Annotated in this window: 49 protein-coding genes, 2 pseudogenes and 1 riboswitch (1 of these 52 only partly in view); of the genes and pseudogenes, 19 read left to right on the forward strand and 32 right to left on the reverse strand. The window is 73.0% G+C overall.

Annotation, left to right across the window (positions count from 1 at the left end):
• Nucleotides 1–327 precede the first annotated feature (327 nt).
• From J7E94_RS19065 to J7E94_RS19075, 3 genes are read left to right on the forward strand one after another with little or no spacing between them, the layout of a single operon-like run.
• Nucleotides 328–732, forward strand: coding sequence for a hypothetical protein (locus J7E94_RS19065; protein WP_215016939.1), 405 nt, complete (start codon nt 328–330; stop codon nt 730–732).
• Nucleotides 733–735: 3 nt separating this feature from the next.
• Complete coding sequence (locus J7E94_RS19070; RefSeq protein ID WP_215016941.1) at nt 736–1,161, forward strand: DCC1-like thiol-disulfide oxidoreductase family protein; 426 nt, start codon at nt 736–738, stop codon at nt 1,159–1,161.
• A gap of 11 nt (nt 1,162–1,172) precedes the next feature.
• Nucleotides 1,173–1,928, forward strand: a complete 756-nt coding sequence (locus J7E94_RS19075; RefSeq protein ID WP_215016943.1) for a TetR/AcrR family transcriptional regulator — start codon at nt 1,173–1,175, stop codon at nt 1,926–1,928.
• Nucleotides 1,929–1,949: 21 nt separating this feature from the next.
• Here J7E94_RS19075 and J7E94_RS19080 read toward each other — a convergent pair whose 3' ends face one another.
• Together J7E94_RS19080 and J7E94_RS19085 are read right to left on the reverse strand one after the other, a co-directional pair.
• On the reverse strand, nt 1,950–3,239 hold the full coding sequence (locus tag J7E94_RS19080; protein ID WP_215016945.1) for a metallophosphoesterase: 1,290 nt from the start codon (nt 3,237–3,239) through the stop codon (nt 1,950–1,952).
• 143 nt (nt 3,240–3,382) lie between these two features.
• A pseudogene (locus J7E94_RS19085) lies at nt 3,383–3,616 on the reverse strand (SCO4848 family membrane protein); the annotation flags it as partial.
• Nucleotides 3,617–3,737: 121 nt separating this feature from the next.
• Here J7E94_RS19085 and J7E94_RS19090 point away from each other — a divergent pair.
• The gene (locus J7E94_RS19090) at nt 3,738–5,003 is read left to right on the forward strand and encodes a D-alanyl-D-alanine carboxypeptidase (RefSeq protein WP_308345316.1); all 1,266 of its coding nucleotides are present in this window, start codon (nt 3,738–3,740) and stop codon (nt 5,001–5,003) included.
• A gap of 140 nt (nt 5,004–5,143) precedes the next feature.
• On the opposite strand, the gene J7E94_RS19095 is transcribed toward J7E94_RS19090, so the two are convergent.
• The 4 genes from J7E94_RS19095 to glyA all read right to left on the reverse strand — a co-directional run bounded on the left by J7E94_RS19095 (nt 5,144) and on the right by glyA (nt 9,784).
• Nucleotides 5,144–6,046, reverse strand: a complete 903-nt coding sequence (locus J7E94_RS19095; protein ID WP_215016949.1) for a YihY/virulence factor BrkB family protein — start codon at nt 6,044–6,046, stop codon at nt 5,144–5,146.
• A 178-nt stretch (nt 6,047–6,224) separates the two neighbouring features.
• The gene (locus tag J7E94_RS19100) at nt 6,225–6,821 is read right to left on the reverse strand and encodes a 2'-5' RNA ligase family protein (RefSeq protein ID WP_215016951.1); all 597 of its coding nucleotides are present in this window, start codon (nt 6,819–6,821) and stop codon (nt 6,225–6,227) included.
• An 80-nt stretch (nt 6,822–6,901) separates the two neighbouring features.
• Nucleotides 6,902–7,915: a tryptophan--tRNA ligase gene (trpS, locus tag J7E94_RS19105; RefSeq protein WP_215016953.1), complete on the reverse strand. Its 1,014-nt coding sequence runs from the start codon at nt 7,913–7,915 to the stop codon at nt 6,902–6,904.
• A gap of 588 nt (nt 7,916–8,503) precedes the next feature.
• A complete protein-coding gene (gene glyA, locus J7E94_RS19110; protein ID WP_215016955.1) occupies nt 8,504–9,784 on the reverse strand; it encodes a serine hydroxymethyltransferase in 1,281 nt (426 codons plus the stop codon).
• Between the two features lie 40 nt (nt 9,785–9,824).
• Nucleotides 9,825–9,915, reverse strand: a riboswitch (ZMP/ZTP riboswitch).
• A gap of 109 nt (nt 9,916–10,024) precedes the next feature.
• Here glyA and rocD point away from each other — a divergent pair.
• On the forward strand, nt 10,025–11,230 hold the full coding sequence (gene rocD, locus J7E94_RS19115; protein WP_215016957.1) for an ornithine--oxo-acid transaminase: 1,206 nt from the start codon (nt 10,025–10,027) through the stop codon (nt 11,228–11,230).
• 95 nt (nt 11,231–11,325) lie between these two features.
• Here rocD and J7E94_RS19120 read toward each other — a convergent pair whose 3' ends face one another.
• Both J7E94_RS19120 and J7E94_RS19125 read right to left on the reverse strand, forming a co-directional pair.
• Nucleotides 11,326–12,516 carry a glutathionylspermidine synthase family protein gene (locus J7E94_RS19120; RefSeq protein ID WP_215016959.1) on the reverse strand — a complete coding sequence of 397 codons (1,191 nt, stop codon included), beginning with the start codon at nt 12,514–12,516 and terminating at the stop codon, nt 11,326–11,328.
• 50 nt (nt 12,517–12,566) lie between these two features.
• Complete coding sequence (locus J7E94_RS19125; protein ID WP_215016961.1) at nt 12,567–12,875, reverse strand: hypothetical protein; 309 nt, start codon at nt 12,873–12,875, stop codon at nt 12,567–12,569.
• Between the two features lie 111 nt (nt 12,876–12,986).
• Here J7E94_RS19125 and J7E94_RS19130 point away from each other — a divergent pair, with 111 nt between their 5' ends.
• On the forward strand, nt 12,987–13,811 hold the full coding sequence (locus tag J7E94_RS19130) for a hypothetical protein (RefSeq protein WP_215017032.1): 825 nt from the start codon (nt 12,987–12,989) through the stop codon (nt 13,809–13,811).
• Between the two features lie 361 nt (nt 13,812–14,172).
• On the opposite strand, the gene J7E94_RS19135 is transcribed toward J7E94_RS19130, so the two are convergent.
• Entirely contained in the window at nt 14,173–14,586 is a 414-nt protein-coding gene (locus J7E94_RS19135; RefSeq protein ID WP_215016963.1) for a nuclear transport factor 2 family protein, read from the reverse strand.
• Nucleotides 14,587–14,673: 87 nt separating this feature from the next.
• Entirely contained in the window at nt 14,674–16,068 is a 1,395-nt protein-coding gene (locus J7E94_RS19140) for a PLP-dependent aminotransferase family protein (RefSeq protein ID WP_215016965.1), read from the reverse strand.
• Between the two features lie 47 nt (nt 16,069–16,115).
• Here J7E94_RS19140 and J7E94_RS19145 point away from each other — a divergent pair, with 47 nt between their 5' ends.
• On the forward strand, nt 16,116–16,652 hold the full coding sequence (locus tag J7E94_RS19145) for a carboxymuconolactone decarboxylase family protein (protein WP_215016967.1): 537 nt from the start codon (nt 16,116–16,118) through the stop codon (nt 16,650–16,652).
• Between the two features lie 43 nt (nt 16,653–16,695).
• Here J7E94_RS19145 and J7E94_RS19150 read toward each other — a convergent pair whose 3' ends face one another.
• From J7E94_RS19150 to J7E94_RS19175, 6 genes are all read right to left on the reverse strand, one after another.
• Nucleotides 16,696–17,229, reverse strand: coding sequence for a photosystem II reaction center PsbP family protein (locus J7E94_RS19150; RefSeq protein WP_215016968.1), 534 nt, complete (start codon nt 17,227–17,229; stop codon nt 16,696–16,698).
• 281 nt (nt 17,230–17,510) lie between these two features.
• Nucleotides 17,511–17,888, reverse strand: a complete 378-nt coding sequence (locus J7E94_RS19155) for a hypothetical protein (protein WP_215016970.1) — start codon at nt 17,886–17,888, stop codon at nt 17,511–17,513.
• Nucleotides 17,878–19,671 carry a hypothetical protein gene (locus J7E94_RS19160; protein WP_215016972.1) on the reverse strand — a complete coding sequence of 598 codons (1,794 nt, stop codon included), beginning with the start codon at nt 19,669–19,671 and terminating at the stop codon, nt 17,878–17,880. The genes J7E94_RS19155 and J7E94_RS19160 overlap by 11 nt, the downstream gene beginning before the upstream one ends.
• Nucleotides 19,672–19,803: 132 nt before the next feature.
• On the reverse strand, nt 19,804–20,793 hold the full coding sequence (locus J7E94_RS19165; RefSeq protein WP_215016974.1) for a malate dehydrogenase: 990 nt from the start codon (nt 20,791–20,793) through the stop codon (nt 19,804–19,806).
• A 236-nt stretch (nt 20,794–21,029) separates the two neighbouring features.
• Nucleotides 21,030–21,572, reverse strand: coding sequence for a DUF3017 domain-containing protein (locus J7E94_RS35745; RefSeq protein WP_215016976.1), 543 nt, complete (start codon nt 21,570–21,572; stop codon nt 21,030–21,032).
• Entirely contained in the window at nt 21,562–22,422 is an 861-nt protein-coding gene (locus J7E94_RS19175) for a bifunctional methylenetetrahydrofolate dehydrogenase/methenyltetrahydrofolate cyclohydrolase (RefSeq protein ID WP_215016978.1), read from the reverse strand. The genes J7E94_RS35745 and J7E94_RS19175 overlap by 11 nt, the downstream gene beginning before the upstream one ends.
• Nucleotides 22,423–22,679: 257 nt before the next feature.
• Here J7E94_RS19175 and J7E94_RS19180 point away from each other — a divergent pair, with 257 nt between their 5' ends.
• A complete protein-coding gene (locus J7E94_RS19180) occupies nt 22,680–23,345 on the forward strand; it encodes a hypothetical protein (protein WP_215016980.1) in 666 nt (221 codons plus the stop codon).
• Between the two features lie 134 nt (nt 23,346–23,479).
• Here the strand turns inward: J7E94_RS19180 and purH are convergent, their stop codons facing one another.
• Both purH and purN read right to left on the reverse strand, forming a co-directional pair.
• Nucleotides 23,480–25,063 carry a bifunctional phosphoribosylaminoimidazolecarboxamide formyltransferase/IMP cyclohydrolase gene (gene purH / locus J7E94_RS19185; protein ID WP_215016982.1) on the reverse strand — a complete coding sequence of 528 codons (1,584 nt, stop codon included), beginning with the start codon at nt 25,061–25,063 and terminating at the stop codon, nt 23,480–23,482.
• A complete protein-coding gene (gene purN, locus J7E94_RS19190) occupies nt 25,060–25,683 on the reverse strand; it encodes a phosphoribosylglycinamide formyltransferase (RefSeq protein ID WP_215016984.1) in 624 nt (207 codons plus the stop codon). The genes purH and purN overlap by 4 nt, the downstream gene beginning before the upstream one ends.
• Before the next feature lie 262 nt (nt 25,684–25,945).
• Here purN and J7E94_RS19195 point away from each other — a divergent pair, with 262 nt between their 5' ends.
• Nucleotides 25,946–26,554 (forward strand): hypothetical protein, encoded by a 609-nt coding sequence (locus J7E94_RS19195; RefSeq protein WP_215016987.1) that lies wholly within the window; start codon nt 25,946–25,948, stop codon nt 26,552–26,554.
• 242 nt (nt 26,555–26,796) lie between these two features.
• Here J7E94_RS19195 and J7E94_RS19200 read toward each other — a convergent pair whose 3' ends face one another.
• A complete protein-coding gene (locus J7E94_RS19200) occupies nt 26,797–28,362 on the reverse strand; it encodes a DUF6350 family protein (protein WP_215016989.1) in 1,566 nt (521 codons plus the stop codon).
• Nucleotides 28,363–28,481: 119 nt separating this feature from the next.
• Between J7E94_RS19200 and J7E94_RS19205 the strand changes: the two are divergent.
• Nucleotides 28,482–28,676 (forward strand): annotated as a pseudogene (locus tag J7E94_RS19205) (helix-turn-helix domain-containing protein); the annotation flags it as partial.
• A 351-nt stretch (nt 28,677–29,027) separates the two neighbouring features.
• Nucleotides 29,028–30,800, forward strand: coding sequence for a DNA-directed RNA polymerase sigma-70 factor (locus J7E94_RS19210; RefSeq protein WP_215017036.1), 1,773 nt, complete (start codon nt 29,028–29,030; stop codon nt 30,798–30,800).
• A 102-nt stretch (nt 30,801–30,902) separates the two neighbouring features.
• Here J7E94_RS19210 and sucD read toward each other — a convergent pair whose 3' ends face one another.
• The 5 genes from sucD to J7E94_RS19235 all read right to left on the reverse strand — a co-directional run bounded on the left by sucD (nt 30,903) and on the right by J7E94_RS19235 (nt 38,397).
• Nucleotides 30,903–31,793: a succinate--CoA ligase subunit alpha gene (gene sucD, locus J7E94_RS19215; RefSeq protein WP_215016991.1), complete on the reverse strand. Its 891-nt coding sequence runs from the start codon at nt 31,791–31,793 to the stop codon at nt 30,903–30,905.
• A 21-nt stretch (nt 31,794–31,814) separates the two neighbouring features.
• Nucleotides 31,815–32,993: an ADP-forming succinate--CoA ligase subunit beta gene (gene sucC, locus J7E94_RS19220; RefSeq protein WP_030290619.1), complete on the reverse strand. Its 1,179-nt coding sequence runs from the start codon at nt 32,991–32,993 to the stop codon at nt 31,815–31,817.
• A gap of 279 nt (nt 32,994–33,272) precedes the next feature.
• Nucleotides 33,273–34,721, reverse strand: a complete 1,449-nt coding sequence (locus J7E94_RS19225; protein ID WP_374224467.1) for a VWA domain-containing protein — start codon at nt 34,719–34,721, stop codon at nt 33,273–33,275.
• Nucleotides 34,722–35,002: 281 nt separating this feature from the next.
• Nucleotides 35,003–37,294 carry a DUF5682 family protein gene (locus J7E94_RS19230; protein ID WP_215016993.1) on the reverse strand — a complete coding sequence of 764 codons (2,292 nt, stop codon included), beginning with the start codon at nt 37,292–37,294 and terminating at the stop codon, nt 35,003–35,005.
• Nucleotides 37,291–38,397: an AAA family ATPase gene (locus tag J7E94_RS19235; protein WP_215016995.1), complete on the reverse strand. Its 1,107-nt coding sequence runs from the start codon at nt 38,395–38,397 to the stop codon at nt 37,291–37,293. Before J7E94_RS19235 ends, J7E94_RS19230 begins: the two co-directional genes overlap by 4 nt.
• A gap of 135 nt (nt 38,398–38,532) precedes the next feature.
• Here J7E94_RS19235 and J7E94_RS19240 point away from each other — a divergent pair, with 135 nt between their 5' ends.
• Both J7E94_RS19240 and J7E94_RS19245 read left to right on the forward strand, forming a co-directional pair.
• The gene (locus J7E94_RS19240) at nt 38,533–39,876 is read left to right on the forward strand and encodes an SWIM zinc finger family protein (protein ID WP_215016997.1); all 1,344 of its coding nucleotides are present in this window, start codon (nt 38,533–38,535) and stop codon (nt 39,874–39,876) included.
• 272 nt (nt 39,877–40,148) lie between these two features.
• On the forward strand, nt 40,149–41,717 hold the full coding sequence (locus tag J7E94_RS19245; protein ID WP_215016999.1) for a DUF5691 domain-containing protein: 1,569 nt from the start codon (nt 40,149–40,151) through the stop codon (nt 41,715–41,717).
• Between the two features lie 260 nt (nt 41,718–41,977).
• Here J7E94_RS19245 and J7E94_RS19250 read toward each other — a convergent pair whose 3' ends face one another.
• Nucleotides 41,978–42,379, reverse strand: coding sequence for a cobalamin B12-binding domain-containing protein (locus J7E94_RS19250; protein WP_215017001.1), 402 nt, complete (start codon nt 42,377–42,379; stop codon nt 41,978–41,980).
• A 174-nt stretch (nt 42,380–42,553) separates the two neighbouring features.
• Here J7E94_RS19250 and J7E94_RS19255 point away from each other — a divergent pair, with 174 nt between their 5' ends.
• Both J7E94_RS19255 and J7E94_RS19260 read left to right on the forward strand, forming a co-directional pair.
• Nucleotides 42,554–43,369, forward strand: coding sequence for a triacylglycerol lipase (locus tag J7E94_RS19255; RefSeq protein WP_215017003.1), 816 nt, complete (start codon nt 42,554–42,556; stop codon nt 43,367–43,369).
• Nucleotides 43,370–43,447: 78 nt separating this feature from the next.
• Nucleotides 43,448–45,103: a M23 family metallopeptidase gene (locus tag J7E94_RS19260; protein ID WP_215017005.1), complete on the forward strand. Its 1,656-nt coding sequence runs from the start codon at nt 43,448–43,450 to the stop codon at nt 45,101–45,103.
• A gap of 3 nt (nt 45,104–45,106) precedes the next feature.
• Here J7E94_RS19260 and pcrA read toward each other — a convergent pair whose 3' ends face one another.
• On the reverse strand, nt 45,107–47,683 hold the full coding sequence (pcrA, locus tag J7E94_RS19265; protein ID WP_215017007.1) for a DNA helicase PcrA: 2,577 nt from the start codon (nt 47,681–47,683) through the stop codon (nt 45,107–45,109).
• 283 nt (nt 47,684–47,966) lie between these two features.
• On the opposite strand from pcrA, the gene J7E94_RS19270 reads away from it, so the two are divergent.
• Nucleotides 47,967–48,320, forward strand: a complete 354-nt coding sequence (locus J7E94_RS19270) for a hypothetical protein (RefSeq protein WP_215017009.1) — start codon at nt 47,967–47,969, stop codon at nt 48,318–48,320.
• A gap of 127 nt (nt 48,321–48,447) precedes the next feature.
• A complete protein-coding gene (locus J7E94_RS19275) occupies nt 48,448–49,527 on the forward strand; it encodes a C40 family peptidase (protein ID WP_215017011.1) in 1,080 nt (359 codons plus the stop codon).
• A gap of 130 nt (nt 49,528–49,657) precedes the next feature.
• Here the strand turns inward: J7E94_RS19275 and J7E94_RS19280 are convergent, their stop codons facing one another.
• The 3 genes from J7E94_RS19280 to J7E94_RS19290 all read right to left on the reverse strand — a co-directional run bounded on the left by J7E94_RS19280 (nt 49,658) and on the right by J7E94_RS19290 (nt 52,845).
• On the reverse strand, nt 49,658–50,770 hold the full coding sequence (locus J7E94_RS19280; RefSeq protein ID WP_215017013.1) for an esterase family protein: 1,113 nt from the start codon (nt 50,768–50,770) through the stop codon (nt 49,658–49,660).
• A 90-nt stretch (nt 50,771–50,860) separates the two neighbouring features.
• Nucleotides 50,861–51,550 carry a response regulator transcription factor gene (locus J7E94_RS19285; RefSeq protein WP_215017015.1) on the reverse strand — a complete coding sequence of 230 codons (690 nt, stop codon included), beginning with the start codon at nt 51,548–51,550 and terminating at the stop codon, nt 50,861–50,863.
• Nucleotides 51,547–52,845, reverse strand: a complete 1,299-nt coding sequence (locus J7E94_RS19290; protein ID WP_215017017.1) for an ATP-binding protein — start codon at nt 52,843–52,845, stop codon at nt 51,547–51,549. Before J7E94_RS19290 ends, J7E94_RS19285 begins: the two co-directional genes overlap by 4 nt.
• Nucleotides 52,846–52,976: 131 nt before the next feature.
• Between J7E94_RS19290 and J7E94_RS19295 the strand changes: the two genes are divergently transcribed.
• Complete coding sequence (locus tag J7E94_RS19295) at nt 52,977–54,281, forward strand: PspC domain-containing protein (protein WP_215017019.1); 1,305 nt, start codon at nt 52,977–52,979, stop codon at nt 54,279–54,281.
• A complete protein-coding gene (locus J7E94_RS19300; RefSeq protein WP_215017021.1) occupies nt 54,268–54,492 on the forward strand; it encodes a hypothetical protein in 225 nt (74 codons plus the stop codon). The genes J7E94_RS19295 and J7E94_RS19300 overlap by 14 nt, the downstream gene beginning before the upstream one ends.
• On the opposite strand, the gene J7E94_RS19305 is transcribed toward J7E94_RS19300, so the two are convergent.
• From J7E94_RS19305 to J7E94_RS19315, 3 genes are all read right to left on the reverse strand, one after another.
• Nucleotides 54,438–54,950, reverse strand: a complete 513-nt coding sequence (locus tag J7E94_RS19305) for a DoxX family protein (RefSeq protein WP_215017024.1) — start codon at nt 54,948–54,950, stop codon at nt 54,438–54,440. The two genes, J7E94_RS19300 and J7E94_RS19305, sit on opposite strands and share 55 nt — an antisense overlap.
• Nucleotides 54,951–54,968: 18 nt before the next feature.
• Complete coding sequence (locus tag J7E94_RS19310; protein ID WP_215017026.1) at nt 54,969–56,225, reverse strand: hypothetical protein; 1,257 nt, start codon at nt 56,223–56,225, stop codon at nt 54,969–54,971.
• Between the two features lie 102 nt (nt 56,226–56,327).
• Nucleotides 56,328–56,739, reverse strand: the 3' portion of a protein-coding gene (locus tag J7E94_RS19315; protein ID WP_215017028.1) for a class II aldolase/adducin family protein. 368 nt of this gene lie beyond the right edge of the window; 412 of the gene's 780 nt are visible here — the last part of the coding sequence; the start codon falls outside the window, past its right edge; the stop codon is at nt 56,328–56,330.

Raw genomic sequence — 56,739 nt, forward strand, 5'->3', positions numbered from 1 at the left:
CGGTCGGTCAAGGGTGGCCGAAGGCCATCGCGAAGCGACGCGACCGAAGGGAGCGCCCTTGAGGGACCGGCCCGAACCGGAGAGACGATGAGACTGACGGGAAACCCCCAAACCCTCACTGATTCCGACCCACTCGGGTCCCGAACCCCGAAACCCCCGCCCCAGGTTCGGGTACCGGCTGGCGCCGTGCCCCCGCCCACCGCGGGCCCCCCGCCTCCGCCGTCGCCTCGCCGGGACCCGGTCAGGCAAGCGACTTGAACATGTTCAAACGAAGCCCTACAGTCAGTGCTGTCAGGCAATTGAACACGTTCAAGGGGGCTGAGGGCAATGGACCTCACCGTGGTCGCGTACGTCATCTACCTGTTCATCAGCATCGGGCTCACCGTCTGGGTCGCCCGTACGCTCAGCCGTAACGGCCGCGTCTTCATCGGTGACGTCCTCCAGGGGAACGAGAAGCTCGCGGACGCCGTCAACCAGCTCCTCGTCGTCGGGTTCTACCTCGTGAACATCGGCTTCGTGACCCTCTACCTGCGGTCGGGCGAGGAGATCGTCCAGGCCCGCGACCTCTTCGAGGCGCTCTCGGTCAAGCTCGGCGTCGTCCTGCTGGTACTCGGCGTCATGCACCTCGGGAACGTGTGGGTCCTCAACAAGATGCGCCGCCGGGGGATCATGGAGCGGCAGCAGACCCCGCCCGTCGCCCCGCAGGGGTGGACCGCTCCGGCCGGGGCCTGAGCGGTGGCGGCCACGCGAGCCGTCCGGCGGCTGACCGTGCTGTACGACGCGAACTGCCCGCTCTGCGTGCATATCCGGCACTGGCTGCTCGCGCAGCGCTGGCTGGTGCCGCTCCGGCTCATCCCCGCCGCCTCCTACGAGGCGCGGCGGCAGTACCCGCAGCTCGACCACGCGGCGACGCTCCGGGAGATCACCGTCATCGGGGACTCGGGGCAGGTGTGGACCGGGACCGACGCGTTCATCGTGTGCCTGTGGGCGCTGGTCGAGCACCGGCCGAAGGCCAACTGGCTGGCCACCGCGGCCGGTCGGCCCTTCGCCCGGGCGGCCATGTACACCGCCTCGAAATGGCGGGAGGCCGTACGGACCGAGGGCCGGCCTGAGGGGCTTGAGGTACCGGCCTGTGACGACCAGTGCCCCGTACCCCGTTAGGCTCGTACACCGTGACTGATCAGAAGGCTCCCAAGAGCGAGCAGACCCGCACGCTCATCCTCGAAACCGCGCTCCGGCTCTTCCAGGAGCGCGGCTTCGACAAGACGACGATGCGGGGTATCGCCAAGGAGGCCGGTGTCTCGGTCGGCAACGCCTACTACTACTTCGAGTCGAAGGAACACCTCGTCCAGGGGTTCTACGACCGGATCGGCGCCGCGCACCAGGCGGCGGTCCGGCCCATCCTGGACAGCGAGACCGATCTGCAGAAGCGGCTCGCGGGCGTGCTGACGAGCTGGATGGACATCGCGGCCCCGTACCACGAGTTCGCCTCCCAGTTCTTCAAGAACGCGGCGGACCCCGAGAGTCCCCTCAGCCCCTTCTCCCCGGAGTCGGAGCCGGCGCGCCAGGCGGCCATCAACATCCACCGCGAGGTGCTGGCGGGGGCGAAGACGAAGGTGCCGGCGGAGCTGGCCGACATCCTGCCGGAGCTGATGTGGCTCTCCCAGATGGGGCTGGTCCTGTACTGGGTCTTCGACCGCTCGCCGAACAGCGAGAAGACGCGGCGGCTCGCGGAGCGCGGCGCGCAGCTGACGACGCGCGGCATCGTCCTGGCCCGGTTCCGGGTGCTGCGGCCGCTGGTGCGCGAGGTGCACGAGCTGTTCGCGGACTTCCTGCCCGGTATGGCGCAGACGGCCACGGCGGGGGCCCGGGGCAAGCGGGCCTCGGACCCGGACCCGGACCCGGACCGGGATCCGGACCCCGCCTAGGAGCGCCGTCCTCGCGGGCCGTCAGGCCTGGGGCGAGGCGAGTTCGACCACGGTGATGTCGGAGGGCGCGCCCACGCGGACCGGGGGTCCCCAGGCGCCCGCTCCGCGGGACACGTAGAGCTGGGTGTCTCCGTAGCGCTCCAGCCCGGCGACGGTGGGGTTGGCGAGCTCGGCGAGGTAGTTGCCGGGCCAGAGCTGGCCGCCGTGGGTGTGTCCGGAGAGCTGGAGGTCGACGCCGTGCCGGACGGCGTCGTGGATGACGACCGGCTGGTGGGCGAGGAGTACGGCGGCCCGGGCCCGGTCGCGGTCCCCGAGGGCGGCCTGGAAGTCGGGGCCGTGGCCCTCGCTCTCCCCCGCGATGTCGTTCACGCCGGCGAGGTCGAAGTACGGGAGCGCGCGGCGGGCGTTCTCCAGGGGGATCAGGCCGAGTTCGCGGACGTGGTCGACCCACTGCTGGGCGCCGGAGAAGTACTCGTGGTTTCCGGTGACGAAGTACGAGCCGTGGCGGGCGCTGAGCCGGCGCAGCGGCTCGGCGGCCGGGCCGAGGTCGTGGACGTTGCCGTCGACCAGGTCGCCGACGATGGCGATGAGGTCGGGCTGGGTGCGGTTGACGGTGTCGACGATGCGCTGGGTGTGGGCGCGGCCGAGGACGGGGCCGAGGTGGATGTCGCTGACGACGGCGATCCGCAGTCCGTGGGCCGCGCGGGGCAGTTTGGCGAGCGGTACGTGGACGCGGCGGACGCTCGGGCCGCGCAGGACTCCGTAGGCCCCGCCCGCGACGGTCCCGACGGCCACGGCGGCGGCCGTCCCGCCGACGGTGCGCGCGACGAACCGGCGCCGGGTCAGGCCGGGCGCCTCCCCGGCCCCGCCGGGGGCTGCCGGAGCGCTGGGGGCCGGGGCGGAGACGGGGGCGGAGCCGGCGCTGGAGGCGGTCTGCATCAGCACCGCCGACGTGCGGGGCGCGGGGTCCCGCTCCTCTCCCGAGGGGTCCCGGTGGGCCAGACGGCGGAGCAACAGCGCGCGGATCGGCTCAGCGACCAGCATCGTCAGAGTCAGGTACAGGAGTACCGCGAGCCAGAGGAACCCCGGCCAGGACACCACCTGCTGCACCAGGAAGGGGGCGCCCGCCCGGCCCGCGGTCAGTGCGGCCACGGAGAGGAGGGGCAGCGCGATGATCGAGGCCGTGCCGATGCGGCGGGGCAGGCCGCGGGGGGCCGTGGTGTCACGGACCAGGCGGATCCAGAGCCAGCGGTGGACCAGTACGAGGAGGGCGAGCGCGAGCGCGATCAGCGCGAAGAGCGCGATCTTCATGCCCCGCTCCCCGCGCCGGAGCCGGAACCGGAGCCGCCGCCCGAGCCCGAGCCCGTATTCGGGTCCGAGCCGCTGTCCGGGCCCACAGCCGTACCCGTACCCGTACCCGTACCCGTACTCCCACCCGAGCCCGCACGTGACGCGCGCCGCAGGGCCCGGACCCCGCGCAACCCGATCACGCCGACGGCCGTCCCCAGGAGAAAGGACGTCACCGCGAGTGTCAGGTGCACCCAGAAGTAGGACGTGGGGTCGCCCGCCGCATCGAATGCCAGGCCGCTGCCGTTCTTCCACAGGTTCCGGACGAAAGACACCCAGATGAACCAGCTCCACACTCCGAAGGCGAGCAGGAACCAGGAGGCGGCACGGCTGAGTTTCATGCCCCCAGTATCGGATTCTTCCCCAGGACGGACGCGCCGGGGTGGGCTGTCCCGGCAGTGGTTCTACCGAATGGGCCGGTCCCGGACCGCATACAGCCCATCGGGATGTACTTTCACCTGCGTGTCTGCCAAGAAGACCGCGCTGACGGTCCTTTCCGCCGCGCTGCTGGTCCCCGCCATGCTCGTGACCCCCGCGCACGCCGCGCCGACCGCGCCGGTCCCGCCGGCCGACGGAAAGGGGCAGCCGGGCAAAGCCCCGGCGGCGGCGCCCGCGCCGCCCGCCTCGATGTCCACGGTCGGCGGTTCGCTCCTCGGCCAGCCGGGCACCCAGGTCAACCTGCTGCCCGGCGCGCCCGCCCTGCCCGCGAACCTCACCGGGCGGTCGTGGATCGTGGCGGACGCCGAGTCCGGGGAGGTGCTGGCGGCGCACAACGCGCACTGGCGGCTGCCCCCGGCCTCGACCATGAAGATGCTCTTCGCGGACACCGTGCTGCCGGGCCTGCCCAAGGACCAGGTGCACAAGGTCACCGAGCAGGACATGGACGGTGTCGGCCCGGGCAGCAGCCTCGTCGGGGTCAAGGAGGACCTGGAGTACACCGTCCACGACCTGTGGCTCGGGGTGTTCCTGCGGTCGGGCAACGACGCGGTGCACGTGCTGTCGGCCATGAACGGCGGCATCGACAAGACCGTCAAGGACATGCAGGCGCACGCGGAGGAGCTGCAGGCCCTGGACACCCACGTGATGTCCCCCGACGGGTACGACGCCCCGGAGCAGGTGTCGAGCGCGTACGACCTCACGCTGATCGCCCGCTCCGGGCTGCAGAAGAAGGACTTCCGGGAGTACTGCGGCACGGCCGAGGCGAAGTTCCCGGGCAGGCAGGAGGACGGGAAGCCGCGGGAGTATTTCGAGATCCAGAACACCAACCGGCTGATGACGGGCGCGGGCGGCATCTCCCCGTACAAGGGCATCGCCGGGGTGAAGAACGGCAACACGACGATGGCGGGCTCCACCTTCACCGGCGCGGCGCAGCAGGGTGCCAGGAAGCTGCTCGTCACGGTGATGAACCCGGGCGCGGGCGGCATCAACTCGGTGTACGAGGAGACCGCCGCGCTCTTCGACTGGGGCTTCGCGGCGGTCGGGAAGGTCAAGCCGGTGGGTGAGCTGGTGCCGCCGAAGAGCGCGGACGCCACCCCGTTCGGCTCCCCCGCCCAGTCCCACGAGAACAAGCCGTCGGTGGCCGCCGCGGACGCCGGCGGGATCGGCACCGCACTCGGTGTCGCGGGCGGCGCGCTGGGGATCCTGGCGGTCGGCGCCTTCGTGGTCGACCGGCGCTGGCCGCGCGGCCGCCGCAACCGGGCCCGGGACCGGGACGAGGAGCTCGTCTGAGCGGGCCCGGGAACGCGGAGAACCCCGCACGGGGCGGGGGTCTCCGGGCGGTCGGTCTCGGGGCGGTCGGTCTCCGGGCGGGGGTCTCCGAGCGGTCGGTCTCGATCCCGTTGCATCGTGCGCGGAACCTCGCGGACGGCCTACGCAGCGGCGGGCGCCTGAGCCTTTGACTCACTCGAACGAGAACCGTCGTCATCGTCGCCCGTGGCCGTCCAGGCGGCGACGAACAGCAGCAGCTTCGCCGTGAAGTTGATCCAGAGCAGCAGGGCGATCGGCGTGCCGAAGGCCCCGTACATGCTCTTCGCGGCGACCTCCCGCATGTAGCCGCTGAGCAGCAGCTTCAGCAGCTCGAAGCCGACGGCGCCGATGAGGGCCGCTTCGAGCAGGCGGCGGCGCGGCGGTTCGACGCCGGGCAGCAGGGTCAGTGCGTAGAGCAGCATCAGGAAAGCGGCCAGGACGCCCACGGCGAAGGCCGCGGCTCGCAGCAGTCCGCCGCCCGCGCCGTGTGGCGGGATGCCCAGCCATTCGGCGGTCTTGCCGACCGCGCTGGCGCCGAAGATCGAGGCCGCGGCGGAGGCCAGGCCCACCCCGCCGAGGCCGAGGAGGACGAGCCCGTCCTTGCCCTTGCGGACGAAGGGGTTCCCTTCGTCCTCGTCGTCCTTCTCCCACACCGCGCGCAGGCAGTCCCGCATCGAGCCCACCCAGCCGATGCCGGTGAAGAGGAGGATCGCGCCGGCGACGAGCCCGACCGTGCCCGCGTTCGCGACGAGCCCGTCGATGTCGAGCTGGTCCGAGATGCCGGGGACCTGTTCGGCGAGGTTCCTCTCCAGCCGGTCCAGCTGCTCCCCGCTGAGCAGCGCCGCGCCCACGGCGGCGGCGACGGTGATCAGGGGGAAGAGGGCGAGGAAGCTGATGAAGGTGATCGCGGCGGCGAGCCGGCTCCAGTGGACGCGGTCGAGGCGCTGGTACGAACGCCAGGCGTGCGTCTGCATCAGACGGGCCGCGAGCGGGCCGATCACCGGAAGTTTCGTCAGCCAGTCCATGAAGTCACCGTAAATGAGAGGCCGGAAATAGCCTGGATTGTCGCTTTCGGAGACTACGGTCGTCGATTGTGACTTTTCGCGAAGGGCGCCCGATGGGGTGCCCGTTCCACATCCTGGTCCTGCGCAGGCTCCGATTCCGCACGCACCGGGCCCTGCGTCCGGCCCTGCGTCCGCTCCGTCAGGAGGGGCGTACGGCCGCTTCTGCCGCGGCGTCGGTGAGCGAGCCGGGCTGGGCGGGGACGCCGGTGGTACCGGCCCCGAACGGGTACTCGCGCAGCTTGCGCCAGACCCCGTCCGAGCCCTGCTCGTAGAGCGCGAAGCCGTCGCAGACCCAGTCGGCGGCGTATTCGGCGAGGGTCGAGAACGCCAGGTCCATCGCTTCCTCGGAGATCCCGTGGGCGACGGTGACGTGCGGGTGGTACGGGAAGGCCAGCTCGCGCTTGAGCGGCCCGTCGGGGGCGCGGAGCTCGGACTGGAGCCGGGTGCAGCCGGCGGCGCCCTCGACGACCTGGACGAAGACGACCGGCGAGAGGGGGCGGAAGGTTCCCGTCCCGGCCAGCCGCATCCCGAAGGAGCGGAAGGCCGCGGCGACCTCGGCCAGGTGGGCCCTGATCGCCGGGAGCCGGTCCGCCTCGGCCTCGGTGGGCGGGACGAGGGTGACATGCGTGGGGATGCCGTGCGCGGCGGCGTCCCCGAAGCCGGCACGCAGCTGCTGGAGCTGGCTGCCGTACGGCTCCGGGACCGCGATCGAAACGCCGAGCGTTACGGTCCCCACGTATCTCTCCTCCGCTTGTGTCTGTGGTGTCGCCCCAGTGTGGGGCCGACACCCCCCGTCTCGCCAGAGCCCTCGGTCCGTCAGTGCTTGGCGGGCAGGAAACCGAGGTGGTCGTACGCCTGTGCCAGGGTCTCGGCGGCGACCGCGCGGGCCTTCTCCGCGCCCTTGGCCAGGATGGAGTCCAGCGTCTCGGGGTCGTCCAGGTATTCCTGGGTGCGCTGCTTGAACGGTGTGACGAAATCGACCATCACGCCGGCCAGGTCGGTCTTGAGCGCGCCGTAGCCCTTGCCCTCGTACTTCGCCTCCAGCGCGGGGACGGTCTCGCCCGTGAGGGTGGAGTAGATCGTGAGCAGATTGCTGACGCCGGGCTTCTTCTCGGTGTCGAAGCGGATCTCGGCCTCGGTGTCGGTGACCGCGCTCTTGATCTTCTTCTCGGTGACCTTGGGCTCGTCGAGGAGGTTGATCAGGCCCTTGGGGGACGACGCGGACTTCGACATCTTGATCGCCGGGTCCTGGAGGTCGTAGATCTTCGCGACCTCCTTGACGATGTGCGCGGCGGGGAGCGTGAAGGTCTGGCCGAAGCGCTGGTTGAAGCGCTCGGCCAGGTCGCGGGTCAGCTCGATGTGCTGGCGCTGGTCCTCGCCGACGGGGACGGCGTTCGCCTGGTAGAGCAGGATGTCGGCGACCTGGAGGATCGGGTACGTGAAGAGCCCGACGGTGGCGTTGTTGGCCCCCTGCTTGGCGGACTTGTCCTTGAACTGCGTCATCCGGCTGGCCTCGCCGAAGCCGGTGATGCAGTTCATGACCCAGCCGAGCTGCGCGTGCTCGGGCACGTGGCTCTGGATGAAGAGCGTGCAGCGCTCGGGGTCCAGGCCGGCGGCGAGCAGCTGCGCGGCGGAGAGGCGGGTGTTCGCGCGGAGATCCTTCGGATCCTGCGGCATGGTGATCGCGTGCAGGTCGACCACCATGTAGAAGGCGTCGTGCGTCTCCTGCAGGGCGACGTACTGGCGAATGGCTCCGAGGTAGTTCCCGAGGTGGAACGAACCGGAGGTGGGCTGGATGCCGGAGAGCGCGCGAGGACGATCAGAAGCCATGGCTTCATTCTCTCAGGTGCGGGGGCTGGCTCCGGCCCTTGCTGGCCGGAACCTTCCGGGTCGGCGGGGGTGCCGAGGCCGGGATCACATCCCCCGCCCCGCCGCAGCGGGCACCGCGCCCACGTACCGGGCAGTAGCGGCGCGGCCGGATCTCACCCCGGCCGAGCGACCGCTTTCCACCCGTCCTCTGTGGGCGCGACACCACTACCGGGGGCGCCGCCCCAGACCCCCCAGCCCACCGGACTCAGCTTCTGCGCGAGGCGCACCTCCAGGCCTCCGCCGGCCACATCCAGCCCTGCCGGTACCTCCAGCCCCGCCGGCGTTTGAGGCTCGGGGCCTGGGGCAGCGCCCCAGCAGCGGCGCCGCACCCGCAAGGCCCGGGGGACGCCCCCAGCCCCGCCGGTACCTCCAGCCCCGCCGGCGTTTGAGGCTCGGGGCCTGGGGCAGCGCCCCAACAACGGCGCCGCACCCGCAAGGCCCGGGGACACCACCAGCCCTGCCGGTACCTCCAGCCCCGCCGGCGTTTGAGGCTCGGGGCCGGGGCGGCGCCCCCGTGGCGGGGCCGGGCCTGGCGGGGCGCCCAGGCGGTTAGAGGGGGAGGCCCGGGGCCGGGAAGGCGGACATGAGGGCGGCCACCTCCGCGCGGATCGCGGCGAGGGCCGGCTCGTCGGCCTTGGCGGCGGCGTCGACCGCACGGGCGATCCAGTCAGCGACCACGGGCATGTGGTCCGCCGACAGGCCGCGGGACGTCAGCGACGGCGTGCCGATGCGGATGCCCGACGGGTCGAACGGCTTGCGCGGGTCGAACGGCACCGTGTTGTAGTTGACCACGATGCCCGCGCGGTCCAGCGCCTTGGCCGCCACCTTGCCCGGCACGTCCCGCGAGGTCAGGTCCATCAGGATCAGGTGGTTGTCCGTACCGCCCGAGACCAGGTCGAAGCCCCGCGCCAGAAGCGCCTGGGCCAGCGCCTTGGCGTTCGTGACGACCGCGTGCGCGTAGGCGGTGAAGGACGGCTGCGCCGCCTCGTGGAGGGCCACCGCGATGCCGGCCGTCGTCTGGTTGTGCGGGCCGCCCTGGAGGCCCGGGAAGACCGCCTTGTCGATGGCCTTCGCGTGCTCCTCCCGGCACATCAGCATCGCGCCGCGCGGACCCCGCAGGGTCTTGTGCGTGGTCGTGGAGACGACATCGACGTGACCCACCGGCGACGGGTGGGCCCCGCCCGCGATCAGGCCCGCGATGTGGGCCACGTCCGCGACCAGGATCGAGCCCGCCTCCTCCGCGATCGACGCGAACGCCGCGAAGTCGATCGTGCGGGGCAGGGCGGTACCGCCGCAGAAGATCAGCTTGGGGCGTTCCGCCAGGGCCAGGTCGCGGACGGCGTCGTAGTCGATCAGGCCGGTGCCGGGCTGGACCCCGTACTGCACGCCCCGGAACCACGAGCCCGTCGCCGAGACCCCCCAGCCGTGGGTCAGGTGCCCGCCCATCGGCAGCGCCATGCCCATGACCGTGTCGCCCGGCTTCGCGAAGGCCAGGTACACCGCCAGGTTGGCCGGCGAGCCGGAGTACGGCTGCACGTTGGCGTGGTCCACGCCGAACAGGCCCTTCGCCCGCTCGATCGCCAGGGCCTCGACGCGGTCGATGTTCTGCTGGCCCTCGTAGTAGCGGCGGCCGGGGTAGCCCTCGCTGTACTTGTTCTGCAGCACCGTGCCGGAGGCTTCGAGCACGGCCGCAGACACGTAGTTCTCGCTCGGGATCAGGCGCAGGGTCTCCGCCTGCAGTACTTCTTCCGCCGCGACGAAGGACGCCAGTTCGGGGTCGGTCGCCCAAAGGGAAGGGTGGCTGCGGGCGGGATGGCGGCGCGCGGTCATGGCGGCTTTCCTCCGGGGTCGATGTCAGATCTCGTCGTCCCCGCGAGGCCCAGGCGAGCGGCCCTGTGTGCGGTCGTACGCGCACGACTCCCCCGGAGTCCGTTCTCCGTGCGCCAGTCGCCGTGCGTATCCGTCACCTTAGCGGGCGCGCCACGGGAAAGGTTTCTCCGCCCGGTATACGAGCGAGGATGGAGGGTGACGCCACCCTCGTCACAGGCCTGACGGACGATCGGAGACCCCGTGTCGACAACTGCTGATGCCATCCGCTCCGCCGACGCGCACAGCGCGCACACCTACCACCCGCTGCCCGTCGTCGTCGCGTCCGCGGAGGGCGCGTGGATGACCGACGTGGAGGGACGCCGGTACCTGGACATGCTCGCCGGGTACTCGGCGCTCAACTTCGGGCACGGCAACCGCCGCCTGATCGACGCCGCCAAGGCGCAGCTGGAGCGGGTCACGCTCACCTCGCGCGCCTTCCACCACGACCGCTTCGCCGACTTCTGCGCCGAACTCGCCGCGCTCTGCGGCAAGGAGATGGTGCTGCCCATGAACACGGGCGCGGAGGCGGTGGAGACGGCCGTGAAGACCGCCCGCAAGTGGGGCTACGAGGTCAAGGGCGTCCCGGACGGGCACGCCAAGATCGTGGTCGCCGCCGACAACTTCCACGGGCGGACGACGACCATCGTCTCCTTCTCCACGGACCACGACGCACGCGACCACTTCGGTCCGTACACGCCGGGCTTCGAGATCGTCCCGTACGGGGACCTCACCGCGCTCGCCCACGCGGTCACCGAGAACACGGTGGCCGTGCTGCTGGAACCGATCCAGGGCGAGGCGGGGGTGCTGGTGCCGCCCTCCGGATACCTGAGGGGCGTACGGGAGCTGACGCGCGAGCGGAACGTGCTCTTCATGGCGGACGAGATCCAGTCCGGGCTCGGGCGCACCGGGCGCACCTTCGCGTGCGAGCACGAGGAGGTCATCCCGGACGTGTACATCCTCGGCAAGGCGCTCGGCGGCGGTGTGGTGCCGGTGTCGGCGGTCGTCGCCGACGCGGACGTGCTCGGGGTGTTCCGGCCCGGCGAGCACGGGTCCACCTTCGGCGGGAACCCGCTGGCCTGCGCCGTCGCCCTGGAGGTGATCGCGATGCTCCGGACCGGGGAGTACCAGCAGCGGGCCGCCGAGCTCGGCGACCACCTGCACCGGGAGCTGGGCCTGCTGGTCGGCGGGGGCGCGGTCACCGCCGTACGGGGGCGGGGGCTCTGGGCGGGCGTGGACATCGACCCGGCGCGCGGGACGGGCCGGGAGATCTCCGAGAAGCTGATGGAACGGCGGGTGCTGGCGAAGGACACCCACGGGTCGACGATCCGGCTGGCCCCGCCCCTGGTGATCTCCAAGGAGGACCTGGACTGGGGGCTGGACCAGCTCAGGGCGGTACTCGGCGGCTGACCGGGCGGGGCGGGGGGCGGGGCCGGGGCTGCGGTCCCGGCCACGGCCCCCCGGGCGGGGCTGCGGCCGCCCATACCCCCCGCGCCCCGCAAGCCCTACAAGATGACGTGCGGCAGGAAGCGGGCGTACTCGTCCGTGACCGGCCCCGCCGATTCGCGGATGCCGAGCCCCGCCGCCTCGTCCTCGACGACCCACGCGCCGAGCACCACCCGGTTGCCGTCGAAGTCGGGCAGCGGGGCGAGGCCCTGGAAGCAGTACCGCTCGTCCTCCTGCGCCACGAACGGCTCGCCACCGGGTTCGTGGAGGGTGACCCCGGCGCCCTCGCGGCCCAGCAGCGGCTTCGCGACGTAACCGCCCTCCTCGGCCAGCTCGCGCGGGCCGTCGAGGTAGGCGGGCAGCAGGTTCGGGTGCTCCGGGAAGAGCTCCCACAGGATCGCCAGCAGCGCCTTGTTGGACAGCAGCATCTTCCACAGCGGCTCGATCCAGCAGGTGGTGCCGGAGCCGCCGCCGTGGTCGTAGGTGCCGAGGACCTGCGGGCCGAACTCGTCGGTGGCCAGCCACTCCCACGGGTAGAGCTTGAAGCAGCCGCGGATGAAGCGGAGCCGGTCGTCCACGAACCGGCCGGAGAGGCTGTCCCAGCCGATCTGCTCGACGGACAGGGCGTGGGTCTCCAGGCCGGCCTGCTCGGCGGTCTCCTGGAGGTAGGCGACCGTCATCAGGTCCTCGCCGAGCTCGTCGGTCTCGGAGTGCGCGAAGTGCAGCGGGCCGGGCGGGAGCAGCTCGGCCTGCCGGCGCCAGGCGTCGACGAGGCGCTCGTGGAGGGAGTTCCACTGGTCGGCGCCGGGGAAGCGCTCCTCCATCCAGAACCACTGGGGGCTCGCCGCCTCGACGAGGGAGGTGGGGGTGTCGGCGTTGTACTCCAGCATCTTCGCCGGGCTGCCGGTGCCGTCGTAGCGGAGGTCGAACCGGCCGTAGAGGGAGGGCTGTTCGGCGCGGCGGTGCCAGGACTCCGCGACCAGGGCGGCGAGCTTCGGGTCGGTGATGCCGAGGTCCGCGAAGCGGTCGTGCTCGACGATGTGCGCGGCCGCGGCCAGGCACATGGCGTGCAGCTCCTCGACGACGTTCTCCAGCGCCTCGACCTCGGGGAGGGAGAAGGAGTAGTACGCGCTCTCGTCCCAGTAGGGGCGCAGGGAGTCGTCGGGGTAGCGGGTGAGGGGGTAGATCAGGCCCTGCTCCTCGACGGTCTTCTGCCAGTCGGGGCGGGGCTCGATGGTGTGCCGCTTCATGGGTGTGGGGGTTCCCTGGAGTCCGGAATGGCGGGAGTTCCTGGCGTTCGTCAGCCGCCGCTGGAGCCGGAGCTGCTGTGTCCGCCGATGCCGCCGCGGGTGACGGCGGACTTGTCGAAGCTGCCGCCGGTGACCTTGCCTCTGCTGACGGTGCCGCCGTAGTACCAGGTGCCGCGGCCGCCGCTCTTGCAGTCCTTGCTGTTCAGGTGCTCCAGCGTGGACCGGGACGCGCAGCGCTTGTCGGGCTCGTCGCTGCTGCCGCAGGCCACGAGCGTGGCCGCGAGCAGACCCATCCCGCCGAGGGCCACGGCGCCGGAGCGCATACGGCGCTGGGTGGTACTGGTACTGGTGCTGTCCATGTGGCTGATCCCCCTGGTGGCGTGCTGCCGACAGACTAGAGCGGGGCACCCGGCCGATGGAATCCGGCCGCCGCGAGATCTGTGACCTACAGTCAGTTCGTGCTGATTGGGATGATTTGCGCGCTGGCGGCGGCGGTCTGCTTCGGTACGGCGTCCGTTCTGCAGGCGGTGGCGGCGCGGGCCGCGGAGCCGGGGACGGGGTCCGGGGTGGACGCGGCGCTGCTGCTGCGGGCGGTGCGGCAGTGGCGGTACGTGGCCGGGCTCGGCCTGGACGCGGTCGGCTTCGTCCTCCAGATCATCGCGCTGCGCCACATTCCGATCTACGCGGTGGGGGCCGCGCTCGCCGCGAGCCTGGCGGTGACGGCGGTGGTGGCGGCCAGGCTGTTGCGGGTACGGCTGTCGGGGCTGGAGTGGGGCGCGGTGGGAGTGGTGTGCGCGGGGCTGCTGATGCTGGGGCTGGCGTCCGGGGAGGAGGGGTCGGGGAAGGGGCCGCTCGCGCTGAAGCTGGGGCTGCTGGGGGTGGCGGGGCTGGTGCTGCTCGCCGGCGCGGCGGCAGGGCGGCTCCCGGACCGGCCGCGCGCGCTGGTTCTGGGGTTCGCGGCGGGAACGGGCTTCGGGGTGGTGGAGGTGGCGGTCCGCCTGCTCGACTCCGTCTGGGACGTGGGGAACCCGGCGCTGTACGCACTGCTGCTGGGCGGGGGTGCGGCGTTCCTGCTCCTCACGTCGGCGCTGGCGCGCGGCTCGGTGACAGCGGCGACGGCGGGGCTGGTGCTGGGCGAGACGATCGCCCCGGCGGTGGCGGGGGTGGCGTGGCTCGGCGACCGCACCCGGGAGGGCCTCACCTGGCTGGCGGTAGCCGGCTTCGCGGTAGCGGTGGCCGGCTCCCTGACCCTGGCCCGCTTCGGCGAACCCCCAGCGGATCCAGCCCCGCCCTGACCGGCCCCTACGGGGAGCCCCCGGGCGCTGCCCCGGCCCCGCGCCGCCCTCGCCGGCGAGGCTGGACGGAGGCTGAGGGGTGCGGCGAGTCCGGCCGGTGCTCGGCGGCTTCGCCGGAGGTCCGCCCTCAAACGCCGGGCGGGCCTGAAATGGCGCGGCGCGCACTTCCAGGCCTACGCCGGCCACATCCAGCCCCGCCGGCGATTGAGGCGCGGGGTCTGGGACAGCGCCCCGGCAACGGCGCCGCACCCACAAAGCCCCGGGAAACGCCAGCCCCGCCGGCGATTGAGGCGCGGGGTCTGGGGCAGCGCCCCGGGGCCGCGGGGTTCGGGTAACCCCAGCCGCGTCGGGAGGCGGGGCGTCAGGGGGTTTTGGCGTAGCCCAGGGCCTCCGTGATGCGGCCGGCACGGATCCGCATCAGGTTGACGCCGAGCACCGACGTCTCCTGACCGGTGCCGAAGACCGCCTCGCCGTCCGTGAAGACCGCCCGCCACTGGATCACCGCACGGTCACCCGCCACGAACACCTCGTACGGCGTGAAGGTGGTCGACCGGTCGGCGGCCAGGGTCTGCCAGAACTCCAGGCAGGCCGCGCGGCCCTCGTAGCGCGCGCCCTCGGGGGCCGGCTGGACCCCCACCATCACGCAGTCCTCGGCCACGAGGTCCGTCAGGAGTCCCGGCTCGCGTCCGGTGAACGCCCGGTTGAAGCGGCTGATCACTTCTGCCGTGTCGAGTTCCGTCGGGGTGACCGGCGTCGGCGTCGTCGTCCTCGTCATCGTGGGTTCCCTTTCCCGTCTTCGGCGTTGCAGCGATCCTCCCCGCCCGCCCCCCGCCCCTCAATTCCCTCCGGGGAATGGCAGCGCCTACGGAAGCGCCGCCGACAGCGCGCCCAGCGTCGGGGTCCACGCGCTGTCCGACGGGGTGCCGTAGCCGACCACCAGCGCGTCGCGCGGCGGGAGGTCCGCCCCCGGGTGGCGGAAGGCGGAGAGGCCTTCCACGGCCAGGTCCTGCCAGGCCGCCGACTGGACCACCGAGCGCTCCGTCCCCGCCGGGAGGTCCAGCACCGCGTGCAGGCCCGCCGCGATGCCCGAGACGGCCACCCGGCCGGCCAGGGCCGCCACCAGCTCGTCCCGGCGGCGCCGGTACCGCAGGCGCATGCCGCGCACGTGCCGGTCGTACGCCCCCGAGGTGATGAACTCCGCGAGCGTGAGCTGGTCCAGCGCGCTGGAGGTCCAGTCGCTCATGCCCTTCACCGCCAGCACCTCGTCGAGCAGCCCCGGCGGGACCACCATCCAGCCCATGCGCAGCCCCGGCGCGAGGGACTTGCTGGCCGTGCCGAGGTAGACCACCCGGTCCGGGTCCAGCCCCTGCAGCGCGCCCACCGGCTGGCGGTCGTAGCGGAACTCCCCGTCGTAGTCGTCCTCCAGGACCAGCCCGCCCGTGGTCCGGGCCCAGTCGACCACCGCCGCCCGCCGGGCCGGGGTCAGGGCGGCCCCGGTCGGGAACTGGTGCGCCGGGGTCAGGAGCACCGCGCCCACCGCCCCGGTCAGCTCCCCCGTACGGGCGCCCTCCGCGTCCACCCCCAGCGGCCGCGTCCGCAGCCCCGCCCGCGCGAGCAGGTTCCGGTGGATGTCCAGGCAGTACCCCTCCACCGCCATCTCCCGCACCCGCCGCGCCCGCAGCACCCGGGCCAGCAGTCCCAGCGCGTGGACGAAGCCCGAGCACAGCACGATCCGGTCCGGGTCCGCGTACACCCCGCGGGCCCGCGCCAGGTAACCGGTCAGCGCCTCCCGCAGCTCCGGGCGGCCGCGCCCGTCGGCCGAGTACCCGAAGGCTTCGTTCGGCGCGTCGGTCAGCGCCCGCCGGGCCGCCGACAGCCAGGCCGCGCGCGGGAAGCCGCCCAGGTCCGGGGATCCGGGCACCAGGCTGTACGAGGCCCCCCGGCGCGCGGGGTGCCGTACGCGGGCCGCCGCCGCGGGCTTGCGCGGCCGGGCCCGTTCGGCGACCCGCGTGCCCGACCCCTGGCGGGCCGTCAGCCAGCCCTCGGCGACGAGCTCGGCGTACGCCTCCGCGACCGTGTTGCGGGCGATCCCCAGGTCTGCGGCGAGTGAGCGGGAGGACGGCAGCCGGGTCCCGGCGGCCAGCCGCCCACTGCGCGCGGCCTCGCGCAGCGCCTCGGTGAGCCCGGCCCGCAGGCCGCGGCCGGCGGAGAGGTCCAGATGCAGGTCGGCGCCGAAAGTGGCCCATGATTCCGTCATGGATATGGACCATATCGGCGGTCCGGTTCTCTCCTACGGTGGGACGCATGACGACCACGAACGAGCACCAGCAGACCCACCACCACAGCCACGCCGACGCCGGTTCCTACGCCCCCGAGCACACCCCCCGCCTCCAGTGGGCGAAGCTCGCCCCTGAGGTCTACAAGGCCGTCACGGCGCTGGAGATCGCCTCGAAGAAGGGCCTGGACCCGGCCCTCGTCGAGCTCGTCAAGCTCCGCGCCTCGCAGCTCAACCACTGCGCCTTCTGTATCGACATGCACGCCAAGGACGCGATCGCCGCCGGTGAGAGCGTCGAGCGGATCGTGCTGCTGGGCGCATGGGAGGAGTCGCGGCACTTCTACACCGAGAAGGAGCTCGCCGCGATCGAGCTCACCGAGGCGGTCACCGTCCTCACCGACGGGTTCGTGCCCGACGAGGTCTACGAGAAGGCCGCCCGGCACTTCGAGGAGCGCGAGCTGACCCAGCTGATCGCCGTCATCGCGACGATCAACGTCTGGAACCGCTTCGGCGTCACCACCCGCATGGTGCCGGGGCACTACACCCCGGGCATGTACAAGAGCTGAGCCGGTGTCACCGGGTACCCCGCCCGGTGACCGCGTCACCGCGTCACTCCGTACGGAATGATCCGACGGCCGTCGTGAGGCGCTTGCGCACCAGCGGGACATCGGTGTCCGGACCGTACGCCAGGAGGACCCAGCGGGTGCCGTCGGCGACGACGGTGAGCCGCGCGATCCCGTGGGCGGGAGGCTCGGACGAGTCCGGGTCGTCGTATGCGTAGACCTGCTCGCAGCCGCCGCCGGCCACGGGGTTCCGGGAGATGTCCCGGTAGCCGGGTGTCTGGCTCAGCGACTCGGCGGAGCTGCGCAGGTAGTCGCAGGCGGTCGCCGTCTCGTCGGTGACCCGGAAGACCTGGAGCGCCGCGCTCCGGTCGCTTCCTCCGTTGGGGCGGTAGACCGTGCCGTAGCCGGTGTCACCGGAGCCGGCCTGCCAGTCCTTGGGAATGGCGACCGAGAAGCCGGACGCCGTGTCGTGCACCCGCGTGTAACCGGCCGGCAGGGCGGCGGAGCCGGCGGACTCGGTGCCCAGCAGCAGCCGGCCCGCCACGGCCGCCGCGCCTAGGACGGCCACGGCGAGCGACACCACCAGCAGGGTCCGCCGGCGCCGCGCGGGGGCCGGTACCGGCGGATCCGGTGGTGTCCGCCCGGGCGGCGCGTACGCGGACCACGGCTGCTCCGGCGCTGTCTTGTCGGGTGGCCCGGGCCGATCGGACCGCTCCCCCCGCTCCGGCGGTCTTTCCGGTCTCGGCGGTGTCCCGGGCGGATACGCGGCCGGAGCCGGAGCCGGCCCCGCGGCCCCCTCGGTCCGCTCCCACCGCTGCGACCGCGGGTTCCAGCGGACGCCGCCCTCCCCCGTGGCCACCGTCAGCCCCCCAGCGAGGTCAGCAGCGCGGCCAGTGCGGTGGCCGCGCTCACCGACTCCACCAGCGGGGCCCAGCGCTCCAGCGCTCCGCGCAGCCGGGCCGACAGCCCCGGCCGGATCTCCCCGCCCGCCTCCAGCTCCCCGGCGGCCTCGTCCAGTTCGCCGTCGAGCGCCGCCCGTTCCGTGCTGCGGGGCAGCCGTACGAGGGCCGCGCGCAGCTCCCGTACGGCCTCCAGCAGTTCCTCGGCGCCGGGTGCCTGCTCCCCCGTACCGCCGTAGTGGACGGTGCTGTTGGTGTGGTGGCTGCCGCCGATGCTGAAGCTGCTGCCGTTGACCTCGCCGATCCGTACCGCGGGCTGTTCCCCGCCGCTAGTTGCCACCGCTTCTCCCCTTGCCCGGGCCCATGTGCTTGCCCTTGTCCGCGTCCGACGCCTGCTGGGCGGAGGCGCTGTTGTGGCTCACTCCGCCGATGCCGAAGGCGCTGTTGTTCACCGTCTGGATGAAGACCGCCCCTTCGGCGACGTTGACGGCCCGCTCCGCGAACTCCCCCGTTTGCCAGCCGGCCTCGTGCAGGGCCAGGGTCACCCCGCCGACGATCCGGTCCTGGATCGTCTTCAGGTACCGGTCGAGGTCCATCAGCTGGAACAGCGAGGCGTCGGGCTGCGACGCCAGCTCGCGTACGGAGATGGCCGGTCCGGCCGGGATGGCCACGCGGTGCCCGGCCGTGGCCATCCGCCACGGGATGCGGATCGCGCTCGTGAGGGTGAGCAGGGCCGGACCGAGGGAGCCCGGGCCGGTCGCCACCGCCCAGGCCGCCTTGGCGAAGGCGGAGTTGCGACGGAACCGCTGGGCGATGTCGTCGGCCATCTGGAAGTCCGGCCGGACGGGCAGCAGTACGTGCGGCGCCACTTCCAGCATCAGCATCCCGCCCTGGGTGTGGACGCGGATGAAGACGGTGATCACCAGGTTCTCGTCCCAGCCGCCGATCCGTACGCGCAGGAAGTGCCGGCGGCGCTCGCCGCCCTCCTCGACGGCGATGGCCCGGTGTTCGGCGAAGGCCTCCGCCGACAGGTCCAGGGCGTCGACGTCGGGCAGCCCGGCAGCCGGAAGGAACACGCACTCGTCGATGACCAGTTCCCGCAGCCGGTCCAGTACGGAGGCCTGCGCCTCCGGCGAGCCGTGCGGCGACGGAACGCGCAGGGCCTCCAGCCGTGGCCGGATCCGGTCCACGATCGACGCGTTGTCCAGCTCCTGCGTCTCGCCGTCGCCTCGCGGGCGCAGTTCGACGGACAGCTGCCACGGCAGGTGGGCGGTGCCGGCGCCGCAGAACGGGTTGGCCACGTCGTAGAGGACCAGGGGCCCGTGCTGGATCCGTTCGATGCGCTCGCGGGCCCGCTCGTAGCGCCGGCCCGACACCTGCGGGAGCCCGGCGGCCGAGGCGTAGCGGTCCCGGTCGAGCGAGGACTGCAGGACGCGGGCGAAGTGGCCGCGCTGGAGCCCCGCGACGACGGTGACCAGGACGAGGACGAGGACGGCCGCCCAGGAGCAGGACGTCGCGAAGTACTGCCCGAGCCGCGGCCATTCGAGGAAGATGCCGAGCGGATTGCTGTCCGGCGCGGTCATCGTCTGGCCGAGGTAGGAGAAGAGCCGGCCCAGCCCGGAGAGGGGCAGGCGTTCCGTGCTGTCCTCCCAGAAGCCGAGGACCATCCCCCAGAGGATGCGGGCGAACATCCAGGCCGCGTAGCCACGCAGGATGTACTCCAGGAGCACGCTGCCGCGGCCGGTGCGGTCGCGGCGCCGCTTGATCCGCCCGGCGGCGCTGGTCAGGAGCGCCGGCACCAGCAGGAAGACGAAGAAGGCCTGGGTGAGCAGCAGCCCGAGCGCCCAGATCGCCACCACGGCGGCCGCCCAGGCCACCTCTGCGCGGCGGGCGCGGAGGGCGTGGGCCAGGACGCGGGCGGCGTCGAACCCGTACGAGGGGGCGGTGAAGCGCTCCTCGTGGACGTACAGCTCGTCGATCACCCGGTCGCGGTAGGTCCGGTCGAGGTACGTGCCGGCGCAGAGCAGCCGTCCGGCCTCCGTCTGCGACGGGTGCACGGGCGCGGGCGCGGGCGCGGGCGGGGACGCGGGCGTGCGCGCTCTGCCGTCCGGAATGGTGGTCACCGAGGCCCCCCTCCGGTGTGGGAGGGCAACGGTATGGCGCCCGGCGGTTCCAGGACAGGGCGGATCGCGCCAAAAGGCCCCGGCGCACACAGTGCGCCGGGGCCCTCGGGTGAAGCGGGAGCGGAAGCGGGATCAGATGAGGCCGAGCTCGCGGACCGCGTCGCGCTCCTCGACGAGCTCCGCCACGGACGCGTCGATGCGCGCACGGGAGAACTCGTTGATGTCCAGGCCCTGGACGATCTCGTACTTGCCGTCCTTGGTGGTGACGGGGAAGGAGGAGATGATGCCCTCCGGGACGCCGTAGGAGCCGTCCGACGGGATGCCCATCGAGGTCCAGTCGCCCGCGGCGGTGCCGTTGACCCACGTGCGGACGTGGTCGATGGCTGCGTTCGCGGCGGAGGCGGCCGAGGACGCGCCACGGGCCTCGATGATCGCGGCGCCGCGCTTGGCGACGGTCGGGATGAAGGTGTCGGCGAGCCACTGCTCGTCGTTGACGACCTCGGCGGCGTTCTTGCCGGCGATCTCCGCGTGGAAGATGTCCGGGTACTGGGTCGCCGAGTGGTTGCCCCAGATGGTGAGGCGCTTGATGTCGGAGACGGCGGCGCCGGTCTTGGCGGCCAGCTGCGAGATCGCGCGGTTGTGGTCCAGGCGGGTCATCGCGGTGAAGCGCTCGGCCGGTACGTCCGGGGCGGCGGCCTGCGCGATGAGCGCGTTGGTGTTGGCCGGGTTGCCCACGACCAGGACCTTGATGTCGTCCGCGGCGTGCGCGTTGATCGCGGCGCCCTGCGGCTTGAAGATGCCGCCGTTGGCGGAGAGCAGGTCACCGCGCTCCATGCCCTTGGTACGCGGGCGGGCGCCGACGAGCAGCGCGACGTTCGCACCCTCGAAGCCCTTGTTCGGGTCGTCGAAGATGTCGATGCCGGCGAGCAGCGGGAAGGCGCAGTCGTCGAGCTCCATGGCGGTGCCCTCGGCGGCCTTCATCCCCTGGGGGATCTCCAGGAGCCGGAGCTTGACCGGCACGTCCGCGCCGAGCAGGTGACCGGAGGCGATGCGGAAGAGCAGCGCGTAGCCGATCTGGCCGGCGGCGCCGGTGACGGTGACATTCACAGGAGTGCGGGTCATGGCCTTCTCCGTTAGACAGCTGGCGGTGGGGCGTCCCTGCCCCATGTGCTGGACGGACGCCGCTTCCCGGCACATCTTGATGTGAAGAGACATCCGCGGTCAGGCTATCCGACCCCGGAGGGGCCGAACCCCCGGGTCCGTGTGGCACGTCGCACACGTCACCGGGAGTTCGAAGGTCAATCGGCCGTGCGCCCCGGGGAATCGGCCGGCAGAGCACCGGCCGACGCTGGGACGGCCTAGCGAACGGTGAAGCGGACCGCCGATTCCAGGAACGGCATCTCCAGCCACGGCTTGGGCTCCATCACCAGCGCGAGCAGCGTGATCGCCACGCCCAGCAGCCCGTACGTGACCATGTCCGTGAAACGGGAGCGCACCGCGAGCATGCCCACCGAGGGCAGTACGCGCCGCAGCGCCGAGGCCGCGATCAGGGCCAGCCCGATCAGCAGGCAGCCGAACCGCGGGTGCCCGAGCGCCGTGGACAGCAGCCCGGCCGCGGTCGCGGTGAGCACGGCGAGCATCGGCCACTGGCGGACGGGCGTGGACACGGCCCCGGGGACGGCACGGCCGCTGCCCTCGGGGCGGGCGGTGTCCCGGGTGATGGACGGGAAGCGGCGGGACCGGGGCGCCTCCGGCCCGATCCCGGGCGCTTGCGCCCCGGCACCGGCCGCTTGCGCCCCCGTCGGGCCGGTCGGGCCGGTCGCCGAGCCGGTCGCCGGTCCGGTCGCCGGTCCGGTCGTCGGTCCGGTCGCCGGGCCGGTCGCGTCGGATTCAGCCCGCACTGGTGGTCCGCTCGGCGGCCTCGACGACGTTGACGAGCAGCTGGGCCCGGGTCATCGGGCCGACACCGCCGGGGTTCGGGGAGATCCAGGCGGCCACCTGGGCGACACCGGGGTGCACGTCGCCGACGATCTTCCCGTTCTCGTCGCGGCTGACGCCGACGTCGAGCACGGCCGCGCCCGGCTTCACGTCCTCCGGCTTGACCAGGTGCGGGACACCGGCCGCCGCGACGACGATGTCCGCCTGGCGGAGCAGGCCGGAGAGGTCGCGCGTACCGGTGTGGCAGAGCGTCACGGTGGCGTTCTCGGACTTGCGGGTCAGCAGGAGGCCGATGGAGCGTCCGACGGTGATGCCGCGGCCGAGGACGACGACGTGCGCGCCGTTGATCTCGACCTCGTGGTGGCGCAGCAGTTCGACGATGCCGTACGGGGTGCAGGGCAGCGGTCCCGGCTCGCCCAGCACCAGCCTGCCGAGCGACATGGGGTGCAGGCCGTCGGCGTCCTTCTCCGGGTCCATCAGCTCCAGGACGCGGTTGGTGTCGATCCCCTTGGGCAGGGGGAGTTGGACGATGTAGCCGGTGCACTCCGGGTTGGCGTTGAGTTCCCGTACGACCGCCTCGATGTCCTCCTGGGAGGCGGTCGCGGGCAGTTCGCGCTGGATGGAGGCGATGCCGACCTCGGCGCAGTCCTTGTGCTTGCCGTTGACGTACCAGCGGCTGCCCGGATCGTCACCGACCAGCAGGGTGCCGAGGCCGGGGGTGATGCCCCGGGCCTTCAGCGCCGCCACGCGGGCGGTCAGTTCGGACTTGATCGCGGCTGCGGTGGCCTTGCCATCGAGAATCTGGGCGGTCATGAGCCCATCCTCCCGGATGGAGCGGCCCCGATTCCAGTCACGGGCTCGGACGGGGCGTCCACGGATGCGCGCGGTACATTGCACTTGCACAACAAGTGACGGACCCTCTCGCAACCAACTGGACAACCACTTGCGTGTCCAAGGACGATGCAAGGACAGAGTGCCGCGGGCAGTGCCGGGGGGCGGACCGCAAAGATGCAGATTTCCTCCGTGCGTTTGCCGTGCGTCCCCGCACTTCCACGGAGGAACACCCCAAGATGAGCTTCGGCGACCCGAACAACCCGTACGGACAGCAGCCCCAGGCCCCGCAGGGCCAGCCCGGCTACGGCTACCCGCAGCAGGCCCCGCAGGGCGTCCCGCCGCAGGGCGTCCCGCCGCAGGGCGGCTACGCCTACCCGCAGCAGGCTCCGCAGGGATACCCGGGCGGTCCGGTCGGGTATCCGGGTGGTCCGGTCGAGATGCCCGGCGGGGTGAAGGCCGCCCGCGTCATCCTCTTCGTCCTCGGCGGTCTGCAGGCCCTCTTCGGCCTGCTGGCGCTCCTCGGCGGAGCGTTCTTCGCCTCGATGTTCGCGGAGTCCTCCAGCTCCTCGGCGAGTGACGCGGGGGCGCTCGCGGGCGGCGCGTTCGTCGTCGTGGGCATCATCCTCATCGCGGCCTCGCTGTGGCCGATCCTGACCGCCGCCAAGCTGTCCAAGGGCCGCGGCGGCGTCCGCGTCTCCGGCATCGTCTTCGGCTCGCTGCAGGCCCTCTTCGCCGGACTCAGCGTGCTCGTCAACCTCGCCGCGGCCGGCAGCGACCAGGCGCCCCCGACCGTCGCGGTGTCGCTGATCTTCGCGCTGATCTCGCTCGCGCTGGGCGTGTGGATCATCGTCGGTCTGGCCAACTCGGCCGCCGGCGCCTACTTCGGCCGCCCGCAGTACTAGAGACGTACGAGGGCCATGGGGCCATGGGGCCATGAGCCGTCGGGCCCCGTCCACGGCGAAGGCCGCGACCCGCGCAGTACTGCGGGTCGCGGCCTTCGCCGTTCTCGTGGGCGGGGGCGCCGGGGCGCCGGGGCTCAGTGGAAGAAGTGCCGGGTCCCGGTGAAGTACATGGTCACACCGGCCTTCTTCGCGGCCTCGACGACCAGCTCGTCGCGTACGGAACCACCCGGCTGGACCACGGCCTTGATACCGGCCGCCGTCAGGATCTCCAGCCCGTCCGGGAAGGGGAAGAAGGCGTCGGACGCGGCGTACGAGCCCTGCGCGCGCTCGGCGCCCGCCCGCTCGACGGCGAGCTTCGCCGAGTCGACGCGGTTGACCTGGCCCATGCCGACGCCGACCGAGGCGCCGTCCTTGGCGAGCAGGATCGCGTTGGACTTGACGGCCCGGCAGGCCTTCCACGCGAAGGCGAGCTCGGCGAGCTCCTCGGCGGACAGGGCGTCGCCGGTGGCGAGGGTCCAGTGGGCCGGGTCGTCGCCCTCGGCCTGGAAGAGGTCGCTCTGCTGGAGCAGCGCACCGCCGGAGATGGGCTTGAGGTCGCCCGGCTGGTGCGGGGTGCCGTCCACCTTCAGGACGCGGATGTTCTTCTTCTTGGCCAGGATCTCGACCGCGCCGTCCTCGTAGGCGGGGGCGGCGATGACCTCGGTGAAGATCTCCGCGACCTGCTCGGCGAGCTCGACGGTCACCGGGCGGTTGACGGCGATGACGCCGCCGAAGGCCGACAGCGGGTCGCAGGCGTGCGCCTTGCGGTGCGCGGCGGCGACGTCCTGGTCCACGGCGATGCCGCAGGGGTTGGCGTGCTTGATGATCGCGACGCAGGGCTCTTCGTGGTCGTAGGCGGCGCGGCGGGCGGCCTCGGTGTCCACGTAGTTGTTGAAGGACATCTCCTTGCCGTGCAGCTGCTCGGCGTTGGCGAGCCCGCCGGGCTGCCCGTCCGTGTAGAGGGCGGCGGCCTGGTGCGGGTTCTCGCCGTAGCGCAGGGTCGACTTGCGCTCCCAGGCGCCCGCGAGGAACTCGGGCAGGACGGCGCCCTCTTCCGGCGCGTACGCGTTCGTGAACCAGGAGGCCACGGCGACGTCGTAGGCGGCGGTGTGCTGGAAGGCCTCGGCCGCGAGCCGCTTGCGGGCGGTGAGGTCGAAGCCGCCGCCCTGGGCGGCGGCGAGCACGTCCGCGTACCGCTCGGGGCTGGTCACGACGGCGACCGAGGGGTGGTTCTTGGCGGCGGCGCGGACCATCGACGGGCCGCCGATGTCGATCTGCTCCACGCACTCGTCGGGAGTGGCACCCGACTGGACGGTGGCCAGGAAGGGGTAGAGGTTGACGACCACGAGGTCGAAGGGCTCGACGCCCAGCTCGGCGAGCTGCCGCTGGTGGTCCTCGAGGCGCAGGTCGGCGAGGATGCCGGCGTGCACGCGCGGGTGCAGGGTCTTGACCCGGCCGTCCAGGCACTCGGGGAAGCCGGTCAGCTCCTCGACCTTGGTGACGGGCACCCCGGCCGCGGCGATCTTCGAGGCGGTGGAGCCGGTGGAGACGAGCGCGACGCCCGCCTCGTGCAGGCCGCGGGCCAGCTCTTCCAGTCCCGTCTTGTCGTAGACGCTGATGAGCGCACGCCGGATCGGCCGCTGGGTCGTGGTCGGGTCGTTGCTCTCTACGGCGGTCACTGGATTGTTACCTTTCGTCCCTCAATGCGGTAGCCGTGCCGGGCCAGGCGCCCCACGACATCGACGAGCAGCTGTCGCTCGACTTCCTTGATGCGCTCATGGAGAGCGGCTTCGTCGTCCTCGTCCCGGATCTCGACCACACCCTGGGCGATGATCGGACCGGTGTCCACGCCGGAGTCCACGAAGTGGACCGTGCAGCCGGTGACCTTCGCGCCGTAGGCGAGCGCGTCCCGCACGCCGTGCGCGCCGGGGAAGGCGGGGAGGAGGGCGGGGTGGGTGTTGATGAACCGTCCGCCGAAGCGGTCGATGAACGCCTTGCCCACGATCTTCATGAACCCGGCCGACACGACGAGGTCCGGCGCGTGGGCGTCGGTCGCCTCGGTGAGGGCGGTGTCCCACTCCTCGCGGCTGCCGTAGTCCTTCACCGAGCACACGAAGGTGGGGATCCCGGCCTTCTCGGCCCGCTCCAGGCCGACGATGCCCTCGCGATCGGCCCCCACGGCGACGACTCCGGCGCCGAAGCCCTCGGGCCCGCCGGGGTGGGCGTCGATGGCGTCGAGCAGGGCCTGGAGGTTGGTGCCGGAACCGGAGACCAGCACGACCAGGCGGGAGGCGGCCATGGGGGCCCTTTCTCGCAGAAATACGGTGTTCGTCTTGTGCGGTCATACGAAACTTCGGGGTACCGATATACGGGGAACCATACGAAGCCACCGACCGCCTGCAACGATACCGGCACACCGGACGGCCCCCGAGGTACGGGGGGACGGCCGAGGGGTAGCGTCTGGCCTACAAGCCGCAAGAAGGCCCAACAAGCCGTAATCAGGCCTCACCTCGCCACGACGTCGCCGTGACGTCCATGACACAGGGGAAGAACAGCACCCGATGCCGGACCGCCGCCAGCCCGACTCCTCCACCGACGACAACCCCTTCGCGGCTCCCCCGGAAGGCCGGCCCGAACAGCCGTGGCAGCCGCGCGGCGGTGGCGACGGCGGCACCGGCGGGAACGACCCGAAGGGCTCCGAAGGCGGCCGGGGCGGCCCGGCGCGCTGGGACCCGACGGACCCGATCCAGCGCCGCGCCCGGTACGCGCTGCTGGCCGGCATGTGGGGCTTCTTCTTCGGGATCTTCGGCATTCCGTCGGTGGGTCTGATGCTGGGGGCACTCGCCCTGTACTGGGGCATCAGCGCCCTCCGCGGCAAGCCGGCTTCCACCGCTTCCACCCAGCCTGGCGCGTCCCCCACGGCATCCCCGTCCCCCGGCGGCCTGGCAGCCCTGGGCGAAGCGGCCCGCCCCCAGCGCACGGCGGCGGTGAGCGGCCTGATCACGGCCTCGCTGGCGATCCTGCTGGCGATGACCTCGTACGGCTTGCAGCTCGCGTACAAGGACTTCTACGTCTGCCGCGACGACGCCCTGACCCAGTCGGCGGAACTCCAGTGCAACACCCTCCTCCCGGACAACGTGGTGGGCGCGATCCTGAAGGTTCGCCAGTAACTCCCGGACCCGGCCAACTCCAGCCCCGCCGACGCTCGAGGCGCGGAGCCCGGCCAACTCCAGCCTCGCCGGCGAGTGAGGCGCGGGGCCCTGGCAACTCCAGCCTCGCCGGCGTTTGAGGCGCGGGGCCCTGGCAACTCCAGCCTCGCCGGCGTTTGAGGCGCGGGGGCCGGGGCGGAGCCCCGATCCTCAGCCCCGCCGGCGATTGAGGCGCGGGGCTCGGCCCCGACAGCGGCTCCGCACTAGGCAGGCGGCTTCCGCCGCGCCAGCACCCGAGCCCCCACCACCGGCGGCGCCAACGGCTGCGCCACCACCGGCAGGTCCACACTGATCCCCCGCACGATCGTCAACGCCCGCTGCGGCCGCACAGGCGGCACCGGCACCACCGGCACCGGCACCGGCACCGGCACCGGCACCGGCACCGGCACCACCTCACCGGCATCCGGAACCGCCGCCACCTCGGCCGCCGCCCGGCGAAGCGCCTCCCACCGGATCTCCCGCACCCCACTGTCATGCCACCCGTCCTCCACCGGCCCCCCCGAAACGGCCGGCCGCATCCGCCACGCATGCACCCCCACCGCCACCGGCACCGCCAGCACCAGCGTCCACACGAAGGCCGCCGCGCCCACGGCCCACCACACCGGCCCGAAGTCGGCCAGCGCCCGCGACCCCAGCGGCCCCGACGAGGCCGCCGCGAGCCCGGCCATGACCAGACCGCACACCAGCGCACCGAGGGCGGCGGTTAGCGCGGTCTCCCCGTACCGGACCTCCCGCGCCCGGCGTACCGCGAACCACCCCACCGCCAGCCCGGCCACCACCGGCACCCCGGCGACCGCCCAGGTCAGCAGGTTCCCCGTCCCCTCGGCCGGCAGCGCCGCCAGCAGCGGGAACCGGGGCAGCGAGGGCGCGCCCTCGAAGCCGAGCGGGGTGGCGGTCGCGCCGACGCCGAGGGCGAAGCCGGGACCGAGGGCGTAGGCCGCCCCCCACACCATGGCGTTCGGGATCAGCGCGACCGCGAGCAGCAGGACCGCGAAGCGGCCCGACCACACCCCGGTCAGCGCCAGGAACGTCCCCTGGACCTCCGCTCCGTGCCAGGCGAGCGAGGCCCCGACGAGCAGGACACCGCCGCCCAGGAGTACGAGGGCTCCGCCCACACCGGCCCGGAGCGCCAGCGCGTAACGGGGGCGCGTGACTGCCCTCCGTACGCCCCCCGGCACCCATGACGGGAACGACCCGAGCGGACGCCCCCGGGCCGCCCAGACCCCGCCGGCGGCGGCGAGCACGGCGACCAGCGGAACGTGCCAGGCCGCGCTCAGCGGATCGGCGGGCATGGGGCCGCCCGCCGCGTACGCGGTGGCGAGGGCCCCGACGGCCAGGTACCCGCACACCACAGCCGAGAAGACGGCGCTCGCAGGCAGCACCACCACCTCCTCCCCCTCCTCCTCCTCATCCGAGGCGCTCCCGAGCCGGGCCGCGCGCCGCATGAGCAGCACGGGCAGCGCGACGAGGAGCAGTGGGGTCAGGCCGACGGGCGCCGGCACGCCGGACAGGGTCTCGTACCGCACGAGCTCCGTCCCGTGGGCGAGCAGCCACAGCCCGGCGGCGAGGTGCAGGGCTCCGCCGGGGCCGCTGTCGGGGTAGGGGGAGCTGATCCACAGCACGATGACGAGCACGGCGAGGAAGCCGAGCCCGAGTCCGGCCGCCACGGCACCGCCCACCACGCAGGCGGCCGCCGCCGGAGAACGGCGCCGACCGGCGGCTCGCGGGGCCGCGGACAACAGGGTCTCCCGTTCGGTCACTTGGGTCACCCCGCCATGGTGCCAACGACACGCGCTATGAGCGGGTAACAGGCGAATGTCCGTGGTGTCGCTCAATATACGTTTATGTACTTTTTCGCCCAGGGCTGCCGGGTCGCGGGGAGTGTGGCATGACACAAGGCGTCGAGACGAGCTCGGAGCTGGGTCTCCCCTCCCCGAAGGAACGCCGCAGACTGCGCGAATCGGCAGGGCTGTCACACGGGGACGTCGCGGCGGCGATGGGCGTCACCGCAACCACGGTCCGGTCGTGGGAGACGGGCCGCACGGCCCCCCGCGGGCGCAAACGGGAGGTATACGCAAGGTTCCTGACGACCCTTGCGCCCCCACCGGCACCGCCCCCGCCGACCGAGCCCGAAGCCGAACGCCCCCAGGCAGGCCGGCCCGCGAAAACCGAGGCCGCGGCCCCGCCCGCCGGGACCGAACCTGAACTCGACTCCGCAGGCCCCCAGGCGGGCCGGCCCCCGCAAGCCGACGCCGAAGCCGAGCTCCCGGCCACGGAGACCGAGGCCGTGGGGCCGGGAGTCGCGCTCGCTGCCGGGGCCGCGCCCTCCTCGGCCCCGGGGGCGGCCCTCGGCACCGCCCGCCCCCTGCCGGGTCGGTTCGCGGGGGCCGGAACCCGCCCCAAGCCCGGGGCCAAGCGCGCTGGGAAGCCACCGGTGGCGGTTCCTCGCCACGAGGCCAAAGCCCCGGCCAAGGCGGGCTCCGCCGGCCTGACCACCGAATCCGCCGAGGCCAACGGGACCGGCAGGCACGGCGGGGCCAACGGGCCTGACGGTACCGGCAGCTCGGGCGCGGCCAACAAGGCCACGAACCCGGCAGAGGCCACCAGAACCAGGGAGACCGGCAGATCCGGCGGAGCCAACTGGCCTAACGGAACCAGCAGATCGGACGCAGCCAACCGGGCCACCCATCCCGCAGACACCACCCGCACCACGGACACCGAGGGCTCCGATGGGGCCGAGCAGCCGAGCCCGACCGGCGGATCGGACAGGGACGATCTGGCCGCCAGGCCCCTGGGCACCCGTTCAGTCGAGGGCCCGCCCGGGTCCGGCGGGGCCGTGCGGCCGGCCGACGGCGGCGAGCCGGCCGCCGCGGGCGCGACCGGTGGACCGGCCGGATCGGCGGAAGCCGCCGGGACAGCAGGGCCGGCCCCTGCCACTGCGGCCACTGCGGCCACCGAGGCAGCCAGGGCCGACGGAGCCGCCATGGCCGAAGATGCCGACCCGACAGGCGCGGGAGGCATGGCCGGCACGGCCGCCGTGGCCCAAGGGTGCGACCCGGCAGGCGCGACCGTCACGGCCGGCGGGGCAGGCGGGGCAGGCGCGACCGTCACGGCGGACACGGCAGGGGCCGACGCGGCTGCCCTGGCCAGCGGGACCGACGGCCAAACCGGGCCCACGGAAGGCGACGGAGTCGGCACCGGAGCCGAAGCCGGGGCCGGGGCCGAAGCCGGGGCCGAAGCCGGGGCCGGGGCCGAAGCCGGGGCCGGGGCCGGGGCCGAAGCCGGGGCCGGGGCCGAAGCCGGGGCCGGGGCCGGGGCCGAAGCCGGGGCCGGGGCCGAAGCCGGGGCCGGGCACACCGAAGCGGAAGCGGAAGCCGCCGGTCCCGCGGCGCCGCCGGGGCCCGCGGAGGCGTTTGACGCGCTCTACGCCCACGCCGCACCCGCCCTCGCCCGCCAGACCTACCTGCTCACCGGCCGCCGGGCCCTCGCCCTGGAGGCCGTGGAGCGGGCCTTCCACCAGGCCTGGAGCCACTGGCCCGAGGTGGCCACCGACCCCGACCCCGTGGGCTGGGTGCGCGCGGCCGCGTACGAGTACGCGCTCTCCCCCTGGCATCAGTTCCGCCGCGCCCACCGGCACCCCGACAAGGCCCCCGCCGAACCCGCCGACCGGATCCTCCTGGACGCGATGCTCGCGCTGTCCACCACCCACCGCCGTACCGTCCTGCTCTACGACGGCGTCGGCCTCGACCTGCCCGACACCGCCGCCGAGACGGAGGCCAGCACCCCCGCCGCCGGCATCCGCCTCCTCCACGCGCACGCCGACCTCGCCGACCGGATCCCGGAACTGGCCGGCGTACCGCCCGAGAACCAATCCGCGCTGCTCCACGAACGGCTCTCCACGCTGCGGCCCGCCGTCCGGCTCGAACCCCGCCCGGCGGTCGCCGTCCGCGCCTGCGGGGAGCGCCGTATCCGGCGGTGGGCCCGGGCGGCCGTCGGTCTCACCGCGGTGATCGCGGCGGCGAGCGCCTACACCGCCGTGACCGCGCCCACGCAGTACGAGCCCCCGATCGCGCCCGGCGAGAGCGTGTCCGGGGTGCCTCCGCACAGCGGCCCCCAGCGGCTCACCGAGCAGAGCAAGCAGCTCCAGGAGAAGCTGCGCAGCGACCCGGCCGCCGGCCCGCTCCGCCTCGCCCCGCGGGTCGAATGAGCGAGCGGCAGACGCGAGAACGGGCGTGGCCCGCACCCCCGGAATTCCGGATGGGTGCGGGCCACGCCCGTGTGCGTACCGCTGCCGCGGCAGTGGCTCTGCCTACTGCGCGGCGTTCAGGATCTCGCGGGCCAGCTTCGCCGTCTCGGTCGGCGTCTTGCCGACCTTGACGCCCGCGGCCTCCAGGGCTTCCTTCTTGGCCTGTGCGGTGCCAGAAGAACCGGAGACGATGGCGCCGGCGTGACCCATGGTCTTGCCCTCGGGGGCGGTGAAGCCCGCGACGTAGCCGACGACCGGCTTGGTGACGTTCTTCGCGATGAAGTCCGCCGCACGCTCCTCGGCGTCGCCGCCGATCTCGCCGATCATGACGATCAGGTCGGTGTCGGGGTCGGCCTCGAACGCCTCGAGGGCGTCGATGTGCGTGGTGCCGATGACCGGGTCGCCACCGATGCCGACGGCCGAGGAGAAGCCGATGTCACGGAGCTCGTACATCATCTGGTAGGTCAGCGTGCCCGACTTGGACACGAGGCCGATGCGGCCGGGCTTGGTGATGTCGCCCGGAATGATGCCGGCGTTGGACTGGCCGGGGGTGATCAGACCCGGGCAGTTCGGGCCGATGATCCGCGTCTTGTTGCCCTTGGCGGTCGCGTACGACCAGAAGGCGGCGGAGTCGTGCACCGCGATGCCCTCGGTGATGACGACGGCCAGCGGGATCTCGGCGTCGATCGCCTCGACGACGGCGGCCTTGGCGAAGGCCGGCGGGACGAAGAGGACGGAGACGTTGGCGCCCGTCTTCTCCATCGCCTCGGCGACGGAGCCGAAGACCGGGACCTCGGTGCCGTCGAAGTCGACGGTGGTGCCGGCCTTGCGCGGGTTCACGCCGCCGACGATGTTGGTGCCGTCAGCCAGCATCAGCTTGGTGTGCTTCATGCCCGTGGCACCGGTCATGCCCTGGACGATGACCTTGCTGTCCTTGTTGAGGAAGATAGCCATGTGAGTCTGTGACCTCTGCCCTTACTTCGCAGCCGCGAGCTCGGCGGCCTTGTCGGCCGCGCCGTCCATGGTGTCCACGCGCTGCACCAGCGGGTGGTTGGCGTCCGAGAGGATCTTGCGACCCAGCTCGGCGTTGTTGCCGTCGAGACGGACGACGAGCGGCTTGGTGACCGCCTCGCCCTTCTCCTCCAGCAGGGCCAGCGCCTGGACGATGCCGTTGGCGACCTCGTCGCAGGCGGTGATGCCACCGAAGACGTTGACGAAGACGGACTTGACGTCCGGGTCGCCGAGGATGATCTCGAGACCGTTGGCCATGACGGCGGCGGAGGCGCCACCGCCGATGTCCAGGAAGTTGGCGGGCTTGACGCCGCCGTGGTTCTCGCCGGCGTACGCGACGACGTCGAGGGTGCTCATGACGAGACCCGCGCCGTTGCCGATGATGCCGACCTCACCGTCGAGCTTGACGTAGTTGAGGTTCTTCGCCTTGGCGGCGGCCTCGAGCGGGTTCGCGGCCGCGTGGTCCACGAACTCCTCGTGGCCCGGCTGGCGGAACTCGGCGTTCTCGTCGAGCGAGACCTTGCCGTCGAGCGCGATGACGTCGCCGGAGGCGACCTTCGCGAGCGGGTTGACCTCGACGAGGAGCGCGTCCTCGGCGATGAAGGTCGCCCACAGGGTCACGAGGACCTCGGCGACCTTCTCGGCGACCTCGGCCGGGAACTGCGCCAGGGCGACGATCTCGCGGGCCTTCTCGATGGTCACGCCCTCGTTGGCGTTCACCGGGACCTTGGCGAGCTTCTCGGGGGTCTCCTCCGCGACCTGCTCGATGTCCATGCCGCCCGCGACCGAGGCCATGGCCAGGAAGGTGCGGTTGGTGCGGTCGAGGAGGTAGGAGACGTAGTACTCCTCCAGGATCTCCGGAGCGGTCTCGGCGATCATCACCTTGTGGACCGTGTGGCCCTTGATGTCCATGCCGAGGATGTCCGTCGCCCGGGCGACGGCCTCGTCCGGGGTGGCGGCCAGCTTCACGCCGCCGGCCTTGCCGCGGCCGCCGACCTTCACCTGCGCCTTGACGACCGACTTGCCGCCCAGCCGCTCGGTGGCCTCGCGAGCCGCCTCAGGCGTGTCGATGACTTCACCGGCCAGCACCGGTACACCGTGCTTGGCGAAGAGGTCCCTCGCCTGGTACTCGAACAGGTCCACGCGCGTCCGTCCCTTGTCTTTTTTAAAGATTCGCAGTGATTCGCGGTTGTCTGCTATCTGCGTGGGCGTGCCGCGGAGGGCAACGTGACGGCGCTGTCACAAGGAAGGCGCACACGGTGACCGTGGACGCGGCATGTCCGTCCCGCAGGTTATCCCCGTGGGACGTAGGTCCCTAAATCGCAGATCACACCTGAGCGGTGATACCTGTCACAGATCGCCTCACGCTTGAACTGGAACTTCGTGCGATCCACCGATTCCCCGTGATCGACGCGGGGCCGCTCAAGGCACCGGCAGGGGGCGCTTCTCCAGGGCCGCGGCCATCACCTCCGGGAACAGGTCGGGGGTGCAGGCGAAGGCCGGGGCCCCAAGTGCCGCAAGGGCGGCGGCGTGCTCGCGGTCGTAGGCCGGGGCGCCCTCGTCGGACAGCGCCAGCAGGGTGACGAACTCGACCCCCGCGCCCTTCATGGCGGCGACCCGCTTGAGCATCTCGTTGCGTATGCCGCCCTCGTAGAGGTCACTGATCAGGACGACGACGGTGTCGGCGGGGCGGGTGATCTTCGACTGGCAGTAGGCGAGGGCCCGGTTGATGTCGGTACCGCCGCCCAGCTGGGTGCCGAAGAGGACGTCGACCGGGTCGTCGAGCTGGTCGGTGAGGTCGACGACTGCGGTGTCGAAGACGACGAGGCGGGTGGCGATCGAGCGCATGGAGGCCAGTACCGCCCCGAAGACGGAGGCATAGACGACGGATGCGGCCATCGACCCCGACTGGTCGATGCAGAGGATCACCTCCTTCTTCACCGACTGGGCCGCACGGCCGTAGCCGATCAGCCGTTCGGGGACCACGGTGCGGTACTCGGGCAGGTAGTTCTTGAGGTTGGCCCGGATCGTGCGGTTCCAGTCGATGTCGTGGTGGCGGGGGCGGCTGATCCGGGCGGACCGGTCGAGGGCGCCGGTGAGGGTCGCCCGGGTCCGCGTGGCGACCCTCTTCTCCAGCTGCTCGACCACCTTGCGGACCACGGCCCGGGCCGTCTCCTTCGTCGTGTCGGGCATCGCCTTGTTGAGGGAGAGGAGGGTGCCGACCAGGTGGACGTCGGGCTCGACGGCCTCCAGCATCTCCGGCTCCAGCAGCAGGGCGGACAGGCCGAGCCGCTCGATCGCGTCGCGCTGCATGACCTGGACCACCGAGCTGGGGAAGTACGTACGGATGTCCCCGAGCCAGCGGGCCACGTGCGGCGCGGACCCCCCGAGTCCGGCCGACCGCGCCCCCGACGCCTTGCGGGAGCCGCTCTGGCTCCGCTCGCCCGCTCCTCCGTACAGCGCGGCGAGGGCCCCGTCCATGGCCGCGTCCCGCCCGCTCAGCGCGCACCCGGTCCCGTCGGCCTCTCCCCCGCCGAGCACCAGCCGCCATCGCCGCAACCGCTCGCCTCCGGCGGGACGGGCGGCGCCGGCAACACCCCGACCACTGCCGTCCAGCTCCGCGCCGCCACCGGCCCGCCCACCCCCGGCAGGATGGGCGGTGTCCGCAGCGCCCCGACCACTGCCGTCCAGCTCCGCGCCGCCACCGGCCCGCCCACCCACCGCGGGACGGGCGGCGCCGGCAGCACCCCGGCCACTGCCGTCCAGCCCCGGGCCGTTACCGGCCGGTGGCCCGGCCGGGCCGTGCACGGGCGCTGCTCCGGGGCCTGTGCCGGCCTCGCGGGGTACCGCCGGGTTCTCCGTACTGGTCATCTGTCCGTCCCCCTGCACTCGTCGTGTCCGTCGGCCTGAGCCGTCGGCCTCTTCCGTCCCATGTCCAGCCCGACATCCAGCCCCGCCGGCCAATCAGGCCCGCCGGCGCCATTCGCCCCGCCGGGCGATCCAGCTCCACCGGCGCTTCAGCCCCGCCGGCCGATCCGGCTCCACAGGCGCCGTTCCACCCGCCGGCCAATCCAGCCCCGCCGGCGTTTGAGGCGCGGGGGCCCGGGGGCAGGGCCCCGGCAACGGCGCCGCACCCTGCGAGGGGCGCCCCCTCAGGCAGCCGCGACCCCGCCGGGAGGCGACCCGGCGAGCAGCATCCGGACCAGGGCCACCACCGCGTCCGCGCGGGCCGGGTCCAGGTCGGGGGCGAAGCCCGTGGGGGCCGAGCCCGGCGCGGGCGCCGTGGCCGGGCCGCCGGGGCCGCGGCGGACCAGCTCGCCCAGGGTCCGCTTCACGCCCGGCTCGTACGCCCCGAACGTCCGCCGCAGCAACGGCAGTACGTCGGTGAAGGCCCGCTCCGGCACCCCCGCCAGCCAGCTGTCGATCAGCCCCAGCAGCCGGTCGTCGTGGACCAGCAGGGTCCCGCCGCCCGAAGCGCCGCCCGCGAAGCCCTCGATCCAGCCCGCCGCGTCGGCCGGGGAGGCCGCCGGGGACAAGGCGAGTCCCATCAGCCGCGCCGTCTCCTCGGCCGGGAGCCGCCCCTCGTCGAGCAGCAGCCGGGCCGCGCGGCCGCGGATCAGCCCCGGCACGGTGTCCCGGCCGGCCAGCGTCCTCAGCACCGCGGACCACCTCTCCCGCAGCCCCTCGTCGGCGTCGGCCAGCAGTCCGACCGCCCCGTGCACCCCGTCCACATGGCCCCGCAGCTCCGCCGCCGCGTCGGCGTCCAGCCCGGCCGCGCAGGCCGGCGGCAGCGCCACGCATATCCGCTCGGCGAGCCCGGCCGCCACCGTGCCGAGCGCCGCCGCGTCGGTCCCCCGGACGTCCCCGTACCGCAGCGAACGGGCCAGTGCCGGCAGGGCCTTGGCGAGCCGCGCCACATCGGTGTCCAGCGCGGCCCGGTCCGCGAGCGCCCGCAGTACGGCGGGCAGCGCCTCGGACAGCCCGGCCAGCAGGCACCGCTCGGCCAGCGCCGTCACCTCGCCCAGCTCCCCGGCGCCCGCGGCGTCCGCCTCGGCCTTGGCGGTGGCGGCCGCCAGGACGGTGGTGCCCCAGATCCCGGCCTCGGCCACCCGTACCGACAGCTCCGGCTCCCAGCGCAGCCGCCAGGTCTCCCGGAAGGTGCCGGTACTGCTGCGGGAGGCGGTGGGCGTGCCCCAGCCGATGCCGAGCAGCCGCAGCCGGTGCAGCAGCAGGGACTTGGCGGCGTCCGTCTCCTTGCGCAGGTCGAGTTCCAGCTCGCGTTCCTGCGCCTCGGGCTTGAGCCGCAGCGAGCGCTGCTGCCGGGTCAGGTCGCGCTGGAGCGGTACGACGGGGGCCGTGTCCGGGACCTCGCCGAGCACGTCGCCGACGACCAGTCGGTCCTCTATCAGCGCGAGCGGTATGTCGGAGCCGTCGCACATCACCGCCCGGACCGCCTCCAGGGTCTCCGTCAGCCCGGGCAGCGGCCGCCCGCGCATCGCGGCCAGGGTCTCGGCCAGCCGGACCGCCTCGATGACGTGCGCCGGGGAGACCTGCCGGTCCTCTTCCCGCAGCAGCCCCGCGACCTTGGTCAGCCACCGCTCCACGGGCCGGTCCCGGGCCGAGAAGAGGTGGGCGTACCAGCCGGGCGAGGCGATGCCCGCGCCGTACCCGCCGGCCCGCGCGAGCCTGCGGTGGGTCCAGGGCACCCAGGTGGTCTCCACCTTGACCTTGGGCAGGCCGGTGAGCAGTGCCTTGTCGGCGGCCGCGGTGGTCTTCGCGCGCAGGGCGGGGACGTGCCAGGCGCCGCACACCACGGCGTACGCGTCGCCGAACTCCCGGCGGGCGGCCCGCATCCGCTGCCGCATGTGCGCCTCGCGGACCAGGTCGCGGGCGTGGCCGCCGTCGCCGTAGGCCTCGCGGAGGGCGCCCATGGCCTCGCCGAGCGCCGCGAACGCGCCGAGCGGGTCCTGGCGCCGGCCGTCGGCGCCCCGGTGTTCGACCACGTCCTCCCACCAGCGCTCGGGGTCGTCGTACCCGGCGGTCTCGGCCAGCACCGCGAGGGGGTCGAGGCGGACCGTATCCGGCTCGCCCCCGTCCTGCCGGTCCCCTTCGGCCGCCAAGGTGTGCGCCGCCGGGAGGTCGATGAACCGGACGGGAACGTCCCGCGCCTGGGCCCAACGGATGGCGACCCATTCGGGGGAGAAGCCGGCCAGCGGCCAGAACGCGGCCCGCCCCGGATCGTCCGCCGCGTGCGCGAGGAGTGCGACGGGCGGCCGCATCCCCGGTTCGGCAGCGAGCGGCAGCAGCGCGTCCCCTTCCGGCGGGCCCTCGATCAGCACCGCCTTCGGCTGGGCCGCGTCCAGGGCCGACCGGACGGCCCGGGCCGAGCCGGGCCCGTGGTGCCGTACGCCCAGCAGCAGCGGCCCCTGCGCGGCCCTGCTCATACGGTCACCTCCCGGCAGGCGCGGTAGAAGTCCTTCCAGCCGTCCCGCTCGCGGACCACGGCCTCCAGGTACTCCTGCCAGACCACCTTGTCAGCGGCCGGGTCGCGGACGACGGCGCCGAGGATTCCGGCGGCCACGTCGGAGGGGCGCAGCACGCCGTCCCCGAAGTGGGCGGCCAGGGCCAGGCCTCCGGTGACGACGGAGATGGCCTCGGCGGTGGAGAGGGTGCCGCTGGGCGATTTCACCTTCGTACGGCCGTCGTCGGTGACTCCGTCGCGCAGCTCGCGGAAGACGGTGACGACGCGGCGGATCTCCTCCAGGCCCTCGGGCGCGGCCGGCAGGTCGAGGGAGCGGCCCATCTGGTCGACGCGGCGGGCGACGATGTCGACCTCGGCGTCGGCGGTGGCGGGCAGCGGCAGGACGACGGTGTTGAAGCGGCGGCGCAGCGCGCTGGAGAGCTCGTTGACCCCGCGGTCGCGGTCGTTGGCGGTGGCGATGAGGTTGAAGCCGCGCACGGCCTGCACCTCTTCGCCGAGCTCCGGTATCGGGAGCGTCTTCTCGGACAGGACGGTGATGAGGGTGTCCTGGACGTCGGCGGGGATGCGGGTGAGCTCCTCGACGCGGGCGGTCATGCCGTCGGCCATGGCCCGCATGACGGGGCTGGGGACGAGGGCTTCGCGACTGGGTCCGTGGGCGAGGAGGCGGGCGTAGTTCCAGCCGTAGCGGATGGCTTCCTCGGGGGTGCCGGCGGTGCCCTGGACGAGGAGGGTGGAGTCTCCGCTGACGGCGGCGGCCAGGTGTTCCGACACCCAGGTCTTGGCGGTGCCGGGGACGCCGAGCAGGAGCAGGGCGCGGTCGGTGGCCAGGGTGGTGACGGCGACTTCGACGATGCGGCGCGGTCCCACGTACTTGGGTGTGATGACCGTGCCGTCGGGCAGTTCGCCGCCGAGCAGGTAGGTGGCGACGGCCCACGGGGAGAGCTTCCAGCGGGCCGGGCGGGGCCGGTCGTCGGCGGCGTCCAGGGCTTTCAGTTCGTGCGCGAAGGCGTCCTCGGCGTGCGGTCGCAGCGCCTGGGCGCCCGTGGTGTTCTCGGGCATGGTCATGGTCCCCCTCCAATGCTCGGCAGCCGCTCCCGACTGCTGGAATCCACGGTGCACCACACCACTGACAACGGGCCGTGCTCACTGCGTTGTTGCAGGTCAGAGCGATTGTCAGTGGGGGTCCGTACGGTGGTTCACATGACTGAGCAGGGGGTCCGCTGGACAGCGGAACAGGTACTGGCTCTGGCTCCTGACGATGCCTCACGCAAGGCGGGAGGCAGACTTGGCGGGGCGGGGCCGTGGTCGCAGATCGGAGGTTCCGCTTCCGGTTTGGTGTGGGGGTTGTGCAAGGGCAGCGGCAGTACGCCGTACCGAACGGTCGTGGACCTGGCCGGGCCGGCGTACAAGTGCTCCTGCCCAAGCCGGAAGTTCCCGTGCAAGCACGCGCTGGGGCTGCTGCTGCTCTGGTCCGCGGAGGGGGTGGGCGAGCCGGGCGAGGCACCGGAGTGGGCCGCGCAGTGGCTGGCGGACCGGGCGGCGAAGGCCGCCGGGCCGGCCGCGGGGGCGGGCAGACCGGTTGACGAGGAGGGGGCGCGGCGCCGCGCCGAGCGGCGGGCGGCCCGGATCGGCGCGGGCGTCACCGAGCTGGAGCAGCGGCTGGCCGATCTGCTGCGCGGCGGCCTCGCGGGCCAGGAGCAGTCCGGGTACGCGGCGTGGGAGGAGACCGCGGCCCGGATGGTCGACGCCCAGGCGCCCGGACTGGCGGGGCGGGTGCGGGAGTTGGGGACGATACCCAGTTGCGGCCCCGGCTGGCCCGCCCGGATGCTGGAGGAGGCGGCGCTGCTGCACCTGCTGGACCGGGCCTGGCTGGGGGTGGCCGCGTTGCCGGATCAGCTGGCGGCGACGGTGCGCAGCCGGGTGGGACTGCCGGCCTCCGGGGAGGGGGAGGCCGTACGGGACCGATGGCTGGTGCTGGCCCAGAACGACTCGGTGTCGCCGGACGGGCGGCTCACCACCCGCCGGATATGGCTGCGCGGGCTGCAGGGCGGCCGGCCGGCGCTGGTGCTGGACTTCGGACCGCCCGGGCGGCCGCCGGGGCTGGCGCTGCCGGTGGGGCTGGTGCTGGAGGCGGAAGTCCGCTTCCGGCCCGGGTCGGCGGGGCTGCGGGCGGCTCTCGGAGAGAGGTTCGCCGCGGCCGCGCCGTGCGCGGAGGTTCCGGCCGCGGTGAGTACCGGGGCTGCTCTGGAGGCCTACGGGGCGGCGCTGCGGGAGGACCCGTGGCTGGAGTCCTGGCCTGTGGTGCTGGGCCCGGTGATCCCGATACCGGGAGAGCTCGGCTGGCAGCTGGCGGACGCGGAGGGAACCGCTGCCCTGCCGGTGCCCGTCACCGGGTCCGGGAGCCGCTCCCGGCCGGGCCTGTGGCAGCTGGCCGCGTTGTCGGGCGGGGGCCCGGTGACGGTGTTCGGGGAGTGCGGCCACCGCGGCTTCACCCCCCTGACGGCCTGGCAGCCGGACTCTCCGGAGCCGGTGGCGCTGGCCTGACGGGGCGAGCCACCACGGGGATCGCTGAAGGAAAGCAGCTCTGAAGGAAAACGCTGGGGGCCTGGGGGCCCGTATGCCGTCCGAGAGGACGGCGGGGAGGGAAACACGCGGCGCGGGGGCGCCGTACGGGGAACGGGGAGCAACGAGAAGCCGGGGGGCTTTTGTGAACGACAACCACGCCAGTTGAGCGCAGTTGAGCGGCACATCGACAGCTCCGGTCCCGCGGAGGGGGCGGGACCGGAGCGCGGTACCAGGGAGGGGAGAGGAGCCTGATGGGCATGGGTGACGAGGAGTACGGGGACTGGGAGGCGCTGGTCGGTGCCGCGCTGCTGGGCACCGAGCGGCGGCAGGGCAGTCCGGAGGCCCTGCTGGACGCGGCGGCCGTGCAGACCGTGCGGCGGCGGGCCGGGCTGCGGCCGGCCGAGGCGGGGCCGCGTCCGGAGCCCGCGCCGGTGGATCCGCGCCCGGCGCCACCGGTGGCGGCCCGGCGGCGGCTCGCACAGCTGCTGGCCGGCCGGGCCGGTGCGGGCAGCGGCGGCGGGCGGCGCGGGGCCGCCCCGGATCTGACGGAGCTGCTGCCCCAATGGCTGGCCGCGGCCGGGCGGCACGGCTACCGCTCGCCGGCCGCGCTCGTCCCGGCGCTGCTGGACGCGGCCCGGGCCCGTACGGATCTGCGGCCGCAGGCGCTGGCCCTGGCCGGGGCGCGGGGCATGTGGCTCGCGCGGCTGAATCCGGACTGGCGCTTCGCCCTGCGCGGCGGGGTGGGCGGGGCCGGGCAGCTGCCGGACGTGACGGACCGGGCCGGGGTGGAACGGCTGTGGCAGGAGGGGCTGTTCGCGGAGCGGGTGGCGCTGCTGGGTGCGGTACGGGCCCACGAGGCGGCGGCCGCGCCGAGGCTGCTGGCGACGACCTGGGCCACCGAGCGGGCCGAGGACCGGCTGATGTTCCTCGATTCGCTGCGGGTGGGGCTGTCGGAGGGCGACGAGCCGTTCCTGGAGGCGGCGCTGGGCGACCGCAGCCGCAATGTCCGCGCGACGGCCGCCGAGTTGCTGTCCGCGCTGCCGGGTTCGGCGCTGGCGGGGCGGATGGCGGAGCGGGCCGTGGCCTGTGTGGGTCCCGAGGGGGTGATCCCGCCGGCCGAGTGCGACGCGGGGATGCTGCGGGACGGGGTGGTCAAGCGCCCGCCCGCCGGGCGCGGGGAACGGGCTTGGTGGCTCGGACAGTTGGTGGAGGCCGCGCCGCTGTCCTGCTGGCGGGAGCGGTTCGGGGGGATGGGGCCGGCGGAGCTGGTGGCGCTGCCGGTCGCCGAAGGGGAGGTCTGGCGGGAGGAGCTGCACGCGGCGTGGTGCCGGGCGGCGGTGCGGCAGCGGGATGCGGAGTGGTCGCGGGCCCTGCTCGGCCCGGCCTCCGCCCCGCCCGCGGCGGGCCCGGGGACGGCCTCGCTCGCGGAGCGGGCGAAGCTGCTGGAGACCTTGCCGGATGCGGAACGGGCGGACTGGGTCGCGGAGTTCATACGGGCCCACGGGCTGTCGGAGGCGTTCCAGCTGCTCGGGGTGTGCGTGGTGCCGTGGGCGGGGGCTCTGGGCAGGGCGGTCGTGGACGCGCTGGAGGCGGCGCGGGAGGCGGGCAGCTACCCGTGGAGCTTCAGCGGGGTGATGGGGCTGGCGGAGCGCTGCCTGGATCCTGCGGAGGCGGGGCGGCTGGAGGCCCTGACCGCCGGGGCGGAGGACCCGCCGGATGCGTCGCCGGGCGCCGCCGCGTACTGGGCGGAGGCGTTCCAGCGGCTGGTGGCCACCCTTCGCTTGCGGGAGGCGATGCTGTCGGAACTCTCCCCGCCATAACCCCTGCGGGGTGCCCGGCGGGTGGGGGGCTCCTCCCTGGCCCACAGCCGTGCCCCTCACCCCCTCAAGGCCCCTGGGGCTCCGCCCCAGACCCCGCGCCTCAAACGCCGGCGGGGCTGATGGGGTTCCGCCCGGCCGCCAGGTGCACCTCAAAGATCGGGGCTCCGCCACGCACCCCGCGCCGCGGTGGCGGCCGGTAGCTGCCCGGCGGCAGGGGCGCGGGGAGTGGCCGCGAGGTGGGGTGGCCGGGCCGCCGGGGGCTACTGGCGGACGTGCGTGCGGACCCAGTCCACGATCGACGTCGTCGTCGCGCCCGGAGTGAAGATCTCGGCCACGCCCTTCGCCTTCAGGGGGGCGATGTCGTCCTCCGGGATGATGCCGCCGCCGAAGACCTGGATGTCCTCCGCGTCGCGCTCCTTCAGGAGCTCCAGCACGCGCACGAACAGCGTGTTGTGGGCACCGGAGAGGATCGAGAGGCCGATCGCGTCGGCGTCCTCCTGGATCGCGGTGTCCACGATCTGCTCGGGGGTCTGGTGGAGGCCGGTGTAGATGACCTCCATGCCCGCGTCCCGCAGGGCCCGCGCGATCACCTTGGCGCCGCGGTCGTGGCCGTCGAGACCCGGCTTGGCCACCACCACACGGATCGGACCGGTCACACCCATCGCACTGCCTCCCGAGTGAACGAACGTTAAGTACAGCATCGCGCACGCCACCGTTTCACGGTCAAGCAGGAGGGGGAAATCACACGTGGGACGGCATTGCGCCCACCGTGCCGACAGCCGCACGGCACGGTGGCGCTACCGGCCGCATCCCCAAAGGCTCAGGGGAGGCCGTCGATGGGGCTGTCCATACGCTTGTCCGGCGCCGCGCTGCGGGCCGGGGCGCTCGAGGTGGTCGTGCTCGGCGGGCATCTCCTCCTCTATCCCACCGGGGTGTGCCAGGAGAAGGTGAGCCAGGGGATGGTGAGCCGGGGGAAGGCGGCCCAGGGGACGGTCGCCGACGCGCTTGCCGCCGTGCGGCCGCCCGTGCTGCTGCTTCACGGGTTCTCCGACAACCGCTCCGTCTTCGTCCTCCTGCGCCGCGCCCTCGGGGCAGACGGCCTCCGGCACGTGGAGGCGTACAACTACTCGCCCTTCGCCCGCGACCTGCGCGACACCGCCCGCCACCTCGCCCGGCGTGTCGAGGAGCTGTGCGCGCGCACCGGGCAGGAGCGGGTGGACCTGGTGGGGCACAGCCTGGGCGGGCTGGTCGGCCGGTACTACGTCCAGCGCCTCAGCGGCGACGCCCGCGTCCGGACGCTCGTCACACTCGGCACCCCGCATTCCGGCACGCTGGTCGCCCCCTTCATGGACGCGCACCCGCTGGTGCGGCAGATGCGGCCCGACTCCGAGGTGCTGGCCGAGCTGGCCGCGCCCGCGCCCGGCTGCGCGACGCGGTGTGTGGCGTTCTGGAGCGAGTTCGATGTCGTGATGGCCCCGGTCGGCACGGCCCGGATCGAGCATCCGGATCTACGTGTGGAGAACGTGCAGGTCACCGGCATCGGGCACCTCGCCCTGCCCGCCCACCCCACCGTGATCGCAGCGGTCCGGCGCACGCTCGACGGGCCCGGCCCGGCCGCCGTGGAGCGCGCGGGGGCCTCGTCCGTCGCATAGACGCCGAACCCCCGGAAGTCGAACGAATTTCGAACTCAAGGCCAAGGGTGCGTCTTTCGGCGACCGAAAGGCGGCCGAATGCCCGGTTCCCGCAATCTGGAAACCCGTCGAAGATTGTCGTTGTGTGTAACCGCCGGGTACAGTCACGCCACTGCTCTCCTCCGGGGAACCTCTGATTCCCCGGCCACCCAGGCCATCACTGCCGAGGCGAAAGAGAAGTTGGTGAACGACCGCCCCTCGCCGGGCCAGTATCCGGATCCCGGGTATGACGGCCTTGCCACCACCACTTTCGCTGGTGACTCGACCTACGTTTCCTATGAAACGCAGGGCCAGGGGGTCAACTACGCGGCATACGGCCCCTATGAGACCGGCGCGTACGACACCACCGCGTGGACCTCGCAGGAGGCCCACCTCTCCACGATCCCGGCCCAGTCCAACGGCTGGAACACCCCGGAAGCGGACTACTCCGGTTACGGGCAGTACCAGCAGCCCGCCTTCGGCTACGACACGGCCGCCGAGCAGACCGGGCACTGGGCGGTGCCGGGCTACGAGCCCCTCATGGGCAGCGAGACCGGCGCGTACGACGCCACCGCCTGGAACACCGCGGCCCCCGCGGCCCCCGTGGCCCCCGACGTCACCGAAACCCCGCTGCAGCAGCCCGAGGCCGACTACACGTACGACTACGCGTACGGATACCAGCCCGTGGCCGAGGAGCAGCTGCAGCAGCCGCAGCAGGAGTACGCGTACGAGGCCTACGCCTACGAGGCCCCTGCCGCGGAGCCTGACGCGTACGTCGAGACCGCCGTCTTCGAAGAGCGCGAAGAGGCCGAGGCGTTCGAGGAGTTCGAAGAGCTCGTCGACGGCGACACGCCCGGCGTGCACGACCTCCCCACCCAGGCGATGCCCGTGACCCCCGCTCCGCGCTCCACCCGACGGACCGCCCCCAAGGGCAACGCCAAGGGCAATGCGAAGAGCAGCTCCAAGGCGGGCAACAGCCGTCGCCGCACCCCGGCGAAGCGTTCCGCCCTGCTGACCGTGGCCGTGCCCTCCGCCTGCGTGATGGGCGTCGCGGGTGTCGCCGCCGCCTCCGTCGGCGGACTCACCGGCACGGAGAAGCCCGCCGAGGACACCACCACGATGGCCGCGCCCGACCCGGCCTCGGTGAAGCCGGTCGCCGCGAACACCAAGCTCGACACCCAACTGGCCGCGCTCAGCGCGGACGCGGGCGACTTCGCGGACCGCGCGAGCCGTACGCAGGAGCGCATCGACCTGCGCCAGCGCCAGGACGAGGAAAAGAAGAAGAAGGCGGAGGAGGAGGCGGCGAAGGAGGCCGCCCGCCCCAAGTTCGCGATCCCCGTGCAGCAGCACGGCCTCAGCGCCAGCTTCGGGCAGGCCGGCGGCATGTGGATGTCCGTGCACACCGGTATCGACTTCCCGGTCGGCTACGGCACCCCGGTCATGGCCGCCACCGACGGCACCGTGCGCACCCAGTGGAACAGCGCCTACGGCAACATGGCGATAGTGACCGCGCCCGACGGCACCGAGACCTGGTACTGCCACCTCAGCAGCACCAAGATCCGGTCCGGCAAGGTCAAGGCCGGCGACGTCATCGCGTACTCCGGCAACTCGGGCAACTCCACCGGCCCGCACCTCCACTTCGAGGTACGGCCCGGCGGCGGTTCCGCGATCGACCCGCTGGCGTGGCTGCGCAGCCACGGCCTGGATCCCCGGTAGCAGCTACAGCTTCTGGACCGGCGCGTAGCGCAGCAGCAGGCGCTTCGGCTTGTCGTCCCCGAAGTCGATGGTGGCCTGCGCATCGGCGCCCGCGCCCTTGACCTCCATGACGGTGCCGAGCCCGAACTGGTCGTGCGTGACCCGGTCCCCGACCGCCAGGGCGATCACCGGCTTGTCGGCGGCCCGGCGCGTCGCGAACCCGGACGGGCCCGACTTCGTACGCGACGAGGACAGGAACGCCTCCGGCGAGGTGCCGAACGAGGCCCTTCCGCCGCCCGAGCCCGAGCCCGACGACCCGTAGCCCGACGACCCGTAGCCGGAGCCGGAGCTCCGCATCGGACCGGCCGGCTTCTGGGCCGCGCCCGTGCGCTTCCACTGGAGGTACTCGTCCGGGATCTCCTCCAGGAACCGCGACGGCGGGTTGTACGAGGGCGTACCCCAGGCGCTGCGCATCGAGGAGCGGGTCAGGTACAGCCGCTCGCGCGCCCGCGTGATGCCGACGTACGCGAGGCGGCGCTCCTCCTCGAGCTCCTTGGTCTGGCCCAGCGCCCGCATGTGCGGGAAGACCCCGTCCTCCATGCCGGTCAGGAAGACCACCGGGAACTCCAAGCCCTTGGCCGTGTGCAGGGTCATCAGCGTGATGACGCCCGTGCCCTCGGTGTCCTCGTCCGGGATCTGGTCGGAGTCGGCGACGAGCGCGACCTGCTCGAGGAACTCGGCCAGGGTGCCGGAGCCGGGAGCCGGGGCGCCGGTCTCGGCCGCCTCGGCGGCAGCCGCCTCCCGGGCCTGCTCGAACTCCAGCGCCACGGCCGCGAGTTCCTGAAGGTTCTCGATGCGCGTCTCGTCCTGCGGATCGGTCGACGCCTGGAGCTCGGCGAGGTAGCCGGTGCGTTCCAGCACCGCTTCCAGGACCACCGCCGGGCCGGCGCCCGAGTCGACGATCGTGCGGAGCTCCTCCATCAGCACGTTGAACCGCTTCACCGCGTTCGTCGAGCGCGCGGCCATGCCGAAGGCCTCGTCCACACGCCGCAGCGCCTGCGGGAAGGTGATCTTCTCGCGCATCGCGAGGGCATCGATCATCGCCTCGGCGCGCTCGCCGATGCCGCGCTTGGGCGTGTTCAGGATCCGGCGCAGCGGGACGTTGTCCTCGGGGTTGGCGAGGACGCGCAGGTACGCGAGGACGTCGCGGACCTCCTTGCGCTCGTAGAAGCGGACACCGCCGACGACCTTGTAGGGCAGTCCGACGCGGATGAAGATCTCCTCGAACACACGCGACTGGGCGTTGGTCCGGTAGAAGATCGCGACGTCGCCCGCCTTGGCGGTGCCCGCGTCCGTCAGCCGGTCGATCTCGTCGGCGACGAACTGCGCCTCGTCGTGCTCGGTGTCCGCGACGTAGCCGGTGATGACGGCGCCGGTGCCGGCCTCGGTCCACAGGTTCTTGGCGCGGCGGTTCTCGTTGCGCTCGATGACCGCGTTGGCGGCGGACAGGATCGTCTGGGTGGAGCGGTAGTTCTGCTCCAGCAGGATCGTCGTCGCGTCCTTGTAGTCCTCCTCGAACTGGAGGATGTTGCGGATGGTCGCGCCGCGGAAGGCGTAGATCGACTGGTCGGCGTCACCCACCACGCACAGCTCGGCCGGCGGCAGGTCCGGGTAGCCGGTGCCGACCAGCTCGCGCACGAGCGTGTACTGGGCGTGGTTGGTGTCCTGGTACTCGTCGACCAGGACGTGCCGGAAGCGGCGCCGGTAGTGCTCGGCGACGTCCGGGAACGCCTGGAGCAGGTGCACCGTGGTCATGATGATGTCGTCGAAGTCGAGCGCGTTGGCCTCGCGCAGCCGCCCCTGGTACATGGCGTACGCCTGGGCGAGGGTCTTCTCGAATCCTCCCCCAGACTCCGTCCGGGAGGTGCCCCCAGCTGCCTGGTCGGCGAAGGCTTCCTCGTCGATCAGCTCGTTCTTGAGGTTCGAGATCTTGGCGTTGAAGGCCTTGGGCGGGAACTTCTTCGGGTCCAGGTCCAGGTCGCGGCAGACGAGCGCCATCAGGCGCTTCGAGTCGGCCGCGTCGTAGATCGAGAACGAGGAGGTGAAACCGAGCCTCTTGGACTCGCGGCGCAGGATGCGGACGCACGCGCTGTGGAAGGTGGAGACCCACATGGCGTTGGCGCGCGGGCCGACCAGGGCCTCGACGCGCTCCTTCATCTCGCCGGCGGCCTTGTTGGTGAAGGTGATCGCCAGGATCTGGCCGGGGTGGACGTTCCGCGCGGACAGCAGGTGTCCGATGCGGTGGGTCAGCACCCGGGTCTTGCCGGAGCCGGCGCCGGCCACGATGAGCAGCGGCGAGCCCGCGTGGACCACGGCCGCGCGCTGCTGCTCGTTCAGCCCGTCGAGGAGCGTCGCCGGGTCGATGACGGGCCGCGGGGCGCCGTCCCGGTAGTACGCGTCCCGGAACATGGGCACGTCGAACCGGCCGCCGAAGAGATCGTCCGCGCCCGGCTCCGGGGCGGCGTGATCCTCGGGCGGCGGGGGGACCTCGTCGGAGGGGGTGAGGTCCGCCAGGAAACTGTCGTCAAAGAGGCTGCTCATCGCATTCCGAGTCTAGGGGGCGGGACCGACAGCCGGTTCCGCCCCCGGAAAATCGGCCCAGACCGGCGCCCGGGCGCACGGCGGTCGACCGGTCAAAGCCTGCGCGAGGCCCGCGCGGGCCCTGCGCGAGGTCTTCGCGGGGCCTGCGCGAGGTCTTCGCGGGGCCTGCGCGAGGTCTTCGCGGGGCCTGCCCGGAGCCCTGCGCAGGCCTGCGGGGGGACGTCCCCCCGGCCCGGCACACCTGCCCGGAATCCGCGGGTGGCCGCCCCGTACGCTCGACGCCATGACTGTCCTCATCAACGCCTTCGTCGGCCTCCACATCATCGGTATCGCCTCGCTCCTCGGCGGCTTCCTGACCCAGATGAAGGCGATGAGCGCGGGCACCGCGCGCTTCGTGCCCGCCATGCTGCACGGCGCGCTCACCATGCTGGTCACCGGCGTGCTCCTCGTCGGCTTCCGCGAGATGGACGGCTCCGCCCTCAACCACATCAAGATCGGCGTGAAGCTCGCGATCCTCTTCGTGGCCCTCGCCCTCGTCTACGTCAAGCGCGACGAGGAGCGGGTGGAGAAAGCCCTGTTCGGCGCGGTCGGCGGACTGACCGTGATCAATATCTTCATCGCCGTCCTCTGGCACTGATCCGCATCGGTCCCGGTCGGCCATCTGCGGTCGCATCAGACCACTTACGATCATCCCGTCATCGGCCCGTTATCTCCGCTCTAGCGTCCTCCTCCAAGCACCGAGAGAGGAAGGACGTGAGGCCCTCGTGGCCAGTCATCGAAAGCCCAGGCAGCGCCCGCTCGCAGGCGGCCCCGTACGGACCGCCGCCACCACCCTCGCCCTCGCGGGCGCTGCCACCGCGACCGCCTTCGAAGGCACCTCCCAGGCCGACCCCCGCATGACTCCCTCACAGGTCGTGTCCGAGGTGGACCGGCTCTACGAGGAGGCCGAGGCCGCGACCGAGCGGTACAACGGGGCGAAGGAGAAGGCCGAGGAGGCCGAGCGCGCGCTGACGGGCCTGCGCGACGAGACCGCCCGCAAGACCGACCAGCTCAACACCGCCCGCGGCGCGCTCGGCTCGCTGGCCGCCACCCAGTACCGCAGCGGGGGGAGCCTCGGCACCGCGGTCACGCTCGCGACCGCCGCCGATCCGCAGGAGTACCTCTCCCACGCCTCCTTCATCACCCGCGCGGGGGACCGCAACGCCGCCGGGATCAGCACCGTGCGCCGCCGGCTCGACGAGGTCGGGAAGCTGCGGGAGCAGGCCGCCGGACGGCTCGCCGACCTGCGCGCGCGGCGCGACGAGCTGGCCGAGCGCAAGGCCGAGGTCGAGGGCAAGCTCAACACCGCGAAGCGGCTGCTGGCCCGGCTCACCGCCGAGGAGCGTGCCGCGTACGAGGCCCGCTCGGCCGGAGCCGGAGCCGGAGCCGGAGCCGGAGCGGGAGCCGCCGCCCCCACCGGCACCCCGCAGTCCGCTCCCCCGCCGCCCGCCGACAGCTCACGCGCGGCCCGCGCCGTGGCCTTCGCGCACGGGGCGATCGGGAAGCCGTACGTCTGGGGCGCCACGGGCCCGGGATCCTTCGACTGCTCCGGCCTGACCCAGGCGGCCTGGCGCGCGGCCGGGATCTCACTCCCCCGCACCACCTACACCCAGATCAACGCCGGCCGCCGCGTCTCCCGCGATCAGCTGGCCCCCGGCGACCTGGTGTTCTTCTACTCCGGGATCACCCACGTCGGGCTCTACATCGGCAACGGCCAGATGATCCACGCCCCGCGTCCGGGCTCGACGGTCCGGGTGGCCCCGGTGGACTCGATGCCCTGGGCCGGCGCCGCCCGCCCGGCGTAGCGGGCGTAACCGTAACGGCGACGCGGCACGCCGCGAGCGGGCCGGCGAACGAGCCATACCCAGAGCCCCTGGGCTCCGCCGATCACGAATGAGCGGTCCGAACCCACCAAGAAGGTAAGACAGGCAACGCCTACGGCGCCTTGACCGTCTTGCTCAGCCAGTCGAAGGTCTGCGGCAGCTGCTTCGACCACGAGTCGAGGTTGTGGCCGCCGGTCACCTTCTCCGCGTGCACCACGGTCGGGCTCTGCGCGATCGCCTTGAGGTCCATGCCGGACAGGTAGCCGTCCTGCTCCGCTCCCGACATCCACAGCGAGACCGCCGGCGGCACGGGCGCGGCCTTCAGCACGTGCTTCAGGTTGTGGGTGCGGCGCAGCTCCGGATCCTGCGCGATCAGCGACGAGGGCTCCTGGCCGGGGTCGTTGTAGCCGGACAGGGAGACGGCCGCGCTGTAGCGGTCGGGGTGGGCGATCGCCAGCTTGGCGGCGCAGTACGCGCCGGCCGAGTACCCGGCGACGCCCCAGGTGCGGGCCTCGTCCGAGACCCGGAAGTTGTCGGTGACCATCTTGCGGACGTCGACGCTGAACCAGCTGTCCGCGTTGACCTTGCCGGGGATGTTGGCGCAGCCGGTGTCGGCGCTGCCCAGCAGCATGGCGCGCGGCGAGACCAGGATGAACGGCTTCACCTTGCCGCTCTTCATCAGCGGCTCCAGCACCTCGTGCGCCTTGAGCCCCTGGAACCAGGACTTGCCCGTTCCGGGTATGCCCGGGATCAGCTCGACCACCGGGAACTTCTTGTCCTTGAAGGCCGGGTCGTCGTACTGCGGCGGCAGCCACACCATGACGTCGCCCTTGACCCCGGAGATCTTTCCGTCCAGCTCGGTCTTGCGGACCCGGCCGCCGAGCCCTTCGACCGGCTGGAACGCCTGCTTCACCTTCGGCTCGGCCTTGACCTCCGAGGCCTTCTTCCCGCCGAGCCCGTCCGGGCCGAGGTCGGGAGCGGCGGTGACGTAGGTGCCGGTGCCGAACAGGTCACCCCAGGACGCGTAGAAGTTCATGTCCCGGTTGACCGCCACGAACACCAGCGCGATGGCGGTGACCTGCGCGAAGACCACCATGAGGCCGCGGGTCGCGACGCGCACGGCGGCGGGGCCGCGCACCTTGCCCCACACGGCAAGCGGCAGGACGACGGCGATCGCGGCCAGCGCGGCCACCGTCGCGAAGAGGGGGGTCCCCGTCAGGCTCATCACGTCACCCAAGAGGGCGGCGCGACGCCGTCCGGTTGCCCCTCCCCCCTGCGTCGTGGATCACACCCGGCCTGCCGGAACGCCGGACGGTCACACCAGACGGCGCGCCGTGGCCCAGCGGGTCAGCTCGTGGCGGTTGGAGAGCTGGAGCTTCCTGAGGACCGCCGAGACGTGCGACTCGACCGTCTTCACCGAGATGAAGAGCTGCTTGGCGATCTCCTTGTACGCGTACCCGCGCGCGATCAGCCGCAACACCTCGCGCTCGCGCTGCGTGAGGCGGTCGAGGTCCTCGTCGACCGGCGGCGCGTCCGTTGAGGCGAAGGCGTCGAGCACGAAGCCCGCCAGCCGCGGCGAGAACACCGCGTCCCCGTCCTGCACCCGGAACACCGAGTTCACCAGGTCGGTGCCGGTGATGGTCTTGGTGACGTAGCCGCGCGCGCCGCCCCGGATGACGCCGATGACGTCCTCGGCCGCGTCCGACACCGACAGGGCCAGGAACCGTACGGGGTTCTCGGCCGCCGCCATCAGCGGGGCGCAGCGGCGCAGCACCTCGACCCCGCCGCCGCCGGGCAGGTGCACGTCGAGCAGGACCACCTCGGGCCGGGTGGCGGTGATGACGGTGACGGCCTGGTCCACGTCGGCGGCCTCGCCCACGACCTCGACGCCGGTCCGTTCCGTGTCGCCGATCTCGGCCTGTACGCCCGTCCTGAACATCCGGTGGTCATCGACGAGGACCACCCGGACCCTCCTGGTCTCCGTTACAGCGTTGTCCTCGGTCATGCCGCGTTCGCCGCCCTCTCCATCTCCAGTTCGACTACCGTGCCGCCGTCGGGCGCGGGCCGCAGCATCGCGGTCCCGCCGTTGCGCTGCATCCGGCCGATGATCGATTCCCGTACGCCCATGCGGTCGTCCGGTGCCGCGTCGATGTCGAAGCCCGGTCCCCGGTCCCGTACGGACACGAACACCGTCTGCCCTTCCACCTCCGCGTACACCTGCACGGGGCCGCCGTCGCCACCGTACTTGGCGGCGTTGACCATCGCCTCGCGCGCGGCCTGGACCTGGGCCGCCAGCCGCTCGTCGAGCGGGCAGTCGCCGACGAGAACGACCTCGATGGGGACGCCGTGGTGGTCCTCCACCTCGGCGGCGGTCTTCTTGACGGCCTCCGCGAGGGTGGCCGGCTCCTCGGCCTCGTCCTTGCCGGTGCCCTCGGGCCTGTACAGCCAGTTCCGCAGCTCCCGCTCCTGCGCCCGCGCGAGCCGGCGCACCTCTCCGACGTCCTCCGCGTTGCGCTGGATCAGGGTGAGGGTGTGCAGCACGGAGTCGTGCACGTGGGCGGCGACCTCGGCGCGCTCCTGGGCGCGGATGCGCATCAGGCGCTCCTCGGAGAGGTCCTGGGTCATGCGGATCAGCCAGGGTCCGGCGAGCAGTGCGACGCCGACGAGGACGGCGAGGGTGGCGGTCAGGACGTTGCCGAGCTGGGCGGCGGAGCCCCGTACGACGATGAAGACGGTGAGGCCGACGCAGACGAGGGCGACGCCCGCGAGGGCCCGGCCGACCTGGAGGAGGCGCCCGTGCCGTCCGACGGCCTCGTTCCAGTGGGCGCGGCGCGCGTTGTCGGCCTGCCGCCATACGAGGACCACACCGGCCCCGACCAGCAGCGTGGGCCACACGTACCGGCCCGAGGCGCCGCCGACCTGGACCTTGGCGATGAAGATCCCGGCGCCGATGAACAACGCGATCAGCGCGGTGATCTGCCCCCGGTCGGGTTTGCGCAGGCGGCGGCTGCCGTCGGCGAGGGACTCGAAGAAGGAGCGGTGCCCGGTGCGGCCGCCGACGCCCAGCGGTACGAAGACCCAGAACGCGGCGTAGAGCAGGATGCCGAGGCCGTCCCCCCACATGAACAGCATGAGGAAGGCGAGCCGGACCCAGACCACGGGCAGCCCGAGGTGCCCGGCGAGACCGCGCGCGACACCGCCGAGCATCCGGCCGTCGGCGCTGCGGTAGAGCTTGCGCTGCGGCGCTTCTTCGGGATCCGGCGCGAGAGGGGTGCGGGGGGCGGCTGCGGACGACGGCATGCCACTGATGGTCACACGGGCGGGAGCAGCCGGGCATCAGGGCATCCCCCCAGTTCTGTCGGGGGGATATCAGGGTTGCGCCAGGGTCGGGCCCGGTGCCGCGGGCCCCGGCGGCCCGTCACCATGGACCCATGACCGAAGTACACGACGCCCCGCCGGCGGACCCGGGGGCCCCGTCCCCGCCGGACGCCCGCCCTCCCCTGCGCCGCAGCAAGCGCGACAAGCTCCTCGCGGGCGTGTGCGGGGGCCTGGGCCGGTACTTCGATCTGGACCCGGTGGTCTTCCGGATCGTCCTCGGCGTCCTCGCGGTCACCGGCGGCGTCGGCTTGATCTTCTACGGCTTCGCGTGGCTGCTGCTCCCCGTGGAGGGGGAGGACGACAGCGAGGCGAAGAAGATGCTGACCGGCCGTGTCGAGGGCGCCACCCTCGCGGCGGTGTTCGCCGCCCTGGTGGGCTGCGCGCTGTTCCTGTCGATGCTGGACAACGGCGGCCTCGCGGTCTTCTCGGTCCTGGTCATCCTGGCGCTGGGCGGGGCCTCGTACTGGTCGCAGCGGCGGCGGCACACCCACTCGCCCGAGGCGCAGACCCCGGCCGCGCACTCCCCCGCCCCGCCGGAGACGAAGGCTCCGCCGGCCCCCGGCGGCCCGTCCTGGTGGCGGGACCCGCTGGTCAAGGACGGCACCACCGGCCCGGTCGGCGCCACGGGCTACCTGTGGGGCCCGGACGACGGGCCCCTCGACGACGCCGAGGCGGTACCGGCTCCGGCCCCGGCCGTGCGCAGGCCCGCCGCCCCGGCCCGCCCGCGCGGCGGCATCGGCGGCCGGGTCTTCGTCCTGGCCCTGCTCGCCGGGATCGGCGCGACCGGCGCGACCTGGCAGGGCCACCCGATGGGCACGGCCCTGCAGACCGGTCTGGCCGCCACGCTGGCCGTCTTCGGACTGGGCCTCGTGGTCAGCTCCCTGCTGGGGCGCACCGGATTCGGCACGATCCTGCTGTCCCTGCTCACGGCGGGCCTGCTCGCCGGGGCGGCCGTCATGCCCCGCGAGATCGGCACCGACTGGCGGGAGGTCGCCTGGCGTCCGGCCGCGGTGGCCGACGTACGGCCCGTCTACGAGGCGGGCACCGGGCTCGCCACCCTGGACCTGAGCGGCCTCGACGTGCCGAAGGGGACCACCGTCCCCGTCCGCGCCTCCATCGACGCGGGCCGGCTCAAGGTGATCCTGCCCCGGGAGGTCACCGCCGAGGCCGACCTCACCATCCGCCGGCTGGGCGACGTACAGCTGCCCGGGGACCGGTCGGACCGGATCGAGCACCTCGGCGGGCAAAACCAGCGGGCGACGCTGTCGCCGGCCGCCGGCACCGAGGCCGGCGGAACGATCGAGCTGCACCTCAGCGCGGGTGTGGGACAGGTGGAGGTGGCCCGTGCGGCGTCATGAGTTCCAGCCGGGACGGCTGATCGCGGGCCTGGCCCTGCTGACGGCGGGCGTGCTCTACCTGCTCGACAGCACCGGCGCGGCGGACGTGCCCTGGTTCCTCGTCATCCCGATCACGATGGGCGGGCTCTCGCTCGCCGCGCTCGCCGGGATGACCACCTACGCCGTCCGGCGGGACCGGCGCGACCGGATCAGCGAGTCCAGGGACGGGTAGGAGGCCCCGGCGAGGATCAGCGGGGTCCAGGCCACCAGGTAGATCAGGTCGTTGCCGTAGTAGTACGGGGTCACCGCCCACGACACGGTGAGCCACAGGCTGAGCGAGATCAGCGCTCCGCCGACGGCCGCTACTCGGGTCAGCAGACCGGCCAGCACGGCCAGGCCGACCAGGATCTCACCGATCGCCAGGCACACGGCGAAGCCGACCGGGGCCTTGAGCGCCAGGTCCACCAGGGCCGGGACCGCGGAGGTGTCGCGCACCCCGCGCATCAGGTCGCCGATGGAGCCTTCGCCGCCGGCGGAGAGGAAAGCGGAGTCGGTCAGCTTGTCGAGGCCCGCGTACAAGAAGGTCACGCCGAGGAAGATCCTCAGCGGCAGCAGCGCATAGCGGACCGCCTGCTCCTTGATCGGGGAGTCGCTCAGCCGGGGGGCATCAGAAACGTCGGTTCGGGTCACGCGTCATGTGTACCCCCGTCACTCGGCCACGTCGATGCTGCAGCGGTTGGATTCCACTCCTGCGGCGGTCACCACCTGGATCTCGATGCGGCCCGGTTCCACTTCCGCCGGGACCGGCACCGTCAGCACGGTGTCCGAGGGGTTGGTGAACCCGCCCGCCACCGGGACGAGCGGCACGTGCACGTGCACCGCCCCGATCCGCACCACCAGCCGCGCCAGCATCTCCGGCGTCTGCGCCCCGGGCGGCACGAAGCCCACTCCCCGGATCTCGATGTCGTCCCCGGGGCGGACGGCCGCGTCCAGATCCCCGGGCTCCCGTCTGCGCACCACCGACAGCACCAGCGGGCGGGTGCCCTCGGCGTACTTGGCGGCCAGGTAGACAACGGCCGACAGTGCCACCAGCAGCGCCAGCGCCCACGGCAGCTGCGGGAGCCGCTCCGGGAAGCGGGCCAGCGACACCGCCGCGTAGGCCAGCACCACCGTCGAGACCAGCACGTACTGGGCGTCCGGGAAACTCCCGCGCCCCGCGTCGTCCGTGAGCAGGTCCACCCCGCGCGGCCGGTCCGCCGGCAGCTTCTGCAGCCGCTGGCCCATGATCCGTACGGAGACCACCCGGCGCACCAGCACGGCCACCACCGAGGTCAGGGCGACCACCGCCAGCAGCGGCAGCGCCCGGTCCAGGGCGAACCCCGCGTACAGCAGCTGCCGCTCCGGCCCGGGCGCCGAGGCCGCCAGCCGCAGCGCGGGCAGCAGCGCGGCGAACGCCGTCAGCACCACCCAGGCGCTCGGCACGGCCTTCGAGGTGGACAGCCGGTTGTCCTCGCCGACCAGCGGGGCCAGCAGCCCGCCGCGCACCGACTGGGCGCGGGCGGCGACGGTGAGCAGCCCGGCCAGCACCAGGGCCGCCAGCAGCCCGGCGGTGCGGGCCGTGGACCAGCCGGTGCCGAGCGCGGTGCCGACCTGGACGAGCAGCAGCACGCCGGCGGCGATCCACACGGCGAGGACGGCCCGCCGGGAGAACAGGTACAGCCAGGAGTTCCCGGCCTCCCGGCCCCGGTCGGCGACGGAGCGGGCCGACAGGGTCAGTTCGTCGGAGACCCACTGGCGGGACGCCCCCAGCGAGTGGGCCACGGCGGCCGGCACGCCCTGCCCGGAGGCGAACTCGTCGCGCTTCTCCAGGAACGCGGCGACGGCGCGGCGGTGCCCTTCGCGCACACAGTCCTCGCAGGTACAGGCGGCGGTATGGGGACTTCGGGAGATCTCTTGGACAGCCACGCGCGTGCCGCCTCTCTGAACTACGGTGCAATGCCAGCGAATTGTGCACCACTGCGGCAGTGTTCCGGATTGCGCACGATGTCAGAGCAGGTGATTAACCGTTCATGATGTTGACGCCACCGGCGTGTCACCGCTTTGGCGCAGCGGTTGGTAGCTCACCCAGGCGGCCAGATCGGACCCGAACCGCTCGCGGGTCGCGACCGCGCTGCGGTGGTCGATGGGCACCGGCTTCCCGGCCGCCCGCGCGATCAGCTGCACCTGGGCCGCCCGCTCCGCCTCGACGAACCACCAGACCGCGGCGTCCACCGAGTCCCCGACCGTCAGCAGCCCGCGGTTGCGCAGGATCAGCGCCTTGTACGGGCCCAGCGCGCGGGCGATCCGCCCCGGGTCCCCCTCCCCGCCCCCGGTGAACTCGTCCAGGAGCGCGTGGTCCTCGTAGAAGGCGCAGGCCTCCTGGGTGATCGGGGCCAGCAGCTCGCCGAGGCACGCGAGGGCGCGGCCGTACGGGCCCTGC

It is taken from the genome of Streptomyces sp. ISL-94, from assembly GCF_018614075.1.
In the GTDB taxonomy this organism is placed as follows: domain Bacteria; phylum Actinomycetota; class Actinomycetes; order Streptomycetales; family Streptomycetaceae; genus Streptomyces.

Coding starts and splice junctions, on each gene's coding strand:
- J7E94_RS19065 (WP_215016939.1), top strand. CDS start 328: ATGGACCTCACCGTGGTCGCGTACGTCATCTACCTGTTCATCAGCATC.
- J7E94_RS19080 (WP_215016945.1), bottom strand. CDS start 3,239: ATGAAGATCGCGCTCTTCGCGCTGATCGCGCTCGCGCTCGCCCTCCTC.
- J7E94_RS19095 (WP_215016949.1), bottom strand. CDS start 6,046: ATGGACTGGCTGACGAAACTTCCGGTGATCGGCCCGCTCGCGGCCCGT.
- trpS (WP_215016953.1), bottom strand. CDS start 7,915: ATGGCTTCTGATCGTCCTCGCGCGCTCTCCGGCATCCAGCCCACCTCC.
- glyA (WP_215016955.1), bottom strand. CDS start 9,784: ATGACCGCGCGCCGCCATCCCGCCCGCAGCCACCCTTCCCTTTGGGCG.
- J7E94_RS19120 (WP_215016959.1), bottom strand. CDS start 12,516: ATGAAGCGGCACACCATCGAGCCCCGCCCCGACTGGCAGAAGACCGTC.
- J7E94_RS19125 (WP_215016961.1), bottom strand. CDS start 12,875: ATGGACAGCACCAGTACCAGTACCACCCAGCGCCGTATGCGCTCCGGC.
- J7E94_RS19130 (WP_215017032.1), top strand. CDS start 12,987: ATGATTTGCGCGCTGGCGGCGGCGGTCTGCTTCGGTACGGCGTCCGTT.
- J7E94_RS19135 (WP_215016963.1), bottom strand. CDS start 14,586: ATGACGAGGACGACGACGCCGACGCCGGTCACCCCGACGGAACTCGAC.
- J7E94_RS19140 (WP_215016965.1), bottom strand. CDS start 16,068: ATGACGGAATCATGGGCCACTTTCGGCGCCGACCTGCATCTGGACCTC.
- J7E94_RS19145 (WP_215016967.1), top strand. CDS start 16,116: ATGACGACCACGAACGAGCACCAGCAGACCCACCACCACAGCCACGCC.
- J7E94_RS19165 (WP_215016974.1), bottom strand. CDS start 20,793: ATGACCCGCACTCCTGTGAATGTCACCGTCACCGGCGCCGCCGGCCAG.
- J7E94_RS19175 (WP_215016978.1), bottom strand. CDS start 22,422: ATGACCGCCCAGATTCTCGATGGCAAGGCCACCGCAGCCGCGATCAAG.
- J7E94_RS19180 (WP_215016980.1), top strand. CDS start 22,680: ATGAGCTTCGGCGACCCGAACAACCCGTACGGACAGCAGCCCCAGGCC.
- purN (WP_215016984.1), bottom strand. CDS start 25,683: ATGGCCGCCTCCCGCCTGGTCGTGCTGGTCTCCGGTTCCGGCACCAAC.
- J7E94_RS19195 (WP_215016987.1), top strand. CDS start 25,946: ATGCCGGACCGCCGCCAGCCCGACTCCTCCACCGACGACAACCCCTTC.
- sucD (WP_215016991.1), bottom strand. CDS start 31,793: ATGGCTATCTTCCTCAACAAGGACAGCAAGGTCATCGTCCAGGGCATG.
- J7E94_RS19225 (WP_374224467.1), bottom strand. CDS start 34,721: ATGACCAGTACGGAGAACCCGGCGGTACCCCGCGAGGCCGGCACAGGC.
- J7E94_RS19230 (WP_215016993.1), bottom strand. CDS start 37,294: ATGAGCAGGGCCGCGCAGGGGCCGCTGCTGCTGGGCGTACGGCACCAC.
- J7E94_RS19235 (WP_215016995.1), bottom strand. CDS start 38,397: ATGACCATGCCCGAGAACACCACGGGCGCCCAGGCGCTGCGACCGCAC.
- J7E94_RS19240 (WP_215016997.1), top strand. CDS start 38,533: ATGACTGAGCAGGGGGTCCGCTGGACAGCGGAACAGGTACTGGCTCTG.
- J7E94_RS19245 (WP_215016999.1), top strand. CDS start 40,149: ATGGGCATGGGTGACGAGGAGTACGGGGACTGGGAGGCGCTGGTCGGT.
- J7E94_RS19250 (WP_215017001.1), bottom strand. CDS start 42,379: ATGGGTGTGACCGGTCCGATCCGTGTGGTGGTGGCCAAGCCGGGTCTC.
- J7E94_RS19255 (WP_215017003.1), top strand. CDS start 42,554: ATGGGGCTGTCCATACGCTTGTCCGGCGCCGCGCTGCGGGCCGGGGCG.
- J7E94_RS19260 (WP_215017005.1), top strand. CDS start 43,448: ATGCCCGGTTCCCGCAATCTGGAAACCCGTCGAAGATTGTCGTTGTGT.
- pcrA (WP_215017007.1), bottom strand. CDS start 47,683: ATGAGCAGCCTCTTTGACGACAGTTTCCTGGCGGACCTCACCCCCTCC.
- J7E94_RS19270 (WP_215017009.1), top strand. CDS start 47,967: ATGACTGTCCTCATCAACGCCTTCGTCGGCCTCCACATCATCGGTATC.
- J7E94_RS19280 (WP_215017013.1), bottom strand. CDS start 50,770: ATGAGCCTGACGGGGACCCCCCTCTTCGCGACGGTGGCCGCGCTGGCC.
- J7E94_RS19285 (WP_215017015.1), bottom strand. CDS start 51,550: ATGACCGAGGACAACGCTGTAACGGAGACCAGGAGGGTCCGGGTGGTC.
- J7E94_RS19290 (WP_215017017.1), bottom strand. CDS start 52,845: ATGCCGTCGTCCGCAGCCGCCCCCCGCACCCCTCTCGCGCCGGATCCC.
- J7E94_RS19295 (WP_215017019.1), top strand. CDS start 52,977: ATGACCGAAGTACACGACGCCCCGCCGGCGGACCCGGGGGCCCCGTCC.